This is a genomic window from Herbaspirillum sp. VT-16-41, assembly GCF_001994935.1.
GTDB classification, from domain to species: Bacteria; Pseudomonadota; Gammaproteobacteria; order Burkholderiales; family Burkholderiaceae_D; genus Herbaspirillum; species Herbaspirillum frisingense.
In genome coordinates this window covers 1-48035 of the sequence record NZ_MUXB01000081.1, presented here as the reverse complement: position 1 = coordinate 48035, position 48035 = coordinate 1, and the positions used below count along the sequence as shown (strand labels likewise).

The window sequence follows — 48035 nt, the reverse complement described above, 5'->3', positions numbered from 1 at the left end:
CATGCCGACCACGAATGCCTGCGCCCGGCCGCCGACTTTGCGCCGATCGCCTATCCCAAGCCGGATGGCAAGCTGACATTCGATCGCCTGTCTTCGGTCTTCATCTCCAATACCAACCATGGTGAAGACCAGCCCGCCCACCTGACGCTGAAGGACAAGGCCGTGCCGGTCCAGATCAATCTGGCCAAGTACGCCGGCCCGGAAGCACGCTACTGCCCGGCGGGTGTCTATGAATTCGTCAAGAATGAAGACAACACCGACCGCCTGCAGATCAACGCCCAGAACTGCGTGCACTGCAAGACCTGCGATATCAAGGACCCGACCCAGAACATCGTCTGGGTCACGCCTGAAGGCGGCGGCGGGCCGAACTACTCGGGCATGTAAGCACCCTGCCCCATCAGGACAAAAGCCGCATCCTCGGATGCGGCTTTTTGCATGTTGCCGTCGTCAGACGCCAGCCGGGCGTTGCGGCGGCGTCCAGCTACCGTTGACGATCTTCTCCAGCCAGAACAGGCCGATGACGGTCTTGACGTCGGTAATCTGGCCGTTGCGCACCTGTTCCAGCAAATCGGCAAGCGGCGCCTTGTAGACATCCAGGAACTCGCCCTCATCCAGTTCGCGCTCCCCTTCCTTCAGTCCACGTGCCAGGTAGAGCACCAGATGTTCGTCAGAATAGGCGATGGCATTGTGAATGGTGCAGACGTACTGCCACTCGGTAGCCGTATAGCCGGTCTCTTCCTTGAGCTCGCGCTTGGCACACTCCAGCGTATCTTCGCCCGGATCGATCTTCCCCGCCGGCACCTCGATGAAGACGCGATCCAGCGGATAACGGAACTGGCGCTCCATCAGCACGCTGCCGTCGTCGAACAAGGGCAGCACCGTCACGGCGCCGGGATGCTTGATGTATTCGCGCGTGCTTTCCTTGCCATCGGGCAGCACGATGGTGTCCTTCTGAACCTTGAGGAAATGACCTTCGTAGACCCGGCGGCTGTCTTTCTGCGTCTCTTTGAGGTGGGCGTCCATGATGTGAGCGTGGTGTGAAAGTGGTGGAATGAAATGGGGGGGTGGCCGCCGGACGAGGATGGCGGCTCCGATGTAAAAAAGGCGCCGATCCAGGATCGACGCCTCTTGCTGGCAGGTTCAGGCGTGCTGCTTGCGCAGGTAGCGCATCACGTAACCGGGATAGGCCAACACCAGGAACAGACAGCCGGTGATGGCATAGAATTCCCAGCCCTGCGAAAAGACGTTGCCGATACCTGCTTCCAGGAAATGTGCCACGACGCCCACGCCGAAATACAGCACCAGCAGCTCGATCAGCCGCACCCAGACCGGCTTGACCCAGGCGGCGTCGCGCTTGAGCGGGATGAGGCCGAACAATTGCTGGTTGAAAAAAGGCAAATTGGCCGCGAAGGCGGCCAACAGGATCACGATCCAGCTGAACAGGGAAACGTTCATTTCCCTGCTTCCTTACGCAACGACCTTGCTGAGGAAGGTCGCCAGCGTGCTGACGATGGCATTGGTGCAGGCATCCATCAGGTGACCCGGCCACAGGCCGATGGCCAGGGCAGCGATACCGTTCAAGCTCAGCACCACGCGCATTTCCGGTGTGGCGACGATCTTGGCGGTATCGGTCGGCTCATCGAAGTACATGACCTTGACCACACGGATGTAGTAGAAGGCACCGATCAGCGAGAAGATCACGGCCAGCACCGGCAGCCAGATCTGGCCGGTGGCCATGGCGGCCTGCAGCACGGACAGCTTGGCATAGAAGCCCACCAGCGGAGGAATACCGGCCAGCGAGAACATCATGATCATCATCACGGCAGCAAACCAGGGGCTGCGCTGATTCAGACCCTTCAAGTCTTCCAGGGTATCGGCCTCGAAACCGGAGCGCGACAGCAGGATGATCACGCCGAAGGAACCGAGTGTGGTGATCACATAGGTCACCGCATAGAACAGCGACGAGCTGTAGGCGTTCACGGCCGAGAACAGGTTGCCATCGACCACGCCGGACATCATGCCCAACAGCATGAAGCCCATGTGCGAAATGGTCGAGTAGGCCAGCATGCGCTTGATGTTGGTCTGAGCGATGGCGGTGACGTTACCCAGGATGATGGACAGCACGGCCAGCACCATCAGCATCTGTTGCCAGTCCACGGCCAGCGGCAGCATGCCTTCGACCAGCAGACGGAAGGTGATGGCGAAAGTGGCCAGCTTGGGAGCGGCACCCAGCAGCAGGGTCACAGGAGTCGGCGAACCCTGGTAGACGTCCGGCACCCACATGTGGAAGGGAACGGCACCCAGCTTGAAGGCCAGGCCAGCCACCACGAACACGATGCCGAACACCAGCGGAGTACGGTCAACGGTACCGGAGACGATGGCACGGAACACTTCGTTCAATTCCAGCGCGCCACCGGTCGCACCATACAGCATGGACATGCCGTACAGCAGGAAGCCGGAAGCCAGCGCGCCCAGGATGAAATACTTCATGCCGGCTTCGGTGGAAGCGGCGTGGTCACGACGCAGGGCCACCAGCGCGTACAGCGACAGCGACATCAGTTCCAGGCCCAGGTAGATGGACAGGAAGCTGTTGCCGGAAATCATGACCATCTGGCCCAGCAGGGCAAACAGCGCCAGGGCGTAGTATTCGCCGCCCAGCATGCCACCGGTGATGCCGCGCGCAGTGTTGTACTGGCGCGAGTAGATCAGCGTCACACCCACACCCAGGTAGGTGAACAGCTTCAACAGGTTGGCCAGCGGATCGGACACGAACATGTTGTTGAACGTGTAGACCGTCGCGCCGCTGTTGAGATCGACAAAGGTCAATACCGCGCACACCACCAGTGCCGCCAGGGACAGCAGATAGGTGATGACGCGCTTGCTTTCCGGCAGGAACATATCGATCAGCAGGATCGCGGAGGTCGCGATCAGCAGAAATATTTCCGGATAGACAGGGATCAGATTCATGTTATTCATTTAGTTACTACCGCTTGTGTTCGCCCGCTTGTGTCGCGACTTCCGGTCGCGCCGCCCGACCGGCAATGTCACACCGGCTCGTCTCGTTACTCGTTGTTGCCCAGCTTTCTGGCTGGCGGGACGCGAGCGCCCCGCCCTTCACATCTTTGTTGCGCAGATCAGTTGATCTTGGAGACCGCCACATGCTTCAACAGGTCGGTCACCGAAGTCTGGATGCTGTCGGTGATGATGCCGGGATAGATACCCATGACCAGGGTAGCAATGGCCAGCAGACCCAGGATGAAGAACTCGCGGGCATTCACATCGACCAGCTCGGCCACGTGGTGGTTGGTCACGGCGCCGAAGATGACGCGCTTGGCCAGCCACAGCGAGTAGGCCGCACCCAGGATCAGGGCGGTTGCCGCCAGCAGGCCGATCCAGAAGTTGAACTTCACAGCACCCAGAATCACCATGAATTCGCCAACGAAACCGGAGGTGGCCGGCAGGCCGCAGTTGGCCAGCGAGAACAGGATGAAGAAGAAGGCGAAGCGCGGCATCTTGTTGACCACACCACCGTACTGCGAAATCTCACGGGTATGCATCTGGTCGTACAGCACGCCGATACACATGAACATGGCGCCGGAGACAAAACCGTGCGAGATCATCTGCACGATGCCACCCTGCACTGCCATGTCGTTGAACATGAAGAAGCCCAGGGTGACGAAGCCCATGTGGGCGATCGACGAATAGGCCACCAGCTTCTTCATGTCCTGCTGCACCAGTGCCACCAGACCGATGTAGATCACGGCCACCAGCGACAGGAAGATCATGAAGCCGGACAATGCATGGCTGGCGTCAGGCAGGATCGGCAGCGAGAAGCGCAGGAAACCGTAGGCGCCAAGCTTCAGCATGATCGCCGCGAGCACGATGGAGCCGCCGGTCGGCGCCTGCACGTGGGCATCCGGCAACCAGGTGTGCACCGGCCACATCGGCACCTTCACGGCGAAGGCGGCCAGGAAGGCGAAGAACAGGATCTTCTGCTCCAGCATCGACAGCGGCACCTGATGCCAGGTCGGGATCTCGAAGCTGCCACCGGACACGTAGTACAGGTAGATCAGCGCGATCAGCATCAAGAGCGAACCCAGCAGCGTGTACAGGAACAGCTTGAAGGCTGCATACACGCGGTTGTCACCGCCCCAGACGCCCACGATGATGAACATCGGGATCAGGGTCGCTTCGAAGAAGGCATAGAACAGCATCGCATCCAGCGACGAGAAGACGCCGACCATGATGCCCGAGAGGATCAGGAAGGCGCCCATGTACTGAGCGACACGCTTCTGGATCACCACCCAGCCGGCCAGCACCACGATGACCGTGATGAAGGCGGTCAGCGGTACGAACCACAGCGAGATGCCGTCCAGTCCGAGGAAGTAGCTGATGTTGAAGCGGTCGATCCAGGGCGTCTTTTCGACGAACTGGTAACCGTGCGCCAGCGGATCGAAATGCTGGATCAGAGGGAAAGTAACGACCAGGCCGACCAGCGAACCGAACAGCGCCAGCCAGCGGCTGAGCGCCGGATTGCTGTCGCGGCCCAGTGCCAGGACGAGGATGCCGAAGACGATCGGTACCCAGATCGCAAGGCTCAAGATGGGAAATGTTGACTGCATCATGGTTGTTATTTACTCGGACAGCTTATTTGGCGAACGGGAACGGCATGAACCACACCAGGAAACCCAGCACCCCGATGATCATCACGAATGCATAGTGATAGATGTAACCGGACTGCCAGAGACGCGTGAATTTCGAGAACCAGCCAACAACCTTGGCGCTGCCGTTGACGAACAGGCCGTCGATCAGGCCACGGTCGCCCACGGTGGACAGGCCGCTACCCAGCAGGCGGGCACCGCCAGCGAAGACGACTTCGTTGAACTTGTCCATGTAGTACTTGTTGTCCAGGATGGTGTAGATGATGCTGAACTTTTCCTTGAACCAGGCCGGAACGCGCGGATTGATCATGTAGCAGTAGTAGGCCACGACCACACCTGCAATGGCCAGCCACAGCGGCGCACTGGTGAAGGCATGCAGCACCATGGCCACCGGACCGTGGTATTCGTGGGCCAGCTCTTCCATGACCTTGTGGTTTTCACCGAAGAAGATCACGCCCTTGAAGAAATCGCCATACAGCATCGGCGAGATCGCGAAGAAACCGACGATGACCGAGGGGATGGCCAGCAGGATCAGCGGCAGGGTCACCACCAGCGGCGACTCGTGCGGCTTCTGTCCAGGAGCCAGACCATGGTGATGTTCATCGTGGCCATGATCGTCATGGGCATCATGCGCGTGGTCGTCGTGCACGCCGTGGGCGGCAGCCGGTGCGTGATGCTCGTCATGTGCATGGGCCTGGCCGAAACGTTCCTTGCCATGGAAGACCATGAAGTACATGCGGAACGAGTAGAAGGCGGTCACGAACACGCTGGCCAGCACGGCGAAATAGGCGAAGCCCGAACCCGGCAGGTGCGACTCGGCTGCGGCTTCGATGATCGAATCCTTGGAGTAGAAGCCGGAGAAGAACGGAGTACCGATCAGGGCCAGCGAACCCAGCAGCGAGGTGATCCAGGTGATGGGCATGTACTTGCGCAGGCCGCCCATGTTGCGCATGTCCTGATCGTGGTGCATGCCGATGATGACCGAGCCCGCACCCAGGAACAGCAGCGCCTTGAAGAAGGCGTGGGTCATCAGGTGGAACACGGCCACCGAGTAGGCCGACGCACCCAGTGCGACAGTCATGTAACCCAGCTGCGACAGCGTGGAGTAGGCCACGACGCGCTTGATGTCATTCTGCATGGTGCCCAGGAAGCCCATGAACAGCGCCGTGATGGCACCGATCACGAGGATGAAGGACAGTGCGGTATCGGACAGTTCGAACAGCGGCGACATGCGGGTCACCATGAAAATACCGGCCGTCACCATGGTCGCTGCGTGGATCAGCGCGGAAATCGGGGTCGGACCTTCCATCGAGTCCGGCAGCCAGACGTGCAGCGGGAACTGCGCCGATTTACCCATCGCACCCACGAACAGGCAGATGCAGGCCACGGTCAGCAGCATCCAGTCGGTACCCGGCAGGGTCAGCGTGGCCAGTTCGGCGCGCTTGGCGAAGACTTCGTTGTAGTTCATCGAACCGGCGTAGGCCAGCAGCAGGCCGATACCCAGGATGAAGCCGAAGTCACCGACACGGTTGACCAGGAAGGCCTTCATGTTGGCCTTGATGGCGGTCGGACGGGTGTACCAGAAACCGATCAGCAGGTAGGACACCAGACCCACCGCTTCCCAACCGAAGAACAGTTGCAGGAAGTTGTTGCTCATGACCAGCATGAGCATGGAGAAGGTGAACAGCGAGATGTAGGAGAAGAAGCGGTTGTAGCCCTCATCCTCGGCCATGTAGCCGATGGTGTAGATGTGGACCATCAGGGAGACGAAGGTCACCACGCACATCATCATCGCGGTCAGGCTGTCGACCATGAAGCCGATCTCCAGCTTGAGACCTGCCACCGTCATCCAGTTGTACAGCGTACCGTTGTAGGTGGCGCCATCCAGCACTGCGAGCAGGGTCTGGATCGAGATGATGGCGGCGATCAGCACGCCGAGGATGGTCACAGTGTGCGACACCTTGCGGCCAACCACGTTGCCGAAGAATTTGGTACCCAGCAGACCGGCGATGGCCGAGCCTGCCAGCGGCGCCAGGGGTACAGCAAGAAGAAGATGTGGGTTAAGTTGCCCAGCCATGATGAACCTTATCGCTTATTGGCTGCCCCGCTTGCACCATCTGCTGCAAGGGGGCCTCCCATCTTTAAATGAAATCCAAACCAGAACGCAAAAACAGGATGCTGCGGATGCCGACTCAGCCCTTGAGGCTATCGAGGTCTTCCACGTTGATGGTATCCAGGTTACGGAACAGCACCACCAGAATCGCCAGACCGATCGCGGACTCAGCCGCGGCCACGGTCAGGATGAAGAACACGAAGATCTGTCCGCCCGCGTCACCGAGGTAATGCGAGAAAGCAATGAAGTTCATGTTGACCGCCAGCAGCATCAGCTCGATCGCCATCAGCAGCACGATGATGTTCTTGCGGTTCAGGAAAATACCGACGATCGAGATCGCGAACAGGATCGCGCCGATGATCAGGTAGTGGGAGAGCGTGATTGCCATGATTCTTGTTCGCCCTTCTTAAGATTGTTGACCGGCGGCCGGCTTGTCGGCCACGACGGCGGCATCGGTGGCCGGCGCGTTGCGGGTGGATTCGGCCGGCATGCTGACCAGACGCACGCGGTCCGATGCCTTGACCTTGACCGCCTGGGCCGGGTCGAAGTACTTGCTGTCCTTGCGCTTGCGCAGGGTCAGTGCCACTGCGGCGACGATGGCCACCAGCAGGATCACGGCGGCGATTTCGAAGGCGTACACGTATTCGGTGAAGATCAGCTTGCCCAGCGGCTTGGTCTGGCCCAGCGTGTCGGATGCGGCCGGCACCTGCGATTCGGACACCCAGAAGCTGCGCAGCAGGACCGCGGCCATCTCCAGCACAATGATCACGCCGATGGTGGCAGCCAGCGGGAAGTAACCCCAGAAGCCTTCGCGCAGCTTGTCCAGGTTGATATCGAGCATCATCACCACGAACAGGAATAGCACCATCACCGCGCCGACGTAGACCAGCACCAGCACGATGGCCAGGAATTCGGCCTTGAGCAGCATCCAGAGACCGGCTGCCGAGAAGAAGGACAGCACCAGGAACAGCGCGGCATGCACCGGGTTGCGGGCCGTGATGACGCGTACGGCGGCAATCACCAGGATCACCGCGAACACGTAGAACAAGACAGTTTTAAATTCCATAATCAACCAGAAGTTGGTTCATTCAATCAGCACGGGGGGCCGCAGCTACGGCCATCCCATCGCAATACATCCAACAGATTCCTGCCAGCCTTCCACCACCCTGCCCGGCCGCCTTCAGGTGGCCCGGCAGTACCGATCAACGGTAGGCGGCGTCAGCGGCGCGGGCGGCGGCGATTTCGTTTTCGTAACGGTCGCCCACTGCCAGCAGCATTTCCTTGGTGTAGTACAGGTCGCCCCGCTTTTCACCGTGGTATTCCAGGATGTGCGTTTCAACGATCGAGTCGACCGGGCAGGATTCTTCGCAGAAACCGCAGAAGATGCACTTGGTCAGGTCGATATCGTAGCGGCTGGTGCGACGGGTACCGTCGGCACGCTGCTCGGATTCGATGGTGATGGCCATCGCCGGGCAGACCGCTTCGCACAGCTTGCAGGCGATGCAGCGTTCTTCACCGTTGGGGTAGCGACGCAGTGCGTGCAGACCACGGAAACGCGGCGACATCGGTGTCTTTTCCTCGGGGAATTGCACCGTGATCTTGCGCTTGAACAGGTAGCGACCGGTCAGGGCCAGGCCCTTGAACAGCTCGCGGAGCATCAGGCTGCCGAAAAAATCCTTAATAGCTTCCATTTTTAGCCTCAGCCTTCCAACTTATTTCCAGATATTCCACGGCGACTGAATCCAGATCGCCACGACCACCAGCCACACCAGGGTCAGCGGAATGAACACTTTCCAGCCCAGACGCATGATCTGGTCATAGCGGTAGCGCGGGAACGATGCGCGAATCCACACATACAGCGACAGGAAGAAGAAGGTCTTCAAGCCCAGCCAGATCCATCCCGGGATGAAATCCAGCGCCGATACCGGAGCCGACCAGCCGCCAAAGAACAGCAGTGCGGTCAGGATCGAGATCAGGATCATCGCGGCGTATTCCGCCAGGAAGAACATGGCGAAGGACATGCCCGAGTATTCAATCATGTGACCGGCCACGATTTCGGATTCACCTTCCACCACGTCGAACGGGTGACGGTTGGTCTCGGCCACGCCGGAGACGAAGTAGATCACGAAGATCGGCAGCAGCGGCAGCCAGTTCCAGGACAGGAAGTTCAGACCCATGCTGGCGAAATGACCGGTAGTCTGGCCCATGACGATGTCAGTCATATTCAGGCTGCCCGAGACCATCAGCACCACCACCAGGCAGAAGCCCATGGAGATTTCGTAGGACACCATCTGTGCCGAAGCGCGCATGGCACCCAGGAAGGCGTACTTCGAGTTGGAGGCCCAGCCGGCGATGATGATGCCGTAGACTTCCATCGAGGTGATGGCCATCAGGTACAGCAGGCCGGCGTTGACGTTGGCCAGCACGTGCTCGGGCGAGAACGGCACCACAGCCCAGGCGGCCAGCGCGGGCATGATGGTCATCACCGGGGCCAGGTAGAACAGCGCCTTGTTGGCCTTGGACGGAGTCGAGATTTCCTTGAAGATCAGCTTGACGGCGTCAGCGATAGGCTGCAGCAGACCGGCAGGGCCGACGCGGTTCGGGCCCAGACGCACGTGCATCCAGCCGATCAGCTTGCGCTCCCAGTAGGTCATGTAGGCCACGCAGACCAGCAGCGGCACCATCACCACCAGGATCTTGACCAGCGTCCACACCAGGGTGAACAGGGTCGGACCCAGGTAGGCCGGGCCTACGTTGTTGATTTGGGCGATCAGGTGATCCATTTTTACGCTTTCTCCACGACGATTGCGCCAAACATGCCGCCCAGTGCAGCGGTGGAGGCGTGCGCAGCAGCGACGCGGACCACGTTTTCCGGCAGTTTCTTATCGATGGCTGCAGTCAGCGCAGCGCTGCCGGAGCCTTGCTTGACCTTGACATGGTCGCCTTCGGCCACGCCCAGCTTGGCCGCCAGCACAGCCGACAGCCATGCCTTGGGCGCCTGGCCATCGCGGGTTTCCAGCAGCGGTGCGGAACGACGGGCAACGGCGTCGGCGAAGTAGATGGGCACATCGGCCACGCGTTCCACGCTACCAGTGGCAGCAGCAACTGCCTGCAGCTGCACGGAGGCAGTGTTGTTCAGGCGGGCCGACAGGTCGGTTTCCTTGCCCAGCAGCTCATCGCGGATGGATTCGGAAGTCTCGTAGTCGAAGTTTTCCAGCTCCAGCAGGTTACCCAGCACGCGCAGAACCTTCCAGCCTGGACGCGCATCGCCGGCCGGCTTGACGGTACCGTTGAAGCTTTGTGCACGGCCTTCGGCGTTGACGAAGGTGCCGGAGGTTTCGGTGAACGGAGCGATCGGCAGCAGGACGTCGGCGTAGTCGGCACCATGCTTGAAGGCCGACATGACCACGACCATCTCGGCCTGGTTCAGGGCAGCACGCGCGGCTTGCGGGTCATGGCTGTCCAGTTCCGGCTCGGCGTTCAGCAGCAGGTAGGCCTTGCGCGGCTGTGCGAACACGGCGGCAGCGTTGGCGCCCTTGCCCGGTGTCGGTACGGCGTTGGCCAGGTAGCCACCGACGGCGTTGCCGCCTTCGGTCAGCACACCCAGCTTGGCACCGGTCTGTTCAGCGATCCATTGGGCCGCAGCGTGCAGTTGTGCAGCTTGCGGATGCTGGACGGCGGCATTGCCCAGGAACACGGCGCGGCCTTCGCCCGACAGCAGGCTGGCGGCGGTGGTCTTGGCTGCATCGGAGGCGGTCACGCCGGCATAAGCGGCGGGAGCAGCCACGCCCTTGGCTTCGGCCACGGCCACGGCCACTTCGGCCAGGGCGGACAGCCATGCCGAAGGACCGGCGATGATCTTGTTGGCCACCGGCATCAGCAGGTCGTCGTCGGTCGCGTGCAGCACGCTGAGCTTGGCACCGCTCTTGACGGACTGGCGCAGGCGGGCCGACAGCAGCGGGTGGTCCTTGCGCAGGAAGGAGCCGATCACAAAGACGCGGTTCAGCTGCGAGAACTCGACGATGGACATGCCCAGCCACGGCTTGACCTGGCCATCCAGAGCGAAGTCGGACTGACGCAGGCGGAAGTCGACGTTGTCCGAACCGACACCGCGCACCACCTTCTGCAGCAAGTTCAGTTCTTCCAGCGTGGAGTACGGGGTACCCAGTGCGGCGATGGCATCGGCACCATGTTCATGACGGATGTTGCGCAGGCCGTGGGCAACGTATTCCAGCGCGGTCTGCCAATCCACTTCCTGCCACTTGCCGTCTTGCTTCAGCATGGGCTTGGTCAGGCGCTCGGCGCTGTCCAGGGACTCATAGGAGAAACGGTCCTTGTCGGAGATCCAGCACTCGTTGACTTCTTCGTTCTCGAAGGGCAGCACGCGCATGACCTTGCCGCCCTTGACCTGGACGATCAGGTTGGCGCCGACGCTGTCGTGCGGGCTCACCGACTTGCGACGCGACAGTTCCCAGGTACGGGCGCTGTAGCGGAACGGCTTGGAGGTCAGGGCACCGACCGGGCACAGGTCGATCATGTTGCCCGACAGCTCGGAGTCCACGGTCTTGCCGACGAAGGTGGTGATCTCGGAGTGTTCACCGCGACCCAGCATGCCCAACTCCATCACGCCGGCCACTTCCTGGCCGAAGCGCACGCAGCGGGTGCAATGGATGCAGCGGTTCATTTCCTTCATGGAGATCAGCGGACCGACGTCCTTGGGCTCCACGACACGCTTTTCTTCGTGGTAGCGCGAGGAAGAACCGCCGTAACCGACGGCCAGATCCTGCAGCTGGCACTCACCACCCTGGTCGCAGATGGGGCAATCCAGCGGGTGGTTGATCAGGAGGAATTCCATCACGCCCTTCTGGGCTTTGACGGCCTTGTCGCTGGCGGTGCGCACGATCATGCCGTTGTTCACGGGCGTGGCGCAGGCAGGCAGCGGCTTCGGGGCCTTTTCGACCTCGACCAGGCACATGCGGCAGTTAGCCGCGATGGACAGTTTCTTGTGATAGCAGAAGTGAGGGATGTACGTGCCGATCTTGTTGGCAGCGTCCATGACCATGCTGCCTTCCTGCACTTCAACCTTCTTGCCGTCTATTTCGATTTCAACCATGGCTGTTTGCCCAAGCTAAATATTCTTTGCCAACGATACCGGCGGAAGGCTCATCGCATTCCGCCCGGCATCCCCTGCCCTGTTCAGATGTATGCCGGAACCAGGCAGTGTTTGTGCTCGATGTGGTACTCGAACTCTTCACGGAAATTCTTCACGAACGCGCGTACCGGCATGGCCGCTGCATCACCCAGCGCACAGATGGTGCGCCCCTGGATGTTGTCGGCCACCGAGTTGAGCACGTCCAGATCTTCCATCTTGCCGTGACCATTCTCGATACGCTCCACCATGCGGTACATCCAGCCGGTGCCTTCGCGGCACGGCGTGCACTGGCCGCAGGATTCTTCGTAGTAGAAGTAGGACAGGCGCAGCAGCGACTTGACCATGCAACGGGTCTCGTCCATCACGATCACCGCGCCCGAACCCAGCATCGAGCCGGCCTTGGCGATGGCGTCGTAGTCCATGGTGGTGTCCATCATGACATCGCCACGGATCACCGGAGCGGACGAGCCGCCAGGAATGACTGCCTTGATCTTCTTGCCGCCGCGCATGCCACCTGCCAGTTCCAGCAGGGTGGAGAACGGCGTGCCCAGCGGGATCTCGTAATTGCCCGGACGCTCGACGTCGCCCGAGATCGAGAAGATCTTGGTGCCGCCGTTGTTGGGCTTGCCCATCTCGGCGTAGGCCTGCGGGCCTACCTGGAAGATGAACGGCACGGCTGCAAAGGTCTCGGTGTTGTTGATGGTGGTCGGCTTGCCGTACAGGCCGAAGCTGGCCGGGAAAGGCGGCTTGAAGCGCGGCTGGCCCTTCTTGCCTTCCAGCGATTCCAGCAGCGCCGTTTCTTCTCCGCAGATGTAGGCACCATAACCATGGTGCGCATGCAGCTGGAAGCTGAAGCCGGTACCGAGGATGTTGTCGCCCAGGAAGCCGGCGGCGCGCGCCTCTTCCAGAGCAGCCTCGAAGCGCTCGTACTCGGCGAAGATCTCGCCGTGGATGTAGTTGTAGCCGACGGTTATACCCATCGCGTAACCGCCGATGATCATGCCTTCGATCAGCGCGTGCGGATTGTAACGAATGATGTCGCGGTCCTTGAAGGTACCCGGTTCGCCTTCATCTGTATTGCAGACGAGGTACTTCTGGCCCGGGAACTGGCGGGGCATGAAGCTCCACTTCAGGCCGGTCGGGAAACCTGCGCCACCGCGACCACGCAGGCCGGAGGCCTTGAGGTCGGCGATGACTTTTTCGGGCGTGATCTTGTCGTTGAGGATGCGCTTGAGCGACTCATAGCCGCCGCGCTTGACGTAATCCTCGAGGTGCCAGTTCTCGCCATTCAGGTCGGCGAGGATCAGCGGTTTGATGTGGCGGTCGTGCAGGCAGGTCATTTCTTCAGTTCCTCCAGCAGCGCGTCGATCTTTTCGTTGGACATCCAGCTGCACATCTGATGGTTGTTGACCAGCATGACCGGTGCGTCGCCGCAGGCGCCCATGCATTCGCCTTCCATCAGCGTGAACTGGCCGTCGGCCGTGGTTTCACGATAATCGATGCCCAGCTTGTGCTTCAGGTGATGGGCGGCGCGTTCGCCACCCGACAGCAGACACGGCAGGTTGGTGCACACGGTGATCTTGTGCTTGCCCACCGGGCTGGTGTTGAACATGTTGTAGAAGGTCGCAACTTCCTGCACAGCCACGGCGGGCATGCCGATGTAGTCGGCGATTTCCTGCTGCAACTCGGCCGGCAACCAGCCATGTTCCACCTGGGCGATACGCAGTGCGGACATGACCGCAGACTGGCGTTGATCCGCCGGGTATTTCGCGAGTTCGCGATCGATCTTCTTAAGGGCTTCTTGACTTAACAGCATATCGTTGGCCATCCATGCGCATCATTACTGCGCGGTTATTGGATATTCCCCAAACCTGACGGGCTTCTCATCGAAGCCCGCCTTGACTCTTACTCTCGTTCGACTTACCGGTCGATTTCCCCGAACACGATGTCCTGGGTACCGATGATGGTGACCGCGTCGGCAATCATGTGACCCTTGGCCATTTCGTTCAGGGCCTGCAGGTGGGCAAAGCCCGGGGCGCGGATCTTCAGGCGGTACGGCTTGTTGGCACCGTCCGAGACCAGGTAGACACCGAACTCGCCCTTCGGGTGCTCGACGGCGGCATACGCTTCGCCGGCAGGCACGCGGAAACCTTCGGTAAACAGCTTGAAGTGGTGGATCAGGTCTTCCATGTTGGACTTCATGTCCGCACGCTTCGGAGGAGCGATCTTGTGGTTGTCGGTGATGACCGGACCCGGGTTGTTGCGCAACCATTCCACGCACTGCTTGATGATGCGATTCGACTGGCGCATTTCAGCCACGCGCACCAGGTAACGGTCGTAGCAGTCGCCGTTCTTGCCCACGGGGATATCGAAATCCATCAGGTCGTAGACTTCGTAGGGCTGCTTCTTGCGCAGGTCCCAGGCGATGCCCGAGCCACGCAGCATCGGACCGGAGAAACCCATCTGCAGCGCACGTTCCGGCGAGACCACGCCCACGCCCACCAGACGCTGCTTCCAGATACGGTTATCGGTCAGCAGGGTCTCGTATTCATCGACATAGGTCGGGAAACGGTTGGTGAAGTCTTCGATGAAGTCCAGCAGCGAACCCTGACGGTTTTCGTTCAGTTCGCGGATGGCCTTCTCGTTGCGCACGATCGAAGCCTTGTACTGCGGCATGCTGTCCGGCAGGTCGCGATAGACGCCACCCGGACGGTAGTAGGCCGCGTGCATGCGGGCGCCGGAAACGGCTTCGTAGCAGTCAAAGAGGTCTTCGCGTTCGCGGAAGGCATACAGCAGCACGCCCATTGCACCCACGTCCAGCGCGTGCGCGCCGATCCACATCAGGTGGTTCAGCAGGCGGGTGATCTCGTCGAACATCACGCGGATGTACTGCGCGCGCAGCGGCACTTCCAGACCCAGCAGGCGCTCGATGGCCAGCACGTAACCGTGCTCGTTGCTCATCATCGAGACGTAGTCCAGGCGGTCCATGTAAGGCACGGACTGCAGGAAGGTCTTCTGCTCGGCCAGCTTTTCGGTGCCACGATGCAGCAGACCGATATGGGGGTCGGCGCGCTGGATGACTTCACCGTCCAGCTCCAGCACCAGACGCAGCACACCGTGCGCGGCCGGGTGCTGGGGACCGAAGTTCAGCGTATAGTTTTTGATCTCTGCCATTATTTGATCCCGTAGTTTTCTTCACGAATGATGCGCGGAGTAATCTCGCGCGGCTCGATCGTCACGGGTTGATAGATGACGCGTTTCTGTTCGGCGTCGTAGCGCATTTCGACATAGCCCGACACCGGGAAGTCCTTGCGGAACGGGTGGCCGATGAAACCATAGTCGGTCAGGATGCGGCGCAGGTCGGGGTGGCCGTCGAACAGGATGCCGTAGAAGTCGAAGGCTTCACGTTCGTACCAGCCAGCCGAATTCCAGATCGGATCGACCGATGCCACGATGGGCAGATCGTCATCCGGTGCGAACACGCGCACACGCACACGCCAGTTGTGCGCAATCGACATCAGGTGCGACACCACGGCAAAGCGCGGGCCTTCCCAGGCGCCGTCGCCATAGGTCGAATAGTCCACGCCGCACAGATCGAGCAGCTGCTCGAAGCGGGTATCGGCATGGTCGCGCAGAACGCGCATGGCCGACAGATAGTCGGCCGCCTTGACCACCACGGTGACTTCACCGAGGGCCACGGTCAGATTCTGAAGATACCCTCCAAGCGCATTACGCAGGGCGGCTTCGAGAGTTTCCAATTTTGTCGTCATACTGCCCTCTTAGCGCGCGATGGTGTTGGTGCGCTTGATCTTGTTCTGCAGCTGGATCACGCCATACAGCAGCGCTTCAGCCGTTGGTGGGCAACCAGGAACGTACACGTCCACCGGCACGATGCGATCGCAACCGCGCACCACCGAGTAGGAGTAGTGATAGTAACCACCGCCATTGGCACAGGAGCCCATGGAAATGACCCAGCGCGGCTCCGGCATCTGGTCGTAGACCTTGCGCAGTGCCGGCGCCATCTTGTTGCACAGGGTGCCGGCCACGATCATCAGGTCGGACTGGCGCGGCGACGGACGGAACACCGCACCGAAGCGGTCCAGGTCGTAACGCGAAGCACCGACGTGCATCATTTCAACCGCGCAGCAGGCCAGACCGAAGGTCATGGGCCACAGGGATCCGGTACGGGTCCAGTTGATTACCTTATCCAGCGAGGTGGTAACAAACCCCTCATTCAATACGCCTTCAATAGACATGGCTTACTCCCAATCCAGGGCACCCTTTTTCCAGATGTACCAAAATCCGACAACAAATTCAGCGATGAAGACCATCATCGTGACGAAACCTTGCCAGCCCAGCTCACGCATGGACACGCCCCAAGGGAAGAAGAAGGCGGTTTCCAGATCAAACAGGATGAACAGGATGGCGATCAGGTAGTAGCGCACATCGAACTTCATGCGCGCATCTTCGAATGCTTCGAAACCGCATTCGTAAGGAGAAGTTTTTTGAGCGTCCGGCTTGTGCGGACCGAGAAGACGACCGAGGAGCTGGGGAGCGACACCGACACCGATGCCGACAAGAATAAACAGGAGGACTGGGAAGTAATTTTCGAGGTTCACGATTGGCCGCTATGCGTTGGTTTATCGATGGGAATGATTCTCAATATCAATCAGAAACTTCCTCGACAAAAAGCCAGCTCAGGCACTAGGACCTTCGCTGGCTTTTCATTTCATTTCTATGGTGCCGACGACGAGACTCGAACTCGTACAGCTTTCGCCACTACCCCCTCAAGATAGCGTGTCTACCAATTTCACCACGTCGGCCTGAGACTGCTATTGTACCTTCATTTGTTACTCTTGTTCAATGCACAATCAGCTAAAAAGAAAGATTCTTCTATGTTTATTCCGGGATTATTCCAGAATGCGCAAAGGCTTATTTCGGAATCTGATTCGACTGGTCGGCCGGCTTGGCAGCATCAGCCGGAGCAGCAGGAGCCGCCGGCGCAGCTTGTTGGGCAGGAGCGGCCGGCGCCTGCAGATTATCCATCACGCCGCCGCTTTGCGCTACGTGATGATTGCCGATGAAAGTCAGACCCAGGGTCGCGACGAAGAAGATGCCGGCTGCCACGGCGGTCGACTTGGACAGGAAGTTCGACGACCCGGTGGCACCAAACAGGCTGCCGGACGCGCCGGAGCCAAAGGCTGCCCCCATGTCGGCACCTTTACCGTGCTGCAACAGCACCAGACCGATGATCGCCAGCGCCGCCAGCACCTGAACTACAACCACAACCAAAAACAAAGTATTCATTTAAACAAGTCCACTCTTGATGTTTCAATTGCCCGCTGCCGAAGTATCCCTTCCGCAACTGACAAACCCCTTACTCTACCCTTCAGGCCGCCGCGTTGACGATGGCCAGAAAATCCGTTGCCTTCAGTGCCGCGCCGCCGATGAGACCACCATCGATATCGGCCATGGCCAGCAATTGCTGCGCGTTGTCCGGCTTCATGCTACCGCCGTACAGGATGCGCACCTTGGCGGCTGCCTCGGCACTCTTGGCACCCAGGCGTGCACGCAACATGGCATGTACTTCCTGCGCCATTTCCGGCGTCGCCGTCTTGCCGGTGCCGATGGCCCAGACAGGCTCGTAAGCCACCACGATGCGCGCCGCATCCTCAACGCTCAAGGCCGTCAGCACCACATCGAGCTGACCACCCACGATTTCATTGGTCTGGCCGGCCTCACGCTGCTCCAGCGTCTCACCCACGCAGACCACCGGCACCAGGCCGGCACTCAGCGCTGCCACCGTCTTGGCCGCCACCGCTGCGTCGGATTCACCATGGTAGGCGCGACGCTCGGAGTGGCCGAGGATGACGTATTGCACGCCAAATTCCTGCAACATCGATGCCGACACCTCACCGGTATAGGCACCTGAGGCGTGGGCCGACATGTCCTGCGCGCCCAGCGCCACGGCCGAACCGGCGACGGCGCCCTGCACCTGTGCCAGATAAGGTGCCGGAACACATACCGCGACGTCGCAGACAGCGGCCGGCAGGCCTTCCTTGATGCCGGCCACCAGGGCCGCATTGGCAGCCAGGCTGCCGTTCATTTTCCAGTTACCGGCTACAAGTTTGCGACGCATAGGCTGTGTTCTACGAGATGGGTGTCAATTTGGATAACCTCGTATTGTAGCCGGTTGCTGTAAAGGCGGTCAAACCGGACCGCCCGAGCTTCACCTGCGCGCCTACAGTTCCAGCATGATCTTGCCGATGTGGGCACTCGATTCCATCATCGCGTGCGCCTGGGCCGCCTGTTCCAGCGGGAAGCGCTGGTGGATCACCGGCTTGATCTTGCCGGCCTCGATCAGCGGCCAGACGTGCTGACGCAGATTGGCCGCAATGGCCGCCTTGAACGCCACCGGGCGCGGGCGCAAGGTCGAACCGGTGATGGTCAGGCGACGACGCATCACCTGCCCCATGTCGAGCTGCCCCTTGGCACCGCCCAGCTGGGCGATGAAGACCAGCCGACCATCGTCGGCCAGCGCCTTGATCTCGCGTGGCAGGTAATCCCCACCGACCATGTCCAGGATGACATCCACCCCACGCCCACCGGTCAATTCCTTGACCACGGCCTCGAAATCCTCGGTCTTGTAGTTGATGGCGCGCTCCGCACCAAGCTCTTCGCAGGCCCGGCACTTGTCGGCACTGCCGGCGGTGGCGAACACGCGATGCCCCAGGGCGCGGGCGATCTGGATGGCCGTGACGCCGATCCCGGACGAACCGCCCTGCACCAGCAGGGTTTCCTCGCCCGACAGTTGACCCCGGTCGAAGACATTGCTCCAGACCGTGAAGTAGTTTTCCGGCAGCGCGGCCGCCTCCAGGGCGCTCAGGCCCTTAGGTACCGGCAGACACTGCGCCAGCGGGGCCGCACAGTATTCGGCATAGCCGCCACCCTGCACCAGCGCGCAGACCAGGTCGCCCAGCCTGAAGCCGCTGTCGCCCAGCTCACCGGCCACGATCTCGCCGGCCACTTCCAGGCCAGGCAGGTCGGAGGCGCCCGGCGGCACCGGATAGTTGCCGGTACGCTGGAACACGTCCGGACGGTTCACGCCGGCGGCATGCACCTTGATCAACACTTCACCGGGCTTCAACTCCGGCACCGGGCGCTCGCAGGGCTGCAATACCTCGGGGCCGCCAAATTCCTTGATTTCGATTGCTCGCATGGGTCCTGTCCTTGATCGATAGTGGGTTCAGAGCGACGCCGCGGCGCGCGCAGCCGTGTCATAGAGCCCGGAGGCATTGCGCAACAGCTGGGCCGCCTGGCCGATGTCATGATTGGAGACGCCGCTTTCGGCCTGGGTCTCGATGAGGCAGCGCTCGCGCACCTCACGGTAGCGCATGCACAGCGCCTGCCCCTCGGGCGTGGTGGAAAACAGCAGTTCCTTGCCGGCCTTCTCGCTCTGCACCAGACCGGCCTTCACCAGCTTCTTCAATGCATAGGTGACCACGTGGGTATCTTCGACGTTCAATACGAAGCAGATGTCAGCCAGCTTCTTCTTGCGCTCGCGGTGGTTCACGTGATGCAGCAGGGAGACTTCGATGGCCGTCATGTCCTTGGCGCCGGCGGCCGACATGCAGCGCACCATCCAGCGGTTGAAGGCGTTGCCCGCCATGATCAGTCCGTATTCCAGTTCGGACATCTCGGCACTGCGCTCGGAAACCAGATGCTGGGAAGAGACGATCTGGGGTGCGTTGGAAGGTGGGTTGGGCTGGTTCATCAGGGCAAGTTCAGTCACGACAAAATGGCAACACTATATCGCAAAGCAAAATAAATAATTTATCGACACATTGTCTGTATTTTGCGCGGAAGGTAATATCGGCATCCAGGTAGTCGCCTTAAATTTACAAGCCGACAAGAACTGCCGCCGATTCACGCGCCGACGCCATCACGGGCCGATCGCCTCATCCATACCGAGCAACAACAAGAACATGCAGCCCCCGAAGATTCATCCGCTAGGCGACAGCGCGCTGCTCTGCAGCCTGCCCGCGCCTGCAAGCCTGCCCCAGCAGCAGCGCATCTGGAACCTGGCCCAATTGGCCGCCCAATGGGACGAAGTCAGCGAAGTGGTCCCCGGCATGAACAACCTGACCCTGTTCCTGCACCGCCCGGTGCGTGACCTGGACACCTTGCGCGAACGCATCACGCAAGCCTGGCCCGGCCTGCATGCCAGCCGCTACCAGGGCCGCGTGGTCGAGATCCCGGTGGTCTACGGCGGCGATGCCGGCCCCGACCTGGAGAACGTGGCGCGCCACACCGGCCTGTCCAGGGAGGAAGTGATCCGCCGCCATAGCGCCGGTGACTACGTGGTCTATTTCCTCGGCTTCATGCCGGGCTTTGCCTACATGGGTGGCCTGGCCCCGGAACTGGCCACGCCACGCCACACCACCCCGCGCATGACCATTCCTGCCGGTTCGGTGGGCATCGGCGGCGAGCAGACCGGCGTCTACCCGATGCCCTCGCCCGGTGGCTGGCAGGTGATCGGCCAGACCGCCCTGCACCTGTTCGACCCGGCCCAGGAACCACCGACGCTGCTGCGTCCGGGCGACCATGTGCGCTTCACCGTGGAAAGGATCGACGCATGATCGAGATCCTCCAACCCGGCATGCTGGCCTCGGTACAAGACCTCGGACGCCCCGGCCATCGCAGCCAGGGCATCCATCCCGGTGGCGCCCTCAACGCACTGGCCCTGGCCAGCGCCAACCTGCTGGTCGGCAATGCGCCCGGCGCCGCCGGCATCGAGATCACCATGGGCCTCTGCGAACTGCGCTTCGGTCGCGCCACCCGCATTGCACTGGGCGGTGACGATATCGGTGCCACGCTCGACGGCAAACCGATATCGGCCTGCTGGAGCCTGCCGGTCAGCGCCGGCAGCGTGCTGCGCCTGGCCCCGGTGGCGTCCGACCTGCCGCAGCACCCGGCGCGCCACAGCATGCGCAGCTACCTGGCGGTGGCCGGCGGCATCGATGTGCCCGTGGTCCTGGATTCGCGCAGCACCGACCTGAAAGCCGGCTTCGGTGGGCATCAGGGACGCGCCCTCAAGCGTGGTGACAAACTCGCGGTCGGCGACGACCAGGCCGCCCTGCGCGCAGTCAGCGGCCCAGCCTTCGGTGTCCGCGCCCCCGATTGGAGCCGCAGCGACCTGCCAGCGCATCAGCGCGGCGGGCATATCACGCTGCGCGTCTTGCCCGGCCCCGAGATCGAGGAATTCACCAAGGCCGCACGCGAAGCCTTCTGGTCCACGCCCTGGCGCATCACCCCCAGCAGCAACCGCATGGGCTACCGGCTGGAAGGCGAAGAGCTCAAGCGCAAGCACGCCCGCGACATGCTCTCCCATGGTGTGGTACCGGGCGTGATCCAGGTGCCGCCTTCGGGCCAGCCCATCATCCTGATGGGTGACGCCCAGACCACCGGAGGCTATCCCAAGATCGGCGTGGTCATCGGCGCCGACCTGTGGAAGCTGGCGCAGGCACCGCTCAATGCCACCCTGCGGCTTGAGCCCTGCACCCTGGAACAAGCCCTGCTCGCGGCCGAGCAACAGCAGCGCTATCTCGATACCATCCGCGATACCGTGGCGGCGCTGGACTGGTCGCGCGCCACGCTCTACAAGAAATGAGGATTACGCCATGCACATCGACCTGAATGCCGATCTCGGCGAAGGCTGCGACACCGATGAAGAACTGCTGACCCTGGTCAGCTCGGCCAACATCGCCTGCGGCTGGCATGCCGGCGACGCCGCCACCATGCGCCGCTGCGTGCGCTGGGCAATCCAGAACCACGTCGCCATCGGCGCCCACCCCAGCTTCCCCGATCGCGAAAACTTCGGCCGCAGCACCATGCACCTGCCGCCCGAGGAAATCGTCAGCGGCATGCTCTACCAACTCGGTGCACTGGACGCCATCGTGCGCGCCGAAGGCGGCCGCCTGCGCCACGTCAAGCCGCATGGTGCGCTCTACAACCAGGCCGCCAAGGATGCCGTGCTGGCCAACGCCATCTGCGCCGCCATCCGCACCTTCAATCCGGAACTGAGCCTGGTTGGCCTGGCCGGCAGCGAACTGATTGCCGCCGCCCGTCATGCCGACCTCAATGCGGTGGAAGAAGTCTTCGCCGATCGCGCCTATGAGCCCGACGGCAGTCTGGTGGCGCGCAGCAAGCCGGGTGCCATGATCGAGAACGATCAGGATGCCATCGCCCAGACCCTGATGCTGGTCCAGCAGAAGCAGGTCAAGGCCGTCGACGGCAGCCTCGTCAGCGTGAACGCCCAGACCGTCTGCCTGCACGGAGACGGCCCGCATGCGCTGGATTTTGCGCGGCAGATCCGCGCCCGCCTGCATGAAGAACGCATCGCCGTGCGTGCCGCGGCCTGAACAGCTTGTCGGCGCTAGCGCGCCTCACGAATTGCCCGGTCCTCCGGACAAATTGCAGTACCCATAACAATTAGAAATGTCGAAGCTGGGAGACCATGAGATCGCGACTACTCCATGCCTGCGTCCATCAGGACGCATCAGCAGGGAGGCCACGGTCAGGCTGGCATGGCCCTTGCAGCGACTGGTTCAACTCATTCACAACCAGGAGTCTTCATGGAGAGCACGACACTATTGCCACTGATCGGGATACCGATCGTCGTGGCCGGATTTGCACTACGTTTCAACCCGCTGCTGGTGGTCACGGTCGCGGGGCTGACGACCGGACTCTCGGTCGGCATGGATTTCGGCATGCTGCTGGAAACCTTCGGCGAGAAGTTCGTCAACAGCCGTTCCCTGGCGACCTTCCTGCTGATCCTGCCCATTATCGGGCTGCTCGAACACTACGGTCTGAAGGAACGTGCACAAGCCTGGATTTCAGGCATTGCCAGCGCCACTTCCGCGCGCATCCTGATGCTCTATTTCCTACTGCGTGAAGGAACTGCCGCGCTGGGTCTGATCTATCTCGGCGGCCAGGCGCAGACCGTGCGTCCGCTGCTGGCGCCGATGGCCGAAGGTGCCGCCGTCAACGCCTATGGCGAAGACCTGCCGCAACCCATTCGCGACAAGATCAAGGCGCACGCTGCCGCCTGCGACAACATCGCCGTGTTCTTCGGCGAAGACATCTTCATCGCCTTCGGCGCCGTCCTGCTGATGGATGCCTTCCTCAAGGAAAACGGCATCACCAACATCGAACCGCTGCACATCGGTTTGTGGGCCATCCCCACCGCTCTCTCGGCGCTGGTGATCCACATGTTCCGCCTGACCCGCCTGGACGCCTCCATCCGCCGCGACGTGGATGCCTGGAAAGCCGGCCAACCCGACTCCGCCAAGGTGGCCGCATGAACACGCTCATTTCCATCAACCGCATCTACTACCTCATCGGCATCATCGTCATGATGCTGGTGGTGATGACCCTGCGCGACAAGGGCAACCCCAAGCGCCTGAGCACGGCGTTGTTCTGGTTCCTGTTCGGCGCCGTCTTCCTGTTCGGCGACCTGCTGGTGGAGAACCTGGGCAAGTCCATGGCTCACCGCATCATCGGCGCCACCGTCATCATCATCTCGCTCATCGCCGGCACCGGCATGCTTTCCATGGGCAGCTACGCCACTTCGAGCTACGAAGAACGCGTGAGCTCGGCCAAGCGTCTGGGCAACTGGCTGTTCTTCCCGGCCGTGCTGATCCCGGTGATCACGGTGGCCTGTACCGTGCTGCTCAAGGGCGTATCGGTTGGCGGCGTGATGCTGCTGGACCAGAAGCAACTGACCCTGGCAGCACTCTGCGTAGCCTGTATCTTCGCCCTCATCGCCGGTTGCGTGCTGACCCGTGGCACGCCGCTGCAGGCGGTGCGCCAGTCGCGCCGGCTGGTGGACTCGATCGGCTGGGCCGCCATCCTGCCGCTGATGCTGGCCATGCTGGGAGGCGTCTTCGTGGCCGCCAAGACCGGCACCTCGGTACAGCAGGTGGTGAGCCTGTTCGTCAATCCGGACAACCGTTTCCTGGTGGTGGTGATCTATTGCGTGGGCATGGCGCTATTCACCATGGTCATGGGGAACGCCTTTGCCGCCTTCCCGGTGATGAGCGCGGGCATCGCCCTGCCCTTCCTGATCGTCGGCCATCATGCCGACCCGGCACCGCTGGTGGCCATCGGCATGTACTCCGGCTACTGCGGGACCTTGATGACTCCCATGGCCGCCAACTACAACATCGTGCCGGCTGCACTGCTGGAACTGAAGAACAAGTACCAGGTCATCAAGGTACAGATTCCGACCGCCCTGACGCTGCTGACGGTCAACGTGTTCCTGATGTATTTCCTGGCTTTCCGCTGATCGTATCGGCGAGCCTGAAGTGGCCGTCCAAGCGCGGCCACTTCGTTCCATCCCTGCCTCATGAAGTCCAAGGAATCCCCCATGCAACTCACCATCGAACGGGCAGAAGACTTTGCCCGCATGCCACTGGCCTATCTGCGCCAGGAATATCCCAACCACATCATGCATGTGCTCCATGGCGCAGCAGACGTGCTCTCGCCGCGCGCCATGCATCCGGTGTTCTACGGCTGCTACGACTGGCACTCGGCGGTCCACGGCTTCTGGCTGCTGCTGCGCTGCGTGCAACGTTTCCCGGCCCTGCCGGCGCGCAGCGACATCGAAGACATCTTCGATGAGCACTTCACGCGGGAACTGATGGAACGCGAGACCGATTACTTCCGCGTCGGCGGTCGCGGCCCCTTCGAACGCCCCTATGGCTTCGGCTGGATCCTGGCGCTGGACCAGGAACTGGCACAGTCGGCCCTGCCCCGCGCCGCTGCCTGGCGCAGCGCCATGGCACCGCTGACCATGGAAATCCGCAGCCGCCTGCTGGACTATCTCTCCAAGCTCAGCTATCCCATCCGCGTGGGTACCCACTACAACACCGCCTTCGCACTGGCGCTTTCGCTGGACTATGCGCGCCACGTGCAGGACAGCGAACTGGAAACGGTGATCGTAGACAGTGCCCTGCGGTATTTCAGCAAGGACACCGACTATCCCGCTCACTATGAACCGGGCGGAGACGAGTACATTTCCGGCGCGCTGACCGAAGCGCTCCTGATGAGCAAGGTTCTTTCCAGCGCCGACTTCCCCGCCTGGTTCGACCGTTACCTGCCGCGCGTGGCCGAGGTCTCGCAGATCATGCAGCCGGCGCATGTCTCGGACCCCACCGATCCCAAGATCGCCCACCTGGATGGCCTGAACCTGTCCCGCGCCTGGTGCATGAAGACCGTGCTGCGACACCTGCCCGCCACCCACGCGGCACGCGCTGCCATGGAGAGCTCCGTACAGCGTCACATCGGCGCCTCCATCGATCAGGTGGTCGGCAGCCACTACAGCGGCGGGCACTGGCTGGCCAGCTTCGCCATGCTGGCGCTGGAAGACTGAGGCCGACACCCTACCTCCACACAGCACAACGCCCGCGCTTCCAGCCATGGAAACGCGGGCGTTGTTTCTGCGACGCGGCGAAAACTACTCGGCCACTTCCTTGCGCAATGAGGGCGCTTCGGCCTGCGTGGGCATGGTCGCCGAGATCACCCGCGCACTGCGCTTGAAGGTGAAGTAGGCCCAGGCCCAGTCGGCCATCACCATGATGCGGTTGCGGAAGCCGATCAGGAAGTACACGTGCACGAACAGCCAGAACAACCAGGCCGGGTAGCCCGAGAACTTCAGCTTGCCGACCATGGCGATGGCGGCCTTGCGACCGATGGTGGCCAGCGAACCGTAGTCCTGATAGACGAAGGTCTCGGGCTTCTGTCCCGCGATGCGATGCTTGATATTGCGTGCCGCCACCCGCCCCATCTGCTTGGCCGCCGGCGACACGCCCGGAACCGGCTTGCCATCGGACTGCGCGGCCGCCAGGTCACCGATCACATACACATCCTCATGCCCGGCGATATTGAGCTCCGGCGACACCGGAACGCGACCGGCACGGTCCACCTCGACCCCGAGCTGCTTGCCCAGCGGCGAGGCCGCGACACCCGCCGACCAGATCACGGTACGCGTGGCCAGACTCTGCTCGCCGTCGAAATTGGCATAGCGCACGCAGGTCTCGTCGATATGCACCACGCGACAACCGGTACGCACATCCACACCCAGCTTTTGCAACTGCTCGCGCGCCTTTTCCGACAGGTCCGGCGGATAGGCCGCCAGCACCCGCTCCGAGCCTTCCACCAGCACCACCCGCGCCGAATGCGGATCGATGTTGCGGAATTCGCCAGACAAGGTATGCCGGGCGATTTCCACCAGCGTCCCGGCCATTTCCACGCCGGTGGCACCACCGCCGATGACGGTAAAGGTCAGCCATTCCTGGCGGCGCCGCGCATCGGTTTCGCGCTCGGCCCGCTCGAAGGCCATCAGGATGCGCTTGCGGATCTCGAAGGCATCTTCCAGCGTCTTCAGACCCGGCGCCAGCGCGCTCCACTCGTCGTGACCGAAATAGCTGTGGGTGGAGCCTGCCGCGACGATCAGATGGTCATAGGACAGCACGCTGCCGTCTTCCAGCGTGACGCTCTTGCCGGCGGTATCGATGCCGGTGACTGCCGCCATCAAGGTGGTCAGGTTGCTCTGGTGCGCCAGGATGGCGCGGATCGGCGCACTGATGGCCGGCGCCGACAACCCGGCCGTTGCCACCTGGTACAGCAGCGGCTGGAACAGGTGGTGGTTGCTGCGATCGATCATGGTGATGCGCAGGTCGGCACTGGCCAGCTCGCGCGCGGCAGCCAGGCCGCCGAATCCACAACCGATGATGATGACATGGGGCATCGCCTTCCTTTCAAAAGTAATGTGTTGTTCTGCCTGTATGTACCCACCGGCTCGCGCCGGATCAGGCACTACAGATGTCCCCTACTCTCTATTCGGATGCACCTGCAGACGGGCTCGCGGCCCCCCTTGCGGCCGTGACACCCGGGGACATCGCAGCAAGCTTGATGTCCCTCATTGCAGAAGGACAGGTTCTCATACTTTTGGTTCGAAATCACTGGGACAGATTGTCCCGGCCGGCGCGCAGGCAAGACCGTACGCCCAAAGAAAAATCCCCCACGCCGCGAGGCATGGGGGATTTCTCTGTCGGTCACTCGCCAGCAGCCTTGTCAGCGCCGGCAGAGCACGGACTTACTGCGGGTCTTGCGGAGCAGCTTCGCCACCCTCTTCAGCCTGGGCAGCCTTCATCGACAGCTTCAGGCGGCCGCGGTCGTCGGTCTCCAGGACCTTCACGCGCACTTGCTGGCCTTCCTTCAGGTAGTCGGCCACGGCATTGACACGCTCGTTGGCGATCTGGCTGATGTGCAGCAGACCATCCTTGCCCGGCAGGACCTGGACGATGGCGCCGAAGTCCAGCAGCTTCAGGACGGTACCTTCGTAGATCTTGCCCACTTCCACGGAAGCGGTCAGCTCTTCGATACGGCGCTTGGCTTCCTGGCCAGCCGATGCATCCACGGAGGCGATGGTGACCACGCCTTCGTCGCTGATGTCGATCTGGGTGCCGGTTTCTTCGGTCAGCGCGCGGATCACGGCGCCGCCCTTGCCGATCACGTCACGGATCTTTTCCGGGTTGATCTTGATGGTGATCAGGCGCGGTGCGAAGTCGGACAGCTCGGCACGACCGGCCGGGACGGCTTCCTGCATCTTGTCCAGGATGTGGTGGCGGCCTTCCTTGGCCTGCTCTAGCGCGACCTGCATGATTTCCTTGGTGATGCCCTGGATCTTGATGTCCATCTGCAGTGCGGTGATGCCATTGGCAGTACCGGCCACCTTGAAGTCCATGTCGCCCAGGTGATCTTCATCGCCCAGGATGTCGGTCAGCACGGCAAACTTGTTGCCTTCCTTGATCAGGCCCATGGCGATACCGGCCACGTGCGACTTCATCGGCACGCCGGCGTCCATCAGTGCCAGGCAGCCGCCGCAGACCGATGCCATCGAGGAGGAGCCGTTGGACTCGGTGATTTCCGAGACCAGGCGCACCGAGTAGCTGAACTCGTCAGCCGCCGGCAGTGCGGCGATCAGCGCGCGCTTGGCCAGGCGGCCGTGACCGATTTCACGACGCTTCGGGGTACCCACGCGACCGGTTTCGCCGGTGGCGAACGGAGGCATGTTGTAGTGGAGCATGAAGCGGTCGGTGTATTCGCCCAAGAGGCCGTCGATCTTCTGCTCGTCACGGGCGGTGCCCAGGGTCGCGATGACCAGGGCCTGGGTTTCGCCACGGGTGAACAGGGCCGAGCCGTGGGTACGCGGCAGCACGCCGGTACGGATCGAGATCGGACGCACGGTGCGGGTGTCGCGACCGTCGATACGCGGTTCGCCTTCCAGGATCTGCGAACGCACGATCTTGGCTTCCAGGTCGAACAGGATGGAACCGACTTCGGCAGCGTCAGCGGCCACGCCGTTGTTGGCAGCGGCTTCAGCGACCAGGGCTTCGTTGACCTGGGCCGAGACGGCCTTCAGCTTCTCGGTACGAGCTTGCTTGTCCTTGGTCTGGTAGGCTTCGCGCAGCGGGCCTTCGGCCAGTTGCGACACGCGGGCGATCAGGGCTTCGTTCTTGGCCGGAGCGGTCCATTGGACTTCCGGCTTGCCACCGTCGCGCACCAGCGCGTGGATGGCTTCAATGACGGCCTTGGACTGTTCGTGACCGAACACGACCGCGCCCAGCATCACTTCTTCGGACAGTTGGTCGGCTTCGGATTCCACCATCAGCACGGCGGTTTCGGTACCGGCCACCACCAGATCCAGTTGCGAGGACTTCAGCTGGGTCTGGGTCGGGTTCAGGACGTACTGGCCGTCGATGTAGGCCACGCGGGCGGCGCCCACCGGGCCGTTGAAGGGGATACCGGCCAGCGACAGGGCAGCCGAGGCGCCGATCATGGCGGGGATGTCCGGATCGATTTCAGGGTTCACCGACAGCACGTGGATGATGACCTGGACTTCGTTGAGGTAGCCTTCCGGGAACAGCGGGCGGATCGGACGATCGATCAGGCGCGAGGTCAGGGTTTCCTTTTCGGAGGGCTTGCCTTCACGCTTGAAGAAACCACCAGGGATACGGCCGGCGGCATAGGTCTTCTCGATGTAGTCGACCGTCAGGGGGAAGAAATCCTGGCCGGGCTTGGCTTCCTTGCGGGCCACCACGGTAGCCAGGATCACGGTGTCTTCCACCGAGACCACGACGGCGCCGGAGGCCTGGCGGGCGATTTCGCCGGTTTCCAGGGTGACTTGATGCTGACCGTACTGGAAGGTCTTGCTTACTTTATTGAACACGGTATTTCCTTTCTTTTATGGAGCCTGCCCCGACTGTGTCCGCGGTGCGCGACTTCCTTTTGCCGACAGATTTTCAGGCGCTGTCGTTCACCTCACCACAGTGGCCGGCGAAACCGGTCACTCACGACGAACGCGGCATTGATCAAACAAACAGCCTGCCGCGATGAAACAATGATCTATTCCTGCCCGGAGGGCGTTGCGCTCCGTTGCGCCCCGGCCTACGCCTGAGCTTGCGGAATCGCAAAAAACAAAATGCCCGCGTCAACGAGTGACGCAGGCATTTCATTGTGGTCCCGGGGCAGACCCCGGAGACCCAGACGCGAAGTCAAATTACTTACGCAGACCGAGTTTCTCGATCAGGGCGCGGTAACGGTCGGCGTCCTTGTTCTTCAGGTAGGACAGCAGGCTCTTGCGACGGTTGACCATCTTGATCAGGCCACGACGGGAGTGGTGATCCTTGACGTGGGCCTTGAAGTGGCCGTTCAGGTCGTTGATGCGTGCGGTCAGCAGCGCGACTTGCACTTCCGGAGAACCGGTGTCGTTCATGCCGCGGGCGTTTTCGGAGATAATGGCAGCCTTGGCTGCTTTTTCGATGGACATTGCTTTTACCTTTCACAAGCGGTGTGCGGAGCGTCAAATGATGTGCCCTGCATACCGTGAACAAAAAATGAGAATCCGGCCAACTCGACCGGACGCGAAATTATATAGCAAAAAGCCATTCCAACCAACATTCGCAGACAGGATCACACCTGAACGCCCCATCCATCCCCGGGCGAAGATGCGATACCGGAATGACCACAAGAGGAAATTGACCATGAAGCAACTCTCCCCCCTCCTGCGCCGCGGCCGCCCGCTGCTGGCCGCAGCCCTGCTGGCCAGCGCCGCACTGAGCGGCTGTGCCTCGCTGTTCCAGCCGCCAGTGACGCCCGGCGAGAGCGAAGAACAGGTAGTCGCCCGCCTGGGCGCGCCCAGCAATGTGTATCCGGATGGCGACAGTCGCCTCTTCGAATACGCTGCCGGCGCCTTCGGCCAGTATCAGTACATGGCCCGCATCGGCCCTGATCATCGCCTGGTTTCCTACCAGCAAGTCTGGACGATCGAAAACTTCCGCGCCATCCGCACCAAGCAGGACACCAAGCTTGACGTGCTGCGTCGGGTCGGCCGCCCCACCGAAGTGACACGCTATGCCCGCGTCCCCTTCGAGGCCTGGAACTACGGTTTCAAGGAAAGCGGCGTATGGAATTCGCAGATGACCGTCTACTTCACCGACCAGGGCATCGTGGAAAAGGTCGAGAACGGCCCCGATCCGCGCTTCGACGACACCCGCTCGCGCTTCTGAGCCACCCGCTGCCGCCATGAAAAAGGCCGCCCGCTCTGCACTGCAGCGGGCGGCCTTGTCACGAGGGCGATCGGTCAGGCTCAGACCACGGTGGCCAGCGCCAGCGTGAACAGCAGGGCCAGCACCGAGACCAGCGTTTCCATCACGGTCCAGGTCTTGAAGGTCTGCGGCACGGTCATGTTGAAGTACTCCTTGACCAGCCAGAAACCGCCGTCATTGACGTGCGACAGGATCAGCGAACCGGCACCGGTGGCCAGCACCATCAGCTCCGGACGCACGCCACCGACGGTGGAGACGATAGGCGCGACGATGCCGCAGGCGGTGGTCATGGCGACCGTGGCCGAACCGGTGGCCACGCGGATCAGTGCAGCGACGAACCAGCCCAGGATCAGCGGCGACAGATGTGCATCGGTGGCGATACCGACGATGGCCTTGGAGACGCCGCCATCCATCAGGATGCGACCGAAGCCGGCACCCGCACCCACCACCAGCGTGATGCTGGCGATCGGGGCCAGACATTCGTTGCTGAACTTGAGGATCTGGTCGGCGCCGAAACCACGGGCACGACCGAAGGTCCAGAAACTCACCAGGGTGGCAATCAGGAGCGCGATGACCGAGTTGCCGATCAGGCGCAGGAAGTCATTGGCGAAGGTCTTGGGTGCGAAGAACAGGTCAGCCCAGCTACCGATGAGCATCAGTGCCACCGGCAGCAGGATGGTGAAGAGTGTGATGCCGAAGCCCGGCAGTTCACGGTCCTTCTTGCTGTCATCGACGAATTGCGAGATCAGCGGATTGTCCGGATCGGGAATCACCACCTTGGAGATCAGCTTGCCGAAGATCGGGCCGGCGATGATGGCCGTGGGAATACCCACGATCAGCGCAAACAGGATGGTGCGACCGATATCGGCGCTATAGGCGGTCACCGCCAGCAGCGCAGCCGGGTGCGGCGGAATCAGACCGTGCACCACCGACAGGCCGGCGACCATGGGGATGCCCACCAGCACCATGTTGGTACCGGTACGCTTGGCGACGTTGAAGGCGATCGGCACCAGCAGCACGAAACCGACTTCGAAGAACACCGGCAGACCGACGATGAAGGCCACCGTCATCATGGCCCAGTGCACGTTCTTTTCACCGAAGGCCTTGATCATGGTGTTGGCGATGCGCTCGGCGCCACCGGACTCGGCCATCATCTTGCCCAGCATGGTACCCAGCCCCACCACCAGTGCGATGTGACCCAGCGCGTTGCCCACGCCGGTTTCGAAGGCCTTGACGATGTTGCCCATCGGCATGCCCACGGACAGGCCCAGCAGCAGCGAGACCACGATCAGCACGATGAACGGATTCATCTTGAATTTGGCGATCAGCACGATCAGTGCAATCACCGCTACCAGTGCATAGACCAGTAGCGCACTCCCTTGTACAGCCTCCATCTGTTGCTCCTCTTCAGAAGGTAAAAAAACACCCGCCGGCGATACCACACCCCTGCCGGCAAACATGAACTGCCAAATCGAACAGAACTCTTGAAACGCTCAGATGAATCAAATGATTTAAATAATTTAGATTATTGATACGACTCAAATCATCAGACTCACATCATTCACTGCAGCCACTTCATCGGCAGGCCGCATCGGGATACTTGACGACCCCTTCGATGCCAGCCCGCCAGGCCATCAGCGCTTGAAGGCCACGCAATCGACCTCGACCTTGCAATCCACCACCATGCTCGACACCACGCAGGCGCGGGCCGGCGGATTGGCGCCGAAGTATTCCTTGAAGACCTTGTTGAAGGACTGGAAGTCGCGCGCGTCATCCAGCCAGACGCCACAGCGCACCACGTGTTCCGGTCCGTAGCCGGCTTCCTTCAGGATCGCCAGCACGTTCTGGATGGCCTTGTGCGATTGCGCCACGATGCCGCCATTGATCACTTCGCCGTTTTCCATGGCCACCTGACCCGACACGTACAACCAGCCGTCAGCGGCCACTGCGCGTGCGAATGGCAGATGCTGACCACCGGTACCGCTGCCGCCTTCCACGCCAAATCGTTGAATACTCATTGCTGCTCCTTCACTTTGATTCACATTGAAACTTGAAAAACCGAAAAAAAACCAAGCCCGGCTCCACCGTATTCAGGCGGCTTCCTTCTGCAATTTGCGCGCCAGGAAGCGACCGGAGCGTGCAGCAGTGGCCTGCTTGTCCTGGCCGCGATAGGCCAGTTGGCCGTTGACCCAGACGCCCTCGATGCCGTGTGCCGGCTGCATCGGATCGGTAAAGCTGGCTGCGTCGCGGATGGTGTCGGCATCGAACAGCACCAGGTCGGCGTGATAGCCGACCCGCACGAAGCCGCGCAAGTCCAGCCCGAAGCGTTGCGCCGACAGGCCGGTCATCTTGTGCACGGCGGTGGCCAGCGAGAACAGCTTCTGTTCGCGGCTGTAGTAGCCCAGCACGCGCGGGAAGGCACCCCACAGGCGCGGATGCGGCAGCGGATCGTTGGGCAGCCCGTCGGAGCCGACCACGGTGGCCGGGTGCGACAGGATGCGATTGACATCGTCATCGGACATGCAGTGATAGACCGCGCCGGCCGGCATCAGGCGCCCGGCCGCCGTGTGCAGATCCACACCCCACTCGGCGGCGATCTGCTTCAACATCTTGCCGCCCTGCTCCGGATGCGGCTCGGACCAGGTGACCTGGATGTCGTAGTCGGCCGTCACCTGCTTCAGATCCAGCGTGGACGAGCTGGCGGTATAGGGATAGCAGTCGCAGCCCACGTGCTGGTGCCGCGCCGCCGCCTCCAGCGCCTGCAGCACTTCGCTGCTGCGGCCCCAGTTTTCCACGCCGGCACATTTCAGGTGCGAGATCACTACCGGCACGCGGGCATGCTTGCCGATGCGGAAGGCCTCGTCCATGGCATCGAGGATGTCGGCGAATTCGCTGCGCAGGTGGGTGGCATACATGCCACCGAACTCGGCCAGCGGTTCGGCCAGGGACAGCACCTCCTCGGTGGGCGCATTGATGGCATTGCCGTAGGCCAGACCCGTGGAGAGGCCCAGCGCGCCATGCTCCAGCGCCTCGCGCAACTGGGCGCGCATGCCGTCGATTTCGCTCTGCGTGGCAGCGCGGTCCAGACGGTCCATATGGTTGTTGCGCAGGGCCGTGTGGCCGACCAGCGCGGCCACGTTGATGGACGGTTGCGCGGCATTGACGGCCTCGACATAGCTGGCAAAGGTCGGATAGTGGAAGGCCTCGGATTTGCCCAGCAGGTTCATCGGGTCCGGCGGATCGGCCTTGAGCGTGACCGGCGCGGCGCTGATGCCGCAATTGCCGACCACGACCGTGGTCACCCCCTGCGAAAGCTTGGGGAACATCTCCGGGGTGCGGATGACATTGGTGTCGTCATGCGTATGCACGTCGATGAAGCCGGGCGAGAGCACGCGGCCGGTGGCATCGATCTCCTGCGCGGCATGCCAGTGGTCGAGCTGGCCGATGGCGGCAATGCGGCCCTTGTGGACGGCCACGTCGAGCACCTGGGGCTCGGCGCCGGAACCGTCGATCACCAGGGCGTGACGGAACAGGGTGTCGCAGCGACGCTCCCCGTCCTCGGAATGGGTGGTGGATATCATGTCAGTCTCCCAGCGGCTGGTGCAGGTCGCCCCCGCCGCGATGTGCGTCGAGCACGTACTTGAGGCGGCGCAGCCGTTCCTGGCTGCTTTCCTTGTGCAGCAGGGCCAGCTCCAGCACCAGCATGTCCAGCGTCGCCATCATGGCGTAGCGCGACGAGGACGGTTTGAAAATCAGGTCGGTCTCCAGCGTCTTGATGGGCAAGAGCACATCGGCCAGCCTGGCCAGTGGCGAACCCAGGGCAGTGATGGCGATCAGCTTGACGCCGTATTCGCGCGCCACCTCGCAGCTGGCCAGCAGTTCCGGCACGCTGCCGGTGGTGGAGAAGACCAGCAGCACGTCTTCCTTGTCCAGGGTGGCGGCCACCATCTTCTGCAGCACCGCGTCGTGGTAGGTCGCCACCGGTCGCCCCAGGCGTACCAGGCGATAGCGCGCCTCGTCGGACATCATGGTCGAGCCGCCGCCCATGCCGAAGCAGTAGATCATGCGCGCGCCCTGCAGCAGGTGCGCGGCTTGCATCAGCATGTCCGGATTGAGCATGGCGCGGTTCAGCTCCAGCACCGCATGGATGTCGCGATAGACCACGTCGGCCAGTTCCGGCGGCTGTTCCGACGGCAGGGTCTTGGCGCCATCGAAGAAGCGCTGGCCCACCGCCACCGCCTGTGCCAGCAGGAACTTGAATTCACGCACGTCGCGGCAGCCCATGGCCTTGGCAAAGCGTGTCACGCTGGCCACCGACACCCCGGCCTTCTCGGCCAGCTCACCGATGCTGGCGCTGGCGGCGGCCGAGAGGTCGCCCAGGATGGCCTCGGCCACCTTCTGTTCGGCCAGTCGCAAGGTGCTGCTACGCTCGCTGATGCGGGAAATGATGTCCAATGTCTGCGCCATGGGGTGAAAGGATCAGGTCGGCGGAAAATACCCGGAAAAGTGCATGCCGGATGCACCAAAAAGAGCCGCGAAAATAATTTATGTTATTTACTAACACGGCATAAACATAGTAAATTCAAGGCTATTATTACGTCAATCCTAATTTCACAGGAATTAATGCGATGAATGATACAAACTACCACGGACCTTATCAGCCCGGCATCGTCGACCCGCTCAACAAGGGTCTGGGCGCCCTGCCCCAGCCGCTGTCGCCGCAGCAGGCCGGCAGCGTGCGCTGGAACCTGCTCAACGAGGACATCAGCCTGCCGGCCGCGGTGTTGTATGAAGAAAAGATCGCCCACAACCTGAAGTGGATGCAGGAATTTGTCGGCCAATACCAGGTCAAGCTGGCCCCGCACGGCAAGACCACCATGGCGCCCAAGCTGTTTGCGCGCCAGCTCGACACCGGCGCCTGGGGCATCACCCTGGCCACTGCGCACCAGACCCTGGCGGCCTATCACCACGGCGTGCGCCGCGTGATCATGGCCAACCAGCTGGTGGGCAAGCGCAACATGGCCATCATCTCGGAGCTGCTGGCCGACCCCTCATTCGAATTCTTCTGCCTGGTCGATTCGGCCGATCTGGTGGAGCAGCTCGGCCGCTTCTTCGCCGAACGCAAGCAAACCCTGAACGTGCTGCTGGAACTGGGCCCGGCCGGCGGTCGCACCGGCGTGCGCGATGCCGACCAGCAGGCTGCCGTGCTGGCCGAGATCGAACGCTGGGACAGCCTCGCCCTGGCCGGGGTGGAAGTGTATGAAGGCGTGCTCAAGGAAGAGGTCGATATCCGCCGCTTCCTGCAACGCGCCGTGGCCTGTATCGGCGAACTGGCCGCGCAGGGCAAGCTGGCGCGCCGCCTGGCGCACGGTCCGGCGGTGCTGACCGGGGCCGGTTCGGCCTGGTACGACGTGGTGGCCGAAGAGTTCGGCCAGGCCGATATCGGTGCGGCCCTGGACGTGGTGCTGCGCCCGGGCTGCTACCTGACCCACGACGTGGGCATCTACCGCGCCGCGCAGGCCCAGATCCAGGTCCGTAATCCGGTGGCGCACAGCATGCGCAGCCAGTTGCAGCCGGCGCTGCAGCTATGGGCCTACGTGCAATCCATCCCGGAAAGCGACAAGGCCATCATCGCCCTGGGCAAGCGCGACGCCGCCTTCGATGCCGGCCTGCCGGCACCGGTGACGCGCTTCCGTCCGGGCCATGACACCCAGCCGCAGGCCACGCCAGCGCACTGGGAAGTCACCGGCATGATGGACCAGCACGCCTACCTCAAGATCGCCGCAGGCGACGACATCAAGGTCGGCGACATGATCGCCTTCGACATCTCGCACCCCTGCCTGACCTTCGACAAGTGGCGTCATCTGGTGGTGGTGGATGCCCGCTTCGATGTCACCGACATCGTGCAGACCTTCTTCTGAGGCCACCCGGTTCATCCGGGTTTTCTTCCCGGTTCTTATTCATTTTCGTTCCTGCGTACTTCGACTTCGTTTCAGCACAACATGAGCAAGCAGATCCTCGCCTATGGCGAAGCCATGGTGGAATTCAACCAGAGCATCTCGTCGCCGCGCAATTTCCTGCAGGGATATGGCGGCGACACCTCCAACTTCGCCATCGCCGCCGCCCGCCAGGGGGCGGCCTCGGCCTATGTCAGCGCCGTCGGCGATGATCATTTCGGGCAGGACCTGCTGGCCCTGTGGCAGCGCGAGCAGGTCGACGTGCAGCACGTGGCCGTGCGCCCGGGCGCCAGCACCGGCATCTACTTCGTCACCCATGATGACAGCGGCCATCAGTTCCACTACCGCCGCGCCGACTCGGCGGCCAGCCAGTACCAGACGGCCGACCTGCCGCTGGAGAGCGTCGCCGGCGCGGCTGCCCTGCACCTGTCGGGAATCAGCCTGGCCATCAGTGAAAGTGCCTGCGAAGCAGGCCTGGCCGCCATGGCCCAGGCCCGTGCAGCCGGCGTGCCGACCTCGCTGGATACCAATCTGCGCCTGCGTCTGTGGTCGCTGGAGCGCGCCCGCGAAAAGATGGAACAGGCCTTCGGCCTGTGCGATATCTGCCTGCCGAGCTGGGAAGATGTGTCCATGTTGACCGGACTGGAAGATCGCGACGCCATCGTGGACCGCCTGCTGGGCTATGGCGTGCAACTGGTGGCCTTCAAGCTGGGCAAGGAAGGCTGCTACGTGGCCACACCCCAGGAGCGGCGCATGGTGGCGCCCTATCCGGTACAGGCGCTGGATGCCACCGGCGCCGGTGACTGCTTCGGCGGCGCCTTCATGGCCGAGCTGATGCGCGGCAGCGATCCCTTCGCGGCAGCGCGCTACGCCAATGTCGCCGCCGCCCTGTCCACCACCGGCTATGGCGCGGTGGAACCCATCCCCACCCGCAGCCAGGTCGAAGCCGCACTGCACGCGGCGGCCTGAATACCCGATCCGATCAGCGGCGGCGGGCCACCAGCAGCATGCCCGCCACCGGCTGTCGCACTTCCTCGCGCAGGATCTCGTCGCTGTCGTGCAGCACCTCCATGCCGTGCGCCTGCAGTACCTGCTGTACGTAATCGCGCCCGTGGCGATAGCGACCGCTGGCATGCAGGCAATAACCGGCCTCGGCGGGGTCCTGGGCCGTCAGCGCCTCGACCGTGAAGGCGAAATAGCCGCCACTGCGCAAGGCACCGGCGACCGCGCCGAAGACCTGATCCAGGTCGCCGAAGTAGATCATCGTGTCGGCGGCGGTGACAAGGTCGCAGGATTGCGGATGCCGCGCCAGGTAGTCGCCGATCTCGGCCTTCTCCAGATGGGCGTAGAGCCCGGTGCTGGCGGCCTTTTCCAGCATCTTGCCGGCCAGGTCGACGCCGATGATGCGATGCGAGAACGGCGCCACCTGGGCCGCGCACAGACCCGTACCGCAGCCGATGTCGACGGTGGCGAACTGGCGTGACGGCGCCAGCAGCCGCGCCAGGCCCTGGGCGATCAGGCTGGGACCGCGATAGGCCAGGCTTTGCAACAGGTTGGCCTCGAAGGTCTCGGCGTAGCGGTCGAAGTGCGATTCGATGTAGCGGTCCGAGGCACGGGCGGGCACCTCGTCCTGTGAGCAGGCGGCCAGCATGTGGGCTGCGATCGGGTTGTCCGGTTGCTCTTGCAGCCAGGCGCGATAGGCTTGCGCGGCCTCCTCCAGACGGCCGAGGAAATAGAAGGAAATCCCCACCATCTCCCAGGACTTGCCCTCCATCGGTGGCAGCACGTAGGCGCGGCACTGGTAGTGCGAGGCCTGCATCTTGTCGCCCGCGGCTTCATGCAGGCTGCCCAGGTGCAGCAGGGAGGGCACAAACTCGGGGGCAATCTCCACCGCCCGCTCGAAGGCCGCCATGGCCTCTTCCCGGCGCTCTTGCTGGAGCAGGGCGGCGCCCAGGTTGTTCCAGACGGTGTGGTCTTGCGGCGTCAGCGCCAGCGCGTCAGCGTAGGCCTGTTCGGCGCCTTCCACCTGGCCCAGCGCAAACAGCACGTTGCCCAGGTCGTTGTGCCAGGCCGCATTGTCGGGCTCCAGCGCGCTGGAGAGTTCCAGCTTGTCCAGCGCCTCTTCATGGCGCCCGGCCTGATGCAGCCAGATGCCGTAGAAGTGCAATGCCACCGGCTCGATGGGATCCTCTTCCAGCACCGCCTCGTAGACGGCACGGGCCTCGTCCAGGCGCCCGGCCATGTGGGCGTCGATCGCCGCGTGCAAACGGACCTGGTGGGCGTGCTGCATCTGCTGCTGCGGTTCAGGCATGGACTGGTCTCCCGGAAAGGACATCGGATCAAGGCGGCACGCGTGAGAATGCAAGCCCTCGTCTTTACATGTTCTTTACAAGTCTGACGCAGCCCGCCCTTTCGGGCAATGCCTGATTCTCTGCCCTCCCTGCCTCATCACCGGCCCGGAATGCAAAAAGGCCGCCCCGGGACTGCACCCGGGGCGGCCTGACGAAACCTTCACCTTGCCGACGGCCCTACTGTCCCGCCAAGCTATGCCCGATACTGCCCAGGCGGCGCAGCGCCTGGTCCAGTTCGCGGGTAAAAGGATGACCGCAGCAGATGCGCAGGAAATGCCCATAGCGGTTGGAATTGGAGAAGATGGCACCCGGCGACACCCCCACGCCCTCGGCCAGCGCCCGCTCGAACATCTGCTGCGAGCACACCTGCACCGGCAGCTCCACCCACAGGCCGACACCGCCATTGGGCACATTCAGGCGCGTGCCCTCGGGGAAATAGGCCGCAATCGATTCGGCCATGCGTTCGCGCTGTTCCTTGAGCAACTGGCGCAGGCGGCGCAGGTGGCGGTCGTAGGCCGGGCTGGCGATGAAGTCGGCGGCGGTGACCTGGGTCCATTCCTCGTTGGCGCGGGTATGGGTGAACTTGAGCATCTTGACCCGCTCATGCCAGCGCCCGCCATTCATCCAGCCCAGGCGCATGCCCGGCGCCAGCACCTTGTTCAGGGAGGCACAATAGATCACATTGCCGCTGCGATCGCGGCTCTTGAGACTGGACGGCGGCACGTTGCCGTCGGCCAGTTCGGTGTAGGCATCATCTTCGATCAGCGGCAGGCGCAATTCTTCACACAGGCGCACCAGCTTGTCCTTGTGCTCGTCGGGCATGATGCAGCCCAGCGGGTTCTGCAGGTTGGGCACCACCACCACGCCCTTGATATTGCCGTAGGTGCGCACCGCCAGTTCCAGCGCCTCCACCGAGATGCCGGTATGCGGGCTGGTCGGGATCTCCAGCGCCTTCATGCCCAGGTTTTCCAGGGCCTGCAACAGGCCGAAATAGGTCGGCGACTCCACGGCGATGGTGTCACCGGGGCCGGCCACCGCCCGCAGGGCCAGGTTGAGCGCTTCGATACAGCCGTGGGTGACCACCACTTCTTCGTGATCGATGCGCATGCCATGGTGTAGCGCCCGCCGCGCCACGGACTGGCGGAAGGTGGCATTGCCGTTGTGCGGCATGGCGCTGGTGAGCAGCTCGGGGCGGTCGCGCAGGGCACGCATGGCGGCCTGCTTCAAGGTTTCCACCGCATACAGCTCGGGCGCGCAGGTCATGCCGGAAAGGTCGATGCGCGGCGCACCGCTCTGGCGCAGGGCGATGTATTGCGACACCTTTTCATGGATGCCGGCGTACTGCTCGGGATCGATGGCCATCAGGCTCTTGGGCTCCTGCACCGGGCGGATGGCCGAGCGGCGCGGCTGGCGCACGAAATAGCCGGAACGCGGACGGGCTTCCAGCCAGCCGCCCTCCTCCATATGACGCAACGTCTGCAAGGCGGTGGACAGGCTCACCTGGTGCTGGCGCATCAGGTCGCGCACCGAAGGCATGCGGTCGCCGGCCACCAGGGTGCCGGACTGGATCGCACCCTGATAGTGCTCCGCCAGGCGCCGGTACAGCGGCTGGCGGGCGCCTTCCGGGCTGACCGTGGGCGTGCCGGCATGAGCGCCAACATCCGCGCCAGCATCGGCGCCAGATTCAGGAATGGCCGGCGGTAGCGCGGGCTTGAGATCGGGGAGGTGGAGGCTGGTATCCATAACAGTCATCATCTTCTTCCGGCAAGGACCAGAACAGATACAGAGTATTCGAAAAGCAACGGTAACAGAGCAAAAAAACGGCCGCTGTTACGCAGCAGCCTGAATTTTCCTGTGCCTGTTGCGCTGGCTGGCGACTCCCTAGACTGCACTCATCCCCACCACGACGGAGCAAGCCATGCCTACCCCCAGCCATCCCACCCTTCCCGCCGCCCAGCCTGCGCCCCGGAGACTGCAACTGGGCTGCGGGCAACACCTGCAACTGTGGCTGCCGGCCGGCAGCCAGCTGCTGTGCCAGGCGCCGCTGTTGCGCATCACCGAAGGGACGTACTGGCAACTGGATCGCCTGGTCAGCCGCCAGACCCGTCTGGAGGATGGTGAGTGCCTGGTACTGGAGCGCGAGGGCTGGGTCAGCATCCTGGCGCCGCAAGGCGGCGAATTGCTGTGCCTGGCCACGCCGCAGCCGCCCTGGTACGCCCCCTGGGCCAAGCTCTTGCGACGGCTGGGCGATTGGCGCAACGTGCTGCTCGCAAGTCGGGCGCGCTGATCGCAGAGGTGCGGGCCGAAGTGGCGCAGTGGAGGCGGTGGACGCGGTGGATGTGGATGATTAACTTTCAATCAACAAAACCACCTTCAAATCCGCGGTTTTCACGGTAATAGCGCAAACAATGGCGTGAATTTACGCAAACGGCCGGCGAAGATGTGCAGGAGAGCATGCAAACCATTACACTTCAGCATCAGCAAAAGATGAAGTGTTATGCAGAACGATCAGCCTCCAGCAAGCCCTGCGCCGGCCGCTATCCCGGCGCTTTCAGAAAAAGATACCTTCGACCTGACTCCGGTTTCCTTGTGGAAAGAGGATTACAGCGGCCTCAAGCGCCTGTTCGACCAATGGCGCGCCGAGGGTGTCACCGACCTGCGCAGCTACCTGACCCAGGACACCTCGCGGGCGCAGGCCTGCGCCATGCAGATCAAGGTGGTCGACGTCAACCGCCGTACCCTGGAATGGTACGAGGCACGCGACCTGGCGCATCTGGTGGCGAACCTGGACAAGGTGTTCCGGGACGACATGATCGACACCTTCATCGACGAAATGGTGCAGCTCTGGAACGGCGGTTCGACCTTCTCCAGCTATACCGTCAACTACACCCTGGGCGGCAGGCGGCTGGACATCCAGCTGTCCGGTCGCATCATGCCGGGTAGCGAAGAGAGCTGGGACTACGTGCTGCTGGCCATCGAGAACGTCACCGAACGCGAAACCGCCCGCAAGAAACTCTCGCGCAGCGAAAACTATGCGCGCGGGCTGTTCGAGTATTCGCCCATTTCGCTGTGGGTGGAGGACTTCAGCGCCGTCAAGCGGCTCTTCGACGACCTGCACCGTATCGGCATCACCGATTTCCGCACCTTCACCGACGTCCACCCCGAGTTCGTGGAACGCTGCATGCAGGAAATCCGCGTCATCGACGTCAACCTGCAGACGCTGTCCATGTTCGGCGCGCCGGACAAGGCCACCCTGCTCTCGCGCCTGTCGGACGTGTTCCGCGATGACATGCGGCCGCACTTCAATGAGCAGCTCATCGATCTGTGGAACGGCAACCTGCTGCACCACCGCGAAGTGGTCAATTACGCGCTCAATGGCGATACGCTGCACGTGCATCTGCAGTTTTCTGTCTTCCCGGGTCACGAAGACAACTGGGACCTGGTGCTGGTGGCGCTGACCGACATCACCGCCCGCAAGAAGGCCGAGGCCTACCTGGAATTCCTGGGCAAGCACGACGAGCTGACCAAGCTGCACAACCGCGCCTACATGGTCGATGAACTGAACCGCCTGGAGCGCAAGGGCCCCTTCCCGGTCAGTGTGATCGTGGCCGACCTGAACGGCCTGAAGGAAGTCAACGATGAGCTCGGCCATGCCACCGGCGATGGCCTGCTGCGCCGGGTGGGCGAAGTGCTGGGCAAGGCGGTCGAACGTCCGGGCAGCGTGGCGCGCACCGGTGGCGACGAATTCGCCATCCTGCTGCCGGCTACCGACGAGCGCGGCTGCCAGTTGCTGATGGACCAGATCCAGAAGCTGGTGGAGATCAACAACCAGTATTACTCCGGCGTGACGCTGAGCCTGTCCATGGGCGCGGCCACCGCCACCCCGGGTGAGCGCCTGGAGCACGTGGTGCAACGTGCCGATGCCTTGATGTATGAAGCCAAACGCCACTTCTATGCCAGCAGCCCCAGCCTGGAGCGCCGCCATCCCGGCGACTGAAGCCCCCCCCCCCCCCCCCGCCACTCCCGCCACCCCCGCCAGCCTCCAGCTCGCTGACGGACTGCGGCAGGAAGAACTGGCCCTGGCCGTCGGCGCCGAAACACTGGCGGCCGACCTCATCCGTGCCGCGGACGGCCAGGCCGTCCATACCCTGGTGCTGCATGGTGCCGGGCAAGGCAACCGGCAGCGCCAGTGGCCGCTACGCCAGACCCTGGCCCGGCTGGGATGCGCCAGCGCGGCCATCGATTTTTCCGGCCACGGCGCCAGCAGCGCCGTGCATCCCAATTCCCTTTCCAAACGGCTGGCTGAAGCCCAGGCGGCGCTGGAGCGCTGCACCGTCGGTCCACGCACTGTGGTGGGCGTGAGCATGAGCGGGGAAATCGCCCTGCGCCTGGCCTGCCGACCCGACAACCAGATCACCCACGTGGTCACGCTGGTGGGTGCCATCTATGATGGCGCCGCCTTTGCCCTGCCCTTCGGACCGGCATTCAGCACAGCCCTGCGCCGCCCCGGCAGTTGGCGCGAGGCCGAGGTACTGGAGATGATCTCGCACTACCGGGGACGCATCACGCTGGTGCGGGGCAGCGAGGACGCCGTGATTCCCGCCGAGGTGGCGGAGCTGGTGCGGCAACACGCCACGGCGGCGGACTGCCGCATCATCGACCTGCCCGGTGTCGATCACCGCATCAGCGAACGCAGCCAGCACGATGCCGCCCTGCGCGAGCAATTGGCCAGGCTGATTGCGGGAGGAAGCGCGTGAGCGCTCAGGCGGTGGTGGAAATGAGACCGCCGACGATGCCCTGATTGATCAGGTCGCCAACGATGGTGCTGGTGAGGCCAGGATCGGACTTGAGCAGCGACGACAGATCGGATGTCAGGCCACTGTTGCCGCTGAATTGCCCGTTGCCGTCATAGATGCCGGAGGTCGTCGGCGGGGTCGTGATGCTGGCGAGGATGCCCTGGTAATAGGACTGGCTGGCCTGGTTCTGGGTCAGGTCTGGGGAGGTATTGTCGGCCGAACCGGCGCTGACGATAGCATCAAACAGGCCGGCGGCATTGTAGGTCAGGGCATTCTGCCCCTGGCCACTGCCTGCGCCCGCGCCGCCCAGGCTGACGATCACCGAGGCATCGGTCGACAATTCGATGGCCTGCGCCACCGCTGCCGGATTGTCGCTGGCCTTGACCGGATTGCTGGCGCCACTCTCTGCGGGAAGACCGTAGGAGTTCAGACTACCCAGCGATGTCAGTGTGGTATCGATTGCCATGATCTATTTTCATTCATGTCGCGATTGCGAACTATGAAGAAATATATAAAGCGATGAACGCAGTTTAGCAAAAACTTGCCGGATGTGAAGGCGACCCCAAAAAACCGCACTGGCCCGGAAGCAAAACACCCGGCACGGGGCCGGGTGTCTGCGTAGCTGGCATGGTCATGACCATGAAGGGCCATGACCCGGACAACTCAATGCGGCTCGTCCCCGTGCTCATCCTTGGTCTGCACGATGCTGACCGGGCGGCCCTTGAGACGGCGCCAGAGATAGACGCCATAGCCGGACAGGCCGTACAGCACGAACAGGCCGAACAAGACCTTGGACGGATCGCTGGAAATGAGCACCAGCGCCACCACCACCAGCAGTGCGGCGATGAAGGGGACCGGCTTGCGGAAATTGACGTCCTTGAAGCTGTAGAACGGCACATTGGTCACCATGGTGATGCCGGCGTACAGGGTGATCACCCAGCCGTACCAGCTGAGGTCGGTACCGGCAAAGCGCAGGTCATCCATGAGCCAGACGAAACCGGCCACCAGTGCCGCTGCGGCCGGGCTGGGCAAGCCCTGGAAGTAGCGCTTGTCGACCACCGCGATATTGGTGTTGAAGCGCGCCAGCCGCAGCGCGCCACCAGCGCAATAGACGAAGGCCGCCAGCCAGCCCAGCTTGCCCATGCCGCGCAGCGACCATTCGTAGACCACCAGCGCCGGCGCGGCACCGAAGGAGACCATGTCGGACAGGCTGTCGTACTGGGCGCCGAACTCGCTCTGGGTATTGGTCATGCGGGCGACCCGGCCGTCCAGGCTGTCCAGCACCATGGCCACGAAGATGGCGATGGCGGCATAGTCGAACTTGAGGTTCATCGCCATCACGATGGCGTAGAAACCGCAGAACAGCGCGGCCGTGGTGAAGGCATTGGGCAACAGGTAGATCCCGCGCGACCGGCGCCGCACCACCACCTGCCCGGATTCGTCCAGTTGCGCCGCCTTGGGCTTGCGCAGGGATTTCGGGAAGGGAATGCCGGCCTTGGCCTTGCGTCGTCTTAGTGTTGGCATCGATGTCCAGTAGAGGTTATGCAGAAAACCACCCGCCTCATCCATACAGCGGCGGGTGCAGGCTATGCAGGTGTGATCAGAGTTCGGCCAGAATGGTTTCGGTCGCGGAAACCTTTTCACCCACGCTGACCTTGGGGATAGCGGTCAGCGGCAGGTACACGTCCACCCGCGAGCCGAAGCGGATGAAACCGTAGCGCTGGCCACGGGCCAGGGTGTCAGCGGCCTTGACGTAGCACAGGATGCGGCGGGCGATCAGGCCGGCCACTTGCACGCAGGTCACGCTGTGACCGCTGGTGGTGGTGATGGCCAGGGCATTGCGCTCGTTTTCCAGCGAGGCCTTGTCGAGGTCGGCATTGACGAACTTGCCGGGGAAATATTGCACCTTCTCGATCTTGCCATCCACCGGAGAACGGTTGGAGTGGACGTTGAAGACGTTCATGAAGACGCTGATCTTCAGGGCTTCACGGTCAGCGTAGGGATCATGGGCACGGGCCACCACCACGATACGGCCATCGGCCGGCGACAGCACCGCATTGGCGGCCTGCGGGATCACGCGCGGCGGATCGCGGAAGAACTGCAGCACGAACAGCGCAATGATCCACAGCGGGAAGGACCAGGCGCCGCAGAAATAGGTGGCCAGCAGTGCCACGACCACGGCGATGGTCAGGAAGGGCCAGCCTTCGCGGGCGATAATGGGGTGGGGATAGTGGTTATTGTTCAATGTTGCTCCAATGATCGCGTAGTGCTCGCGGAAAGTTCAAAAGTAAAAGCGTGCCTATTCTAGTCCAGCGCCCGTTAAATGCAACGAAATGCGCCGCCCGGGGCGCTTGGCGGGCGCTATTTGACGGTCTGGGAGAGGTTTTGCCAATCCGCCCGCGGGGCGGGTCGACACCGGCGGTGGCTGTCGACCCGGGAGGGGCGGTGGCGGCCGTACAGACGAGCGGCCGCTAGCGGGGCTGGGGATGCGAGAAGCTGAACTTCAGTTCATTGCGCGCCAGACCTTTCGGTCCGGTCAACTGCATCTGGCCGACCAGCACGGTCGCTTCGACGTCGGCATAGTCAAAACCGGTCACCTCGGTGACCTGGCGCAGGTCACCCTGGCTGCGCTGCTGAGGTTCGTCGGCGATGATACCGGCAGGTTCCTTGCCCAGCGGCGCACAGGCCTTGATGTCGTTGACCATGCGCTGGTAGGCGCGCCCCAGGTCTGCCGGTGACGCCAGGCGCCAGACGCAGGAATAGACGGAGGAGTTGCTGGAGATGGTACAGACCTCGGCTCCATCGAGCATGAAATTGGACAGGTAGACGGGGCCACGTTTGTCGCCCTTGACGACCGAGTCCTGACCATCCTTCTTCCAGCCGTCGAAATGCGAGGGGGCCTGCTGCTGCATGGCCCGCAGGTCGGCACAGATGTCGGCATGGGCGCTACCGGCCAGCAGGACGGCCGCGACGGGAAGGATGAGCTTGGCGATGTTCCGCATGTTGATCCTTAAAACGGAAAGGGAGGCCGATTATAGCCTCCCTCCCCTGTCAGCCCGTGCGGGCTGACAGTTCTTGACACCGGTCCTGCCTACTTGAACCGCACCTTGCCGACCAGACGCATGTTGACGGTGGATTCGCCCGGCTCGAAGCTGGGTTCGGCCACGCTGGCGTTTTCCTGCACCATGTCCGAACGCATCATGGCGGCCTTGGCCATGGGGGCGGCAGCCGGCGCCGCATAGTTGCCCGAGCCTTCGAAGTCAACTGTCTCGATCACGGCGTCCGACGGAGCGCGATGCATGGCGTTGGCGATGAAGCCGATACGCTCTTCCAGGTTGCGATAGGTGGCGTTGACCAGGGCCGCATCCAGCTTGCGGGCAGCCGCCGGGCTCAGTCCGAACTGCAGGCCGTTCAGGTTCAACAGGCTCTGTGCCGACGCCACAGTTTTGGGCAGTGCGCTCAGGTTCTCGGTGGTCATCTCCAGGTACTGGCCGACGCGCCAGCCCACCACTGCGCGGGCCTTGGCCGGCTGACGCGGTTGTTGGGGCGTGACCTGGGGCGGCTCGGCATAGACCGCATAGGTGTAGTAGCCGTAGCTCTTGAGCGTGGCTTGCGGGTCCTGGCGCTTCAACAGCTCGATGCCCTGCTTCATCTTCTGGTTCACACGGGAGGCGGCGGTGGCCTTGTCCTTGTCTTGCTCTTCGACCTGCAGGGTCACGCGGGCCTGGTCATTGGGTACGCTGATCTCGCCATTGGCGGGAACCACTACCATGGTACCGGTGGTGGCGACGGCAGCCGGCATGCTGCCCTGGGCTTGCGCCGGAGTCTGCGCCTGGACCTGCGATGCCAGGCAAGCGGTCGCCAAAGCGGCGCCCAACATCAGTTTGCGGGAAGGTGTCATAGGGGATCCTCTTTATTCTTGGTCGTGGACGGGTGATGATAACTTCATATTCAAGTCATTCACCCTGCACTTCGACGACTGCCCATCCGCTTGGTTCTTGGGCAAATGCAACAAGCGGTAACGACACAGCCCTTCAGCTCGCGCCCCCGTCATCCGCATCGATGTGCAGGGGTGCAGGGGCGAAAAAAAACGCCACGGCGAACCGTGGCGTTTTTTTTCCACAAGTGGCAGATCAGTTCTTGCTTTGATCGACCAGCTTGTTGGCCTTGATCCAAGGCATCATGGCGCGCAGTTTCTCGCCCACGATTTCGATCTGGTGTTCGGCGTTGATGCGACGACGCGACATCAGGGTCGGTGCACCGGCCTTGTTTTCCAGGATGAAGCTCTTGGCGTATTCGCCGGTCTGGATGTCTTCCAGCACCTTCTTCATCGC

47 protein-coding genes, 1 tRNA gene and 1 pseudogene are annotated in these 48035 nt (G+C 62.5%); 13 read left to right on the top strand and 36 right to left on the bottom strand.

Going from position 1 to position 48035, the window contains the following annotated elements; genetic code table 11:
• A partial coding sequence (locus tag BTM36_RS06440; RefSeq protein WP_174616817.1) for a 4Fe-4S dicluster domain-containing protein occupies positions 1 to 384 on the top strand: 384 nt, incomplete at its 5' end.
• Between the two features lie 63 nt (positions 385 to 447).
• On the opposite strand, the gene BTM36_RS06435 is transcribed toward BTM36_RS06440, so the two are convergent.
• The 21 genes from BTM36_RS06435 to BTM36_RS06335 all read right to left on the bottom strand — a co-directional run bounded on the left by BTM36_RS06435 (position 448) and on the right by BTM36_RS06335 (position 19700).
• Positions 448 to 1023, bottom strand: a complete 576-nt coding sequence (locus BTM36_RS06435) for an NUDIX hydrolase (protein WP_077235639.1) — start codon at positions 1021 to 1023, stop codon at positions 448 to 450.
• Between the two features lie 117 nt (positions 1024 to 1140).
• Complete coding sequence (locus tag BTM36_RS06430) at positions 1141 to 1455, bottom strand: DUF2818 family protein (RefSeq protein ID WP_006712953.1); 315 nt, start codon at positions 1453 to 1455, stop codon at positions 1141 to 1143.
• Positions 1456 to 1467: 12 nt separating this feature from the next.
• Positions 1468 to 2976 (bottom strand): NADH-quinone oxidoreductase subunit NuoN, encoded by a 1509-nt coding sequence (gene nuoN / locus BTM36_RS06425; protein ID WP_077235638.1) that lies wholly within the window; start codon positions 2974 to 2976, stop codon positions 1468 to 1470.
• A gap of 158 nt (positions 2977 to 3134) precedes the next feature.
• The gene (locus BTM36_RS06420; RefSeq protein WP_077235637.1) at positions 3135 to 4625 is read right to left on the bottom strand and encodes an NADH-quinone oxidoreductase subunit M; all 1491 of its coding nucleotides are present in this window, start codon (positions 4623 to 4625) and stop codon (positions 3135 to 3137) included.
• Between the two features lie 22 nt (positions 4626 to 4647).
• Entirely contained in the window at positions 4648 to 6738 is a 2091-nt protein-coding gene (gene nuoL / locus BTM36_RS06415) for an NADH-quinone oxidoreductase subunit L (protein ID WP_077235636.1), read from the bottom strand.
• 115 nt (positions 6739 to 6853) lie between these two features.
• Positions 6854 to 7162 (bottom strand): NADH-quinone oxidoreductase subunit NuoK, encoded by a 309-nt coding sequence (nuoK, locus tag BTM36_RS06410; RefSeq protein WP_006712949.1) that lies wholly within the window; start codon positions 7160 to 7162, stop codon positions 6854 to 6856.
• Positions 7163 to 7180: 18 nt separating this feature from the next.
• The gene (locus BTM36_RS06405) at positions 7181 to 7840 is read right to left on the bottom strand and encodes an NADH-quinone oxidoreductase subunit J (RefSeq protein ID WP_077235635.1); all 660 of its coding nucleotides are present in this window, start codon (positions 7838 to 7840) and stop codon (positions 7181 to 7183) included.
• A gap of 136 nt (positions 7841 to 7976) precedes the next feature.
• A complete protein-coding gene (gene nuoI, locus BTM36_RS06400) occupies positions 7977 to 8465 on the bottom strand; it encodes an NADH-quinone oxidoreductase subunit NuoI (protein WP_006712947.1) in 489 nt (162 codons plus the stop codon).
• A gap of 21 nt (positions 8466 to 8486) precedes the next feature.
• Positions 8487 to 9557, bottom strand: a complete 1071-nt coding sequence (gene nuoH, locus BTM36_RS06395; protein ID WP_006712946.1) for an NADH-quinone oxidoreductase subunit NuoH — start codon at positions 9555 to 9557, stop codon at positions 8487 to 8489.
• Between the two features lie 2 nt (positions 9558 to 9559).
• Positions 9560 to 11887, bottom strand: a complete 2328-nt coding sequence (gene nuoG / locus BTM36_RS06390; protein WP_077235634.1) for an NADH-quinone oxidoreductase subunit NuoG — start codon at positions 11885 to 11887, stop codon at positions 9560 to 9562.
• Positions 11888 to 11970: 83 nt separating this feature from the next.
• Positions 11971 to 13266: an NADH-quinone oxidoreductase subunit NuoF gene (nuoF, locus tag BTM36_RS06385; RefSeq protein WP_077235633.1), complete on the bottom strand. Its 1296-nt coding sequence runs from the start codon at positions 13264 to 13266 to the stop codon at positions 11971 to 11973.
• Positions 13263 to 13754: an NADH-quinone oxidoreductase subunit NuoE gene (gene nuoE / locus BTM36_RS06380; RefSeq protein WP_006712943.1), complete on the bottom strand. Its 492-nt coding sequence runs from the start codon at positions 13752 to 13754 to the stop codon at positions 13263 to 13265. The genes nuoF and nuoE overlap by 4 nt, the downstream gene beginning before the upstream one ends.
• A gap of 92 nt (positions 13755 to 13846) precedes the next feature.
• Positions 13847 to 15100 (bottom strand): NADH-quinone oxidoreductase subunit D, encoded by a 1254-nt coding sequence (locus BTM36_RS06375; protein ID WP_006712942.1) that lies wholly within the window; start codon positions 15098 to 15100, stop codon positions 13847 to 13849.
• Positions 15100 to 15696: an NADH-quinone oxidoreductase subunit C gene (locus BTM36_RS06370; protein WP_039876418.1), complete on the bottom strand. Its 597-nt coding sequence runs from the start codon at positions 15694 to 15696 to the stop codon at positions 15100 to 15102. Before BTM36_RS06370 ends, BTM36_RS06375 begins: the two co-directional genes overlap by 1 nt.
• Positions 15697 to 15705: 9 nt before the next feature.
• Entirely contained in the window at positions 15706 to 16182 is a 477-nt protein-coding gene (locus BTM36_RS06365; protein ID WP_006712940.1) for an NADH-quinone oxidoreductase subunit B family protein, read from the bottom strand.
• Between the two features lie 3 nt (positions 16183 to 16185).
• Complete coding sequence (locus BTM36_RS06360) at positions 16186 to 16545, bottom strand: NADH-quinone oxidoreductase subunit A (protein ID WP_006712939.1); 360 nt, start codon at positions 16543 to 16545, stop codon at positions 16186 to 16188.
• 119 nt (positions 16546 to 16664) lie between these two features.
• Positions 16665 to 16749: transfer RNA gene (locus BTM36_RS06355), tRNA-Leu, on the bottom strand.
• Positions 16750 to 16858: 109 nt separating this feature from the next.
• Positions 16859 to 17233 carry a preprotein translocase subunit SecG gene (secG, locus tag BTM36_RS06350; protein ID WP_077235632.1) on the bottom strand — a complete coding sequence of 125 codons (375 nt, stop codon included), beginning with the start codon at positions 17231 to 17233 and terminating at the stop codon, positions 16859 to 16861.
• Between the two features lie 82 nt (positions 17234 to 17315).
• Positions 17316 to 18065 carry a triose-phosphate isomerase gene (gene tpiA / locus BTM36_RS06345; RefSeq protein ID WP_077235631.1) on the bottom strand — a complete coding sequence of 250 codons (750 nt, stop codon included), beginning with the start codon at positions 18063 to 18065 and terminating at the stop codon, positions 17316 to 17318.
• Between the two features lie 102 nt (positions 18066 to 18167).
• The gene (locus tag BTM36_RS06340) at positions 18168 to 19145 is read right to left on the bottom strand and encodes an NAD(P)H-quinone oxidoreductase (RefSeq protein WP_077235630.1); all 978 of its coding nucleotides are present in this window, start codon (positions 19143 to 19145) and stop codon (positions 18168 to 18170) included.
• Between the two features lie 27 nt (positions 19146 to 19172).
• The gene (locus tag BTM36_RS06335; RefSeq protein ID WP_006712932.1) at positions 19173 to 19700 is read right to left on the bottom strand and encodes a winged helix DNA-binding protein; all 528 of its coding nucleotides are present in this window, start codon (positions 19698 to 19700) and stop codon (positions 19173 to 19175) included.
• A 211-nt stretch (positions 19701 to 19911) separates the two neighbouring features.
• Here BTM36_RS06335 and pxpB point away from each other — a divergent pair, with 211 nt between their 5' ends.
• The 6 genes from pxpB to BTM36_RS06305 all read left to right on the top strand — a co-directional run bounded on the left by pxpB (position 19912) and on the right by BTM36_RS06305 (position 25358).
• Positions 19912 to 20565: a 5-oxoprolinase subunit PxpB gene (gene pxpB, locus BTM36_RS06330; RefSeq protein WP_077235629.1), complete on the top strand. Its 654-nt coding sequence runs from the start codon at positions 19912 to 19914 to the stop codon at positions 20563 to 20565.
• On the top strand, positions 20562 to 21596 hold the full coding sequence (locus BTM36_RS06325) for a biotin-dependent carboxyltransferase family protein (protein ID WP_077235628.1): 1035 nt from the start codon (positions 20562 to 20564) through the stop codon (positions 21594 to 21596). The genes pxpB and BTM36_RS06325 overlap by 4 nt, the downstream gene beginning before the upstream one ends.
• A gap of 10 nt (positions 21597 to 21606) precedes the next feature.
• A complete protein-coding gene (gene pxpA, locus BTM36_RS06320) occupies positions 21607 to 22347 on the top strand; it encodes a 5-oxoprolinase subunit PxpA (protein ID WP_077235627.1) in 741 nt (246 codons plus the stop codon).
• A gap of 213 nt (positions 22348 to 22560) precedes the next feature.
• A complete protein-coding gene (locus tag BTM36_RS06315; protein ID WP_077235626.1) occupies positions 22561 to 23289 on the top strand; it encodes a DUF969 domain-containing protein in 729 nt (242 codons plus the stop codon).
• On the top strand, positions 23286 to 24272 hold the full coding sequence (locus tag BTM36_RS06310; protein ID WP_077235625.1) for a DUF979 domain-containing protein: 987 nt from the start codon (positions 23286 to 23288) through the stop codon (positions 24270 to 24272). Before BTM36_RS06315 ends, BTM36_RS06310 begins: the two co-directional genes overlap by 4 nt.
• A gap of 81 nt (positions 24273 to 24353) precedes the next feature.
• Positions 24354 to 25358, top strand: a complete 1005-nt coding sequence (locus BTM36_RS06305) for a DUF2891 domain-containing protein (RefSeq protein WP_077235624.1) — start codon at positions 24354 to 24356, stop codon at positions 25356 to 25358.
• A gap of 84 nt (positions 25359 to 25442) precedes the next feature.
• On the opposite strand, the gene BTM36_RS06300 is transcribed toward BTM36_RS06305, so the two are convergent.
• The 3 genes from BTM36_RS06300 to rpsO form a co-directional block, all read right to left on the bottom strand.
• Complete coding sequence (locus BTM36_RS06300) at positions 25443 to 26735, bottom strand: NAD(P)/FAD-dependent oxidoreductase (RefSeq protein WP_077235623.1); 1293 nt, start codon at positions 26733 to 26735, stop codon at positions 25443 to 25445.
• A 348-nt stretch (positions 26736 to 27083) separates the two neighbouring features.
• On the bottom strand, positions 27084 to 29219 hold the full coding sequence (gene pnp, locus BTM36_RS06295; protein WP_077235622.1) for a polyribonucleotide nucleotidyltransferase: 2136 nt from the start codon (positions 29217 to 29219) through the stop codon (positions 27084 to 27086).
• 330 nt (positions 29220 to 29549) lie between these two features.
• Positions 29550 to 29819 carry a 30S ribosomal protein S15 gene (gene rpsO / locus BTM36_RS06290; protein WP_077235621.1) on the bottom strand — a complete coding sequence of 90 codons (270 nt, stop codon included), beginning with the start codon at positions 29817 to 29819 and terminating at the stop codon, positions 29550 to 29552.
• Positions 29820 to 30033: 214 nt separating this feature from the next.
• Here rpsO and BTM36_RS06285 point away from each other — a divergent pair, with 214 nt between their 5' ends.
• Positions 30034 to 30558 (top strand): hypothetical protein, encoded by a 525-nt coding sequence (locus tag BTM36_RS06285; RefSeq protein WP_077235620.1) that lies wholly within the window; start codon positions 30034 to 30036, stop codon positions 30556 to 30558.
• Positions 30559 to 30638: 80 nt separating this feature from the next.
• Here BTM36_RS06285 and BTM36_RS06280 read toward each other — a convergent pair whose 3' ends face one another.
• From BTM36_RS06280 to BTM36_RS06265, 4 genes are all read right to left on the bottom strand, one after another.
• Positions 30639 to 31991 carry a GntP family permease gene (locus BTM36_RS06280; RefSeq protein WP_006712915.1) on the bottom strand — a complete coding sequence of 451 codons (1353 nt, stop codon included), beginning with the start codon at positions 31989 to 31991 and terminating at the stop codon, positions 30639 to 30641.
• A 240-nt stretch (positions 31992 to 32231) separates the two neighbouring features.
• Positions 32232 to 32615, bottom strand: coding sequence for a RidA family protein (locus BTM36_RS06275; protein WP_077235619.1), 384 nt, complete (start codon positions 32613 to 32615; stop codon positions 32232 to 32234).
• A gap of 72 nt (positions 32616 to 32687) precedes the next feature.
• Positions 32688 to 34178, bottom strand: coding sequence for an amidohydrolase family protein (locus tag BTM36_RS06270; protein WP_077235618.1), 1491 nt, complete (start codon positions 34176 to 34178; stop codon positions 32688 to 32690).
• A gap of 1 nt (position 34179) precedes the next feature.
• Complete coding sequence (locus BTM36_RS06265; RefSeq protein ID WP_006712912.1) at positions 34180 to 35064, bottom strand: MurR/RpiR family transcriptional regulator; 885 nt, start codon at positions 35062 to 35064, stop codon at positions 34180 to 34182.
• 161 nt (positions 35065 to 35225) lie between these two features.
• Here BTM36_RS06265 and BTM36_RS06260 point away from each other — a divergent pair, with 161 nt between their 5' ends.
• Together BTM36_RS06260 and BTM36_RS06255 are read left to right on the top strand one after the other, a co-directional pair.
• Positions 35226 to 36518: an amino acid deaminase gene (locus tag BTM36_RS06260; RefSeq protein ID WP_077235617.1), complete on the top strand. Its 1293-nt coding sequence runs from the start codon at positions 35226 to 35228 to the stop codon at positions 36516 to 36518.
• A gap of 81 nt (positions 36519 to 36599) precedes the next feature.
• Positions 36600 to 37523 carry a sugar kinase gene (locus BTM36_RS06255; RefSeq protein WP_077235616.1) on the top strand — a complete coding sequence of 308 codons (924 nt, stop codon included), beginning with the start codon at positions 36600 to 36602 and terminating at the stop codon, positions 37521 to 37523.
• Between the two features lie 13 nt (positions 37524 to 37536).
• On the opposite strand, the gene BTM36_RS06250 is transcribed toward BTM36_RS06255, so the two are convergent.
• Positions 37537 to 38865: a tetratricopeptide repeat protein gene (locus tag BTM36_RS06250; protein ID WP_077235615.1), complete on the bottom strand. Its 1329-nt coding sequence runs from the start codon at positions 38863 to 38865 to the stop codon at positions 37537 to 37539.
• 217 nt (positions 38866 to 39082) lie between these two features.
• Positions 39083 to 40648 (bottom strand): PLP-dependent aminotransferase family protein, encoded by a 1566-nt coding sequence (locus BTM36_RS06245; protein ID WP_077235614.1) that lies wholly within the window; start codon positions 40646 to 40648, stop codon positions 39083 to 39085.
• A 175-nt stretch (positions 40649 to 40823) separates the two neighbouring features.
• Between BTM36_RS06245 and BTM36_RS06240 the strand changes: the two genes are divergently transcribed.
• The 3 genes from BTM36_RS06240 to BTM36_RS06230 all read left to right on the top strand — a co-directional run bounded on the left by BTM36_RS06240 (position 40824) and on the right by BTM36_RS06230 (position 43662).
• Positions 40824 to 41192, top strand: a complete 369-nt coding sequence (locus BTM36_RS06240) for a hypothetical protein (RefSeq protein ID WP_077235613.1) — start codon at positions 40824 to 40826, stop codon at positions 41190 to 41192.
• A 210-nt stretch (positions 41193 to 41402) separates the two neighbouring features.
• The gene (locus BTM36_RS06235; RefSeq protein ID WP_077235612.1) at positions 41403 to 42902 is read left to right on the top strand and encodes a sensor domain-containing diguanylate cyclase; all 1500 of its coding nucleotides are present in this window, start codon (positions 41403 to 41405) and stop codon (positions 42900 to 42902) included.
• Positions 42859 to 43662, top strand: a complete 804-nt coding sequence (locus tag BTM36_RS06230) for an alpha/beta hydrolase (protein WP_254426949.1) — start codon at positions 42859 to 42861, stop codon at positions 43660 to 43662. The genes BTM36_RS06235 and BTM36_RS06230 overlap by 44 nt, the downstream gene beginning before the upstream one ends.
• A gap of 4 nt (positions 43663 to 43666) precedes the next feature.
• Here BTM36_RS06230 and BTM36_RS06225 read toward each other — a convergent pair whose 3' ends face one another.
• From BTM36_RS06225 to BTM36_RS06200, 6 genes and pseudogenes are all read right to left on the bottom strand, one after another.
• A complete protein-coding gene (locus tag BTM36_RS06225) occupies positions 43667 to 44167 on the bottom strand; it encodes a hypothetical protein (RefSeq protein WP_077235611.1) in 501 nt (166 codons plus the stop codon).
• Positions 44168 to 44364: 197 nt separating this feature from the next.
• Complete coding sequence (gene pssA / locus BTM36_RS06220; RefSeq protein ID WP_006712897.1) at positions 44365 to 45225, bottom strand: CDP-diacylglycerol--serine O-phosphatidyltransferase; 861 nt, start codon at positions 45223 to 45225, stop codon at positions 44365 to 44367.
• 76 nt (positions 45226 to 45301) lie between these two features.
• Complete coding sequence (locus BTM36_RS06215) at positions 45302 to 45946, bottom strand: phosphatidylserine decarboxylase (RefSeq protein WP_077235610.1); 645 nt, start codon at positions 45944 to 45946, stop codon at positions 45302 to 45304.
• Between the two features lie 226 nt (positions 45947 to 46172).
• The gene (locus BTM36_RS06210) at positions 46173 to 46703 is read right to left on the bottom strand and encodes a hypothetical protein (protein WP_006712893.1); all 531 of its coding nucleotides are present in this window, start codon (positions 46701 to 46703) and stop codon (positions 46173 to 46175) included.
• An 89-nt stretch (positions 46704 to 46792) separates the two neighbouring features.
• Positions 46793 to 47602 (bottom strand): SIMPL domain-containing protein, encoded by an 810-nt coding sequence (locus BTM36_RS06205; protein WP_077235609.1) that lies wholly within the window; start codon positions 47600 to 47602, stop codon positions 46793 to 46795.
• Positions 47603 to 47834: 232 nt separating this feature from the next.
• Positions 47835 to 48035: pseudogene (locus tag BTM36_RS06200) on the bottom strand (ketol-acid reductoisomerase); the annotation flags it as partial.

Excerpts from the sequence above, each read along its gene's own strand:
- BTM36_RS06405 (WP_077235635.1), bottom strand. The coding sequence starts at position 7,840 with ATGGAATTTAAAACTGTCTTGTTCTACGTGTTCGCGGTGATCCTGGTG.
- nuoH (WP_006712946.1), bottom strand. The coding sequence starts at position 9,557 with ATGGATCACCTGATCGCCCAAATCAACAACGTAGGCCCGGCCTACCTG.
- secG (WP_077235632.1), bottom strand. The coding sequence starts at position 17,233 with ATGAATACTTTGTTTTTGGTTGTGGTTGTAGTTCAGGTGCTGGCGGCG.
- nuoN (WP_077235638.1), bottom strand. The coding sequence starts at position 2,976 with ATGAATAACATGAATCTGATCCCTGTCTATCCGGAAATATTTCTGCTG.
- tpiA (WP_077235631.1), bottom strand. The coding sequence starts at position 18,065 with ATGCGTCGCAAACTTGTAGCCGGTAACTGGAAAATGAACGGCAGCCTG.
- BTM36_RS06370 (WP_039876418.1), bottom strand. The coding sequence starts at position 15,696 with ATGACGACAAAATTGGAAACTCTCGAAGCCGCCCTGCGTAATGCGCTT.
- nuoI (WP_006712947.1), bottom strand. The coding sequence starts at position 8,465 with ATGGAAGCTATTAAGGATTTTTTCGGCAGCCTGATGCTCCGCGAGCTG.
- BTM36_RS06310 (WP_077235625.1), top strand. The coding sequence starts at position 23,286 with ATGAACACGCTCATTTCCATCAACCGCATCTACTACCTCATCGGCATC.
- BTM36_RS06325 (WP_077235628.1), top strand. The coding sequence starts at position 20,562 with ATGATCGAGATCCTCCAACCCGGCATGCTGGCCTCGGTACAAGACCTC.
- BTM36_RS06245 (WP_077235614.1), bottom strand. The coding sequence starts at position 40,648 with ATGGATACCAGCCTCCACCTCCCCGATCTCAAGCCCGCGCTACCGCCG.
- BTM36_RS06210 (WP_006712893.1), bottom strand. The coding sequence starts at position 46,703 with ATGCGGAACATCGCCAAGCTCATCCTTCCCGTCGCGGCCGTCCTGCTG.
- pxpA (WP_077235627.1), top strand. The coding sequence starts at position 21,607 with ATGCACATCGACCTGAATGCCGATCTCGGCGAAGGCTGCGACACCGAT.
- pxpB (WP_077235629.1), top strand. The coding sequence starts at position 19,912 with ATGCAGCCCCCGAAGATTCATCCGCTAGGCGACAGCGCGCTGCTCTGC.
- nuoE (WP_006712943.1), bottom strand. The coding sequence starts at position 13,754 with ATGGCCAACGATATGCTGTTAAGTCAAGAAGCCCTTAAGAAGATCGAT.
- BTM36_RS06240 (WP_077235613.1), top strand. The coding sequence starts at position 40,824 with ATGCCTACCCCCAGCCATCCCACCCTTCCCGCCGCCCAGCCTGCGCCC.
- BTM36_RS06365 (WP_006712940.1), bottom strand. The coding sequence starts at position 16,182 with ATGTCTATTGAAGGCGTATTGAATGAGGGGTTTGTTACCACCTCGCTG.
- BTM36_RS06285 (WP_077235620.1), top strand. The coding sequence starts at position 30,034 with ATGAAGCAACTCTCCCCCCTCCTGCGCCGCGGCCGCCCGCTGCTGGCC.
- BTM36_RS06265 (WP_006712912.1), bottom strand. The coding sequence starts at position 35,064 with ATGGCGCAGACATTGGACATCATTTCCCGCATCAGCGAGCGTAGCAGC.
- BTM36_RS06225 (WP_077235611.1), bottom strand. The coding sequence starts at position 44,167 with ATGGCAATCGATACCACACTGACATCGCTGGGTAGTCTGAACTCCTAC.
- BTM36_RS06335 (WP_006712932.1), bottom strand. The coding sequence starts at position 19,700 with ATGAACCAGCCCAACCCACCTTCCAACGCACCCCAGATCGTCTCTTCC.
- BTM36_RS06300 (WP_077235623.1), bottom strand. The coding sequence starts at position 26,735 with ATGCCCCATGTCATCATCATCGGTTGTGGATTCGGCGGCCTGGCTGCC.
- BTM36_RS06305 (WP_077235624.1), top strand. The coding sequence starts at position 24,354 with ATGCAACTCACCATCGAACGGGCAGAAGACTTTGCCCGCATGCCACTG.
- BTM36_RS06275 (WP_077235619.1), bottom strand. The coding sequence starts at position 32,615 with ATGAGTATTCAACGATTTGGCGTGGAAGGCGGCAGCGGTACCGGTGGT.
- nuoF (WP_077235633.1), bottom strand. The coding sequence starts at position 13,266 with ATGACCTGCCTGCACGACCGCCACATCAAACCGCTGATCCTCGCCGAC.
- BTM36_RS06315 (WP_077235626.1), top strand. The coding sequence starts at position 22,561 with ATGGAGAGCACGACACTATTGCCACTGATCGGGATACCGATCGTCGTG.
- pssA (WP_006712897.1), bottom strand. The coding sequence starts at position 45,225 with ATGCCAACACTAAGACGACGCAAGGCCAAGGCCGGCATTCCCTTCCCG.
- BTM36_RS06205 (WP_077235609.1), bottom strand. The coding sequence starts at position 47,602 with ATGACACCTTCCCGCAAACTGATGTTGGGCGCCGCTTTGGCGACCGCT.
- BTM36_RS06340 (WP_077235630.1), bottom strand. The coding sequence starts at position 19,145 with ATGCGAGCAATCGAAATCAAGGAATTTGGCGGCCCCGAGGTATTGCAG.
- BTM36_RS06235 (WP_077235612.1), top strand. The coding sequence starts at position 41,403 with ATGCAGAACGATCAGCCTCCAGCAAGCCCTGCGCCGGCCGCTATCCCG.
- BTM36_RS06230 (WP_254426949.1), top strand. The coding sequence starts at position 42,859 with ATGCCAGCAGCCCCAGCCTGGAGCGCCGCCATCCCGGCGACTGAAGCC.
- BTM36_RS06270 (WP_077235618.1), bottom strand. The coding sequence starts at position 34,178 with ATGATATCCACCACCCATTCCGAGGACGGGGAGCGTCGCTGCGACACC.
- nuoK (WP_006712949.1), bottom strand. The coding sequence starts at position 7,162 with ATGGCAATCACGCTCTCCCACTACCTGATCATCGGCGCGATCCTGTTC.
- BTM36_RS06280 (WP_006712915.1), bottom strand. The coding sequence starts at position 31,991 with ATGGAGGCTGTACAAGGGAGTGCGCTACTGGTCTATGCACTGGTAGCG.
- nuoG (WP_077235634.1), bottom strand. The coding sequence starts at position 11,887 with ATGGTTGAAATCGAAATAGACGGCAAGAAGGTTGAAGTGCAGGAAGGC.
- BTM36_RS06420 (WP_077235637.1), bottom strand. The coding sequence starts at position 4,625 with ATGATGCAGTCAACATTTCCCATCTTGAGCCTTGCGATCTGGGTACCG.
- BTM36_RS06250 (WP_077235615.1), bottom strand. The coding sequence starts at position 38,865 with ATGCCTGAACCGCAGCAGCAGATGCAGCACGCCCACCAGGTCCGTTTG.
- BTM36_RS06430 (WP_006712953.1), bottom strand. The coding sequence starts at position 1,455 with ATGAACGTTTCCCTGTTCAGCTGGATCGTGATCCTGTTGGCCGCCTTC.
- nuoL (WP_077235636.1), bottom strand. The coding sequence starts at position 6,738 with ATGGCTGGGCAACTTAACCCACATCTTCTTCTTGCTGTACCCCTGGCG.
- rpsO (WP_077235621.1), bottom strand. The coding sequence starts at position 29,819 with ATGTCCATCGAAAAAGCAGCCAAGGCTGCCATTATCTCCGAAAACGCC.
- BTM36_RS06375 (WP_006712942.1), bottom strand. The coding sequence starts at position 15,100 with ATGGCAGAGATCAAAAACTATACGCTGAACTTCGGTCCCCAGCACCCG.
- BTM36_RS06435 (WP_077235639.1), bottom strand. The coding sequence starts at position 1,023 with ATGGACGCCCACCTCAAAGAGACGCAGAAAGACAGCCGCCGGGTCTAC.
- BTM36_RS06255 (WP_077235616.1), top strand. The coding sequence starts at position 36,600 with ATGAGCAAGCAGATCCTCGCCTATGGCGAAGCCATGGTGGAATTCAAC.
- BTM36_RS06260 (WP_077235617.1), top strand. The coding sequence starts at position 35,226 with ATGAATGATACAAACTACCACGGACCTTATCAGCCCGGCATCGTCGAC.